General features: G+C 69.7%; 58 protein-coding genes, 1 tRNA gene and 2 pseudogenes (1 of these 61 cut by a window edge). 40 read left to right on the top strand and 21 right to left on the bottom strand.

Annotated elements, in window-relative coordinates:
* From lysX to VE172_RS20545, 17 genes are all read left to right on the top strand, one after another.
* On the top strand, positions 1-910 hold the end of the coding sequence (lysX, locus tag VE172_RS20625) for a bifunctional lysylphosphatidylglycerol synthetase/lysine--tRNA ligase LysX (protein WP_414715134.1). The gene continues 2,420 nt to the left of window position 1, outside the view; the window shows 910 of its 3,330 coding nt (coding positions 2,421-3,330); the start codon falls outside the window, past its left edge; its stop codon occupies positions 908-910.
* A complete protein-coding gene (locus tag VE172_RS20620; RefSeq protein ID WP_324803872.1) occupies positions 907-1,515 on the top strand; it encodes a DUF998 domain-containing protein in 609 nt (202 codons plus the stop codon). The genes lysX and VE172_RS20620 overlap by 4 nt, the downstream gene beginning before the upstream one ends.
* Positions 1,516-1,872: 357 nt before the next feature.
* On the top strand, positions 1,873-2,121 hold the full coding sequence (locus tag VE172_RS20615; protein WP_324803871.1) for a hypothetical protein: 249 nt from the start codon (positions 1,873-1,875) through the stop codon (positions 2,119-2,121).
* Between the two features lie 62 nt (positions 2,122-2,183).
* Positions 2,184-2,798, top strand: coding sequence for a TetR/AcrR family transcriptional regulator (locus tag VE172_RS20610; RefSeq protein WP_324803870.1), 615 nt, complete (start codon positions 2,184-2,186; stop codon positions 2,796-2,798).
* Positions 2,799-2,812: 14 nt separating this feature from the next.
* A complete protein-coding gene (locus VE172_RS20605; protein ID WP_324803869.1) occupies positions 2,813-4,144 on the top strand; it encodes an acetyl-CoA carboxylase biotin carboxylase subunit in 1,332 nt (443 codons plus the stop codon).
* Positions 4,141-5,052, top strand: coding sequence for a hydroxymethylglutaryl-CoA lyase (locus VE172_RS20600; RefSeq protein ID WP_324803868.1), 912 nt, complete (start codon positions 4,141-4,143; stop codon positions 5,050-5,052). The genes VE172_RS20605 and VE172_RS20600 overlap by 4 nt, the downstream gene beginning before the upstream one ends.
* A 196-nt stretch (positions 5,053-5,248) precedes the next feature.
* Positions 5,249-6,052: a hypothetical protein gene (locus tag VE172_RS20595; protein ID WP_324803867.1), complete on the top strand. Its 804-nt coding sequence runs from the start codon at positions 5,249-5,251 to the stop codon at positions 6,050-6,052.
* 320 nt (positions 6,053-6,372) lie between these two features.
* Positions 6,373-7,344, top strand: coding sequence for a chaplin family protein (locus VE172_RS20590; protein WP_324803866.1), 972 nt, complete (start codon positions 6,373-6,375; stop codon positions 7,342-7,344).
* A gap of 243 nt (positions 7,345-7,587) precedes the next feature.
* Positions 7,588-7,878, top strand: a complete 291-nt coding sequence (gene rpsF, locus VE172_RS20585) for a 30S ribosomal protein S6 (RefSeq protein WP_324803865.1) — start codon at positions 7,588-7,590, stop codon at positions 7,876-7,878.
* A 44-nt stretch (positions 7,879-7,922) separates the two neighbouring features.
* On the top strand, positions 7,923-8,417 hold the full coding sequence (locus VE172_RS20580; protein ID WP_324803864.1) for a single-stranded DNA-binding protein: 495 nt from the start codon (positions 7,923-7,925) through the stop codon (positions 8,415-8,417).
* 55 nt (positions 8,418-8,472) lie between these two features.
* Complete coding sequence (gene rpsR, locus VE172_RS20575; RefSeq protein ID WP_324803863.1) at positions 8,473-8,712, top strand: 30S ribosomal protein S18; 240 nt, start codon at positions 8,473-8,475, stop codon at positions 8,710-8,712.
* A 14-nt stretch (positions 8,713-8,726) separates the two neighbouring features.
* Positions 8,727-9,176 (top strand): 50S ribosomal protein L9, encoded by a 450-nt coding sequence (gene rplI / locus VE172_RS20570; RefSeq protein ID WP_324803862.1) that lies wholly within the window; start codon positions 8,727-8,729, stop codon positions 9,174-9,176.
* A 196-nt stretch (positions 9,177-9,372) separates the two neighbouring features.
* Positions 9,373-10,455, top strand: coding sequence for a hypothetical protein (locus VE172_RS20565; protein WP_324803860.1), 1,083 nt, complete (start codon positions 9,373-9,375; stop codon positions 10,453-10,455).
* Positions 10,456-10,697: 242 nt separating this feature from the next.
* Positions 10,698-11,069, top strand: a complete 372-nt coding sequence (locus tag VE172_RS20560; RefSeq protein ID WP_324803859.1) for a hypothetical protein — start codon at positions 10,698-10,700, stop codon at positions 11,067-11,069.
* Between the two features lie 111 nt (positions 11,070-11,180).
* Complete coding sequence (locus tag VE172_RS20555; RefSeq protein ID WP_324803858.1) at positions 11,181-11,552, top strand: hypothetical protein; 372 nt, start codon at positions 11,181-11,183, stop codon at positions 11,550-11,552.
* Positions 11,553-11,652: 100 nt separating this feature from the next.
* Positions 11,653-12,048 carry a hypothetical protein gene (locus VE172_RS20550; RefSeq protein ID WP_324803856.1) on the top strand — a complete coding sequence of 132 codons (396 nt, stop codon included), beginning with the start codon at positions 11,653-11,655 and terminating at the stop codon, positions 12,046-12,048.
* Between the two features lie 99 nt (positions 12,049-12,147).
* Positions 12,148-12,645: a hypothetical protein gene (locus VE172_RS20545; protein ID WP_324803855.1), complete on the top strand. Its 498-nt coding sequence runs from the start codon at positions 12,148-12,150 to the stop codon at positions 12,643-12,645.
* 59 nt (positions 12,646-12,704) lie between these two features.
* Here VE172_RS20545 and VE172_RS20540 read toward each other — a convergent pair whose 3' ends face one another.
* A complete protein-coding gene (locus VE172_RS20540) occupies positions 12,705-13,076 on the bottom strand; it encodes a hypothetical protein (RefSeq protein WP_324803854.1) in 372 nt (123 codons plus the stop codon).
* Positions 13,077-13,397: 321 nt separating this feature from the next.
* On the opposite strand from VE172_RS20540, the gene dnaB reads away from it, so the two are divergent.
* Both dnaB and VE172_RS20530 read left to right on the top strand, forming a co-directional pair.
* Positions 13,398-14,819, top strand: coding sequence for a replicative DNA helicase (gene dnaB, locus VE172_RS20535; RefSeq protein ID WP_324803853.1), 1,422 nt, complete (start codon positions 13,398-13,400; stop codon positions 14,817-14,819).
* 61 nt (positions 14,820-14,880) lie between these two features.
* Positions 14,881-15,243, top strand: coding sequence for a hypothetical protein (locus VE172_RS20530; RefSeq protein WP_324803852.1), 363 nt, complete (start codon positions 14,881-14,883; stop codon positions 15,241-15,243).
* Between the two features lie 22 nt (positions 15,244-15,265).
* Here the strand turns inward: VE172_RS20530 and VE172_RS20525 are convergent, their stop codons facing one another.
* The 7 genes from VE172_RS20525 to VE172_RS20495 all read right to left on the bottom strand — a co-directional run bounded on the left by VE172_RS20525 (position 15,266) and on the right by VE172_RS20495 (position 22,374).
* Positions 15,266-16,306 (bottom strand): tetratricopeptide repeat protein, encoded by a 1,041-nt coding sequence (locus VE172_RS20525; protein ID WP_324803851.1) that lies wholly within the window; start codon positions 16,304-16,306, stop codon positions 15,266-15,268.
* The gene (gene ispF / locus VE172_RS20520; RefSeq protein ID WP_324803850.1) at positions 16,303-16,797 is read right to left on the bottom strand and encodes a 2-C-methyl-D-erythritol 2,4-cyclodiphosphate synthase; all 495 of its coding nucleotides are present in this window, start codon (positions 16,795-16,797) and stop codon (positions 16,303-16,305) included. The genes VE172_RS20525 and ispF overlap by 4 nt, the downstream gene beginning before the upstream one ends.
* Before the next feature lie 169 nt (positions 16,798-16,966).
* A complete protein-coding gene (locus tag VE172_RS20515; protein ID WP_324803849.1) occupies positions 16,967-17,452 on the bottom strand; it encodes a CarD family transcriptional regulator in 486 nt (161 codons plus the stop codon).
* Positions 17,453-17,856: 404 nt separating this feature from the next.
* Positions 17,857-19,413: a hypothetical protein gene (locus VE172_RS20510; protein WP_324803848.1), complete on the bottom strand. Its 1,557-nt coding sequence runs from the start codon at positions 19,411-19,413 to the stop codon at positions 17,857-17,859.
* A gap of 81 nt (positions 19,414-19,494) precedes the next feature.
* Entirely contained in the window at positions 19,495-20,529 is a 1,035-nt protein-coding gene (locus tag VE172_RS20505; RefSeq protein ID WP_324803846.1) for a type III polyketide synthase, read from the bottom strand.
* Entirely contained in the window at positions 20,523-21,671 is a 1,149-nt protein-coding gene (locus tag VE172_RS20500; RefSeq protein ID WP_324803845.1) for an acyl-CoA dehydrogenase family protein, read from the bottom strand. Before VE172_RS20500 ends, VE172_RS20505 begins: the two co-directional genes overlap by 7 nt.
* Positions 21,664-22,374 (bottom strand): methyltransferase domain-containing protein, encoded by a 711-nt coding sequence (locus VE172_RS20495; protein ID WP_349258476.1) that lies wholly within the window; start codon positions 22,372-22,374, stop codon positions 21,664-21,666. Before VE172_RS20495 ends, VE172_RS20500 begins: the two co-directional genes overlap by 8 nt.
* A 15-nt stretch (positions 22,375-22,389) precedes the next feature.
* On the opposite strand from VE172_RS20495, the gene VE172_RS20490 reads away from it, so the two are divergent.
* The 3 genes from VE172_RS20490 to radA all read left to right on the top strand — a co-directional run bounded on the left by VE172_RS20490 (position 22,390) and on the right by radA (position 25,336).
* Positions 22,390-23,166: a UbiA family prenyltransferase gene (locus VE172_RS20490; protein WP_324803843.1), complete on the top strand. Its 777-nt coding sequence runs from the start codon at positions 22,390-22,392 to the stop codon at positions 23,164-23,166.
* 68 nt (positions 23,167-23,234) lie between these two features.
* Complete coding sequence (locus VE172_RS20485) at positions 23,235-23,900, top strand: copper chaperone PCu(A)C domain-containing protein (protein WP_324803841.1); 666 nt, start codon at positions 23,235-23,237, stop codon at positions 23,898-23,900.
* Between the two features lie 38 nt (positions 23,901-23,938).
* The gene (gene radA / locus VE172_RS20480) at positions 23,939-25,336 is read left to right on the top strand and encodes a DNA repair protein RadA (protein WP_324803839.1); all 1,398 of its coding nucleotides are present in this window, start codon (positions 23,939-23,941) and stop codon (positions 25,334-25,336) included.
* Between the two features lie 436 nt (positions 25,337-25,772).
* On the opposite strand, the gene VE172_RS20475 is transcribed toward radA, so the two are convergent.
* A complete protein-coding gene (locus VE172_RS20475) occupies positions 25,773-26,447 on the bottom strand; it encodes a hypothetical protein (RefSeq protein ID WP_324803837.1) in 675 nt (224 codons plus the stop codon).
* Positions 26,448-26,624: 177 nt separating this feature from the next.
* Between VE172_RS20475 and VE172_RS20470 the strand changes: the two genes are divergently transcribed.
* On the top strand, positions 26,625-26,831 hold the full coding sequence (locus tag VE172_RS20470) for a hypothetical protein (RefSeq protein ID WP_324803836.1): 207 nt from the start codon (positions 26,625-26,627) through the stop codon (positions 26,829-26,831).
* 117 nt (positions 26,832-26,948) lie between these two features.
* Here the strand turns inward: VE172_RS20470 and VE172_RS20465 are convergent, their stop codons facing one another.
* Positions 26,949-27,575: a hypothetical protein gene (locus VE172_RS20465; protein WP_324803835.1), complete on the bottom strand. Its 627-nt coding sequence runs from the start codon at positions 27,573-27,575 to the stop codon at positions 26,949-26,951.
* A 170-nt stretch (positions 27,576-27,745) separates the two neighbouring features.
* On the opposite strand from VE172_RS20465, the pseudogene disA reads away from it, so the two are divergent.
* Positions 27,746-28,804 (top strand): annotated as a pseudogene (gene disA / locus VE172_RS20460) (DNA integrity scanning diadenylate cyclase DisA); the annotation flags it as partial.
* Here disA and VE172_RS20455 read toward each other — a convergent pair.
* Genes VE172_RS20455 through VE172_RS20445 form a run of 3 tightly spaced genes read right to left on the bottom strand, consistent with a single transcriptional unit; the run spans position 28,795 to position 30,830 of the window.
* Positions 28,795-29,382, bottom strand: coding sequence for a hypothetical protein (locus tag VE172_RS20455; protein ID WP_324803833.1), 588 nt, complete (start codon positions 29,380-29,382; stop codon positions 28,795-28,797). The pseudogene disA and the gene VE172_RS20455 overlap by 10 nt on opposite strands.
* Before the next feature lie 27 nt (positions 29,383-29,409).
* Complete coding sequence (locus tag VE172_RS20450) at positions 29,410-30,471, bottom strand: hypothetical protein (protein ID WP_324803832.1); 1,062 nt, start codon at positions 30,469-30,471, stop codon at positions 29,410-29,412.
* On the bottom strand, positions 30,468-30,830 hold the full coding sequence (locus VE172_RS20445; RefSeq protein ID WP_324803831.1) for a hypothetical protein: 363 nt from the start codon (positions 30,828-30,830) through the stop codon (positions 30,468-30,470). The genes VE172_RS20450 and VE172_RS20445 overlap by 4 nt, the downstream gene beginning before the upstream one ends.
* 278 nt (positions 30,831-31,108) lie before the next feature.
* Between VE172_RS20445 and VE172_RS20440 the strand changes: the two genes are divergently transcribed.
* A complete protein-coding gene (locus VE172_RS20440; protein WP_324803830.1) occupies positions 31,109-33,517 on the top strand; it encodes an FtsK/SpoIIIE domain-containing protein in 2,409 nt (802 codons plus the stop codon).
* On the top strand, positions 33,514-34,182 hold the full coding sequence (locus VE172_RS20435; protein WP_324803829.1) for a DUF485 domain-containing protein: 669 nt from the start codon (positions 33,514-33,516) through the stop codon (positions 34,180-34,182). The genes VE172_RS20440 and VE172_RS20435 overlap by 4 nt, the downstream gene beginning before the upstream one ends.
* Here the strand turns inward: VE172_RS20435 and VE172_RS20430 are convergent.
* Together VE172_RS20430 and VE172_RS20425 are read right to left on the bottom strand one after the other, a co-directional pair.
* Positions 34,179-34,799 (bottom strand): dihydrofolate reductase family protein, encoded by a 621-nt coding sequence (locus VE172_RS20430; RefSeq protein WP_324803828.1) that lies wholly within the window; start codon positions 34,797-34,799, stop codon positions 34,179-34,181. The genes VE172_RS20435 and VE172_RS20430 overlap by 4 nt on opposite strands.
* A gap of 102 nt (positions 34,800-34,901) precedes the next feature.
* Positions 34,902-35,909 carry a glycoside hydrolase family 6 protein gene (locus VE172_RS20425; RefSeq protein ID WP_324803827.1) on the bottom strand — a complete coding sequence of 336 codons (1,008 nt, stop codon included), beginning with the start codon at positions 35,907-35,909 and terminating at the stop codon, positions 34,902-34,904.
* Between the two features lie 208 nt (positions 35,910-36,117).
* Here VE172_RS20425 and moaC point away from each other — a divergent pair, with 208 nt between their 5' ends.
* The 9 genes from moaC to VE172_RS20380 all read left to right on the top strand — a co-directional run bounded on the left by moaC (position 36,118) and on the right by VE172_RS20380 (position 43,953).
* A complete protein-coding gene (moaC, locus tag VE172_RS20420; RefSeq protein WP_414715133.1) occupies positions 36,118-36,546 on the top strand; it encodes a cyclic pyranopterin monophosphate synthase MoaC in 429 nt (142 codons plus the stop codon).
* Positions 36,543-37,058, top strand: coding sequence for a MogA/MoaB family molybdenum cofactor biosynthesis protein (locus VE172_RS20415; RefSeq protein WP_324803825.1), 516 nt, complete (start codon positions 36,543-36,545; stop codon positions 37,056-37,058). The genes moaC and VE172_RS20415 overlap by 4 nt, the downstream gene beginning before the upstream one ends.
* Complete coding sequence (locus VE172_RS20410) at positions 37,055-38,242, top strand: molybdopterin molybdotransferase MoeA (RefSeq protein ID WP_324803824.1); 1,188 nt, start codon at positions 37,055-37,057, stop codon at positions 38,240-38,242. The genes VE172_RS20415 and VE172_RS20410 overlap by 4 nt, the downstream gene beginning before the upstream one ends.
* Complete coding sequence (locus VE172_RS20405) at positions 38,239-38,652, top strand: molybdenum cofactor biosynthesis protein MoaE (protein WP_324803823.1); 414 nt, start codon at positions 38,239-38,241, stop codon at positions 38,650-38,652. The genes VE172_RS20410 and VE172_RS20405 overlap by 4 nt, the downstream gene beginning before the upstream one ends.
* A 431-nt stretch (positions 38,653-39,083) precedes the next feature.
* Positions 39,084-41,732: an Hsp70 family protein gene (locus VE172_RS20400; RefSeq protein ID WP_324803821.1), complete on the top strand. Its 2,649-nt coding sequence runs from the start codon at positions 39,084-39,086 to the stop codon at positions 41,730-41,732.
* A 53-nt stretch (positions 41,733-41,785) separates the two neighbouring features.
* Positions 41,786-42,025 (top strand): hypothetical protein, encoded by a 240-nt coding sequence (locus tag VE172_RS20395; protein ID WP_324803820.1) that lies wholly within the window; start codon positions 41,786-41,788, stop codon positions 42,023-42,025.
* Positions 42,022-42,459, top strand: a complete 438-nt coding sequence (locus tag VE172_RS20390) for a TA system VapC family ribonuclease toxin (RefSeq protein WP_324803819.1) — start codon at positions 42,022-42,024, stop codon at positions 42,457-42,459. The genes VE172_RS20395 and VE172_RS20390 overlap by 4 nt, the downstream gene beginning before the upstream one ends.
* Positions 42,460-42,511: 52 nt before the next feature.
* Entirely contained in the window at positions 42,512-43,513 is a 1,002-nt protein-coding gene (locus VE172_RS20385) for an NADP-dependent oxidoreductase (RefSeq protein ID WP_349258479.1), read from the top strand.
* Entirely contained in the window at positions 43,510-43,953 is a 444-nt protein-coding gene (locus VE172_RS20380) for a VOC family protein (RefSeq protein WP_324803817.1), read from the top strand. The genes VE172_RS20385 and VE172_RS20380 overlap by 4 nt, the downstream gene beginning before the upstream one ends.
* 10 nt (positions 43,954-43,963) lie before the next feature.
* On the opposite strand, the gene VE172_RS20375 is transcribed toward VE172_RS20380, so the two are convergent.
* The gene (locus VE172_RS20375; RefSeq protein ID WP_324803816.1) at positions 43,964-44,272 is read right to left on the bottom strand and encodes a hypothetical protein; all 309 of its coding nucleotides are present in this window, start codon (positions 44,270-44,272) and stop codon (positions 43,964-43,966) included.
* A 141-nt stretch (positions 44,273-44,413) separates the two neighbouring features.
* Positions 44,414-44,489, bottom strand: a tRNA-Thr gene (locus VE172_RS20370).
* Between the two features lie 185 nt (positions 44,490-44,674).
* Between VE172_RS20370 and VE172_RS20365 the strand changes: the two genes are divergently transcribed.
* On the top strand, positions 44,675-45,772 hold the full coding sequence (locus tag VE172_RS20365) for an ABC transporter ATP-binding protein (protein WP_324803815.1): 1,098 nt from the start codon (positions 44,675-44,677) through the stop codon (positions 45,770-45,772).
* A gap of 76 nt (positions 45,773-45,848) precedes the next feature.
* On the opposite strand, the gene VE172_RS20360 is transcribed toward VE172_RS20365, so the two are convergent.
* On the bottom strand, positions 45,849-46,556 hold the full coding sequence (locus VE172_RS20360; RefSeq protein ID WP_324803814.1) for a hypothetical protein: 708 nt from the start codon (positions 46,554-46,556) through the stop codon (positions 45,849-45,851).
* 392 nt (positions 46,557-46,948) lie between these two features.
* Between VE172_RS20360 and VE172_RS20355 the strand changes: the two genes are divergently transcribed.
* The gene (locus tag VE172_RS20355; protein WP_324803813.1) at positions 46,949-48,628 is read left to right on the top strand and encodes an NAD-binding protein; all 1,680 of its coding nucleotides are present in this window, start codon (positions 46,949-46,951) and stop codon (positions 48,626-48,628) included.
* Positions 48,629-48,713: 85 nt separating this feature from the next.
* Positions 48,714-49,874, top strand: coding sequence for a trypsin-like serine peptidase (locus VE172_RS20350; protein ID WP_324803812.1), 1,161 nt, complete (start codon positions 48,714-48,716; stop codon positions 49,872-49,874).
* Positions 49,875-50,698: 824 nt separating this feature from the next.
* On the opposite strand, the pseudogene VE172_RS25540 reads toward VE172_RS20350, so the two are convergent.
* The 3 genes and pseudogenes from VE172_RS25540 to trhA all read right to left on the bottom strand — a co-directional run.
* Positions 50,699-51,035, bottom strand: a pseudogene (locus VE172_RS25540) (helix-turn-helix domain-containing protein); the annotation flags it as partial.
* A gap of 99 nt (positions 51,036-51,134) precedes the next feature.
* Complete coding sequence (locus VE172_RS20340) at positions 51,135-51,335, bottom strand: hypothetical protein (RefSeq protein ID WP_324803810.1); 201 nt, start codon at positions 51,333-51,335, stop codon at positions 51,135-51,137.
* Between the two features lie 20 nt (positions 51,336-51,355).
* The gene (gene trhA / locus VE172_RS20335) at positions 51,356-52,012 is read right to left on the bottom strand and encodes a PAQR family membrane homeostasis protein TrhA (protein ID WP_324803809.1); all 657 of its coding nucleotides are present in this window, start codon (positions 52,010-52,012) and stop codon (positions 51,356-51,358) included.
* Between the two features lie 149 nt (positions 52,013-52,161).
* Here trhA and VE172_RS20330 point away from each other — a divergent pair, with 149 nt between their 5' ends.
* Both VE172_RS20330 and VE172_RS20325 read left to right on the top strand, forming a co-directional pair.
* Positions 52,162-54,702, top strand: coding sequence for an alpha/beta fold hydrolase (locus VE172_RS20330; protein WP_324803808.1), 2,541 nt, complete (start codon positions 52,162-52,164; stop codon positions 54,700-54,702).
* The gene (locus tag VE172_RS20325; protein WP_324803807.1) at positions 54,699-55,595 is read left to right on the top strand and encodes an ABC transporter permease; all 897 of its coding nucleotides are present in this window, start codon (positions 54,699-54,701) and stop codon (positions 55,593-55,595) included. Before VE172_RS20330 ends, VE172_RS20325 begins: the two co-directional genes overlap by 4 nt.
* Positions 55,596-55,678 lie beyond the last annotated feature (83 nt).

The following is a 55,678-nucleotide window of genomic DNA, read 5'->3' as shown; positions in this document are numbered from 1 at the left end:
GGTGGAGACCCCGATCCTGCAGCCGGTGCACGGCGGCGCCAACGCCCGGCCCTTCGTCACCCACTCCAACGCCTACGACCTGCGGCTGTACCTGCGGATCGCGCCGGAGCTGTACCTGAAGCGGCTGTGCGTCGGCGGAGTCGAGAAGGTCTTCGAGATCGGCCGCACCTTCCGCAACGAGGGAACGTCCTTTAAGCACAATCCGGAGTTCACGATGCTGGAGGCGTACCAGGCGTACGCCGACTACCACGACATGCGCGAGCTGACCGCCCGGCTGGTGCGCCGCGCCGCCCGCCGCGCGCTGGGAACCACGGTGATCGAGCGCGACGGCGAGACCGTCGACCTGGCCGCCGACTGGCCGGTGGTGCCGGTGTACCGGGCCGTGTCGCGCGCGATCGGCGAGGAGCTGGACCCGGGCACGCCCGTGGACAGGCTCCGCGGCCTGTGCGACGCGGGCAAGATCCCGTACGATCCACAGTGGGATCACGGCGCCATCGTGTTGGAAATGTATGAGCGCCTAGTGGAACACGCCACCACCACCCCCACGTTCTACACCGACTTCCCCGCCTCGGTGTCCCCGCTGACCCGCGCCCACCGCGACGACGAACGGCTGGCCGAGCGCTGGGACCTGGTGGCCTTCGGCGTCGAGATCGGCACCGCCTATTCCGAGCTCACCGACCCCGTGGAGCAGCGCCGCCGTCTCACCGAGCAGTCGCTGCTGGCCGCCGGCGGCGACGCCGAGGCCATGGAGCTGGACGAGGACTTCCTCGGCGCCCTGGAGTACGCGATGCCGCCCACCGGCGGCCTCGGCCTGGGCGTCGACCGCCTGGTGATGCTGCTGACCGGCCGCACCATCCGCCAGACCCTGCCGTTCCCGCTGGTGCGCCCGACGACGCCGGGTGCGTTGTGAGGCCACGGGTCGCGGGAATCGCGCTCATCGCCTGCGCCGTCACCTATTCCACGTGGACGGTGGCGGGCTGGCTGAACCCGGCGCTGGGCGGGCTCACCTCGCTGGCCAGCGAGCTCGGCGCCTCCAACCAGCCGTGGTCGGGGTTCTTCCGCGGCGGCGACGTGGCGACCGGCGTGCTGGTCCTGGTGGCGGTGGCGGCGATGTGGGGACGGCGGCCGCGCGGCGGCTGGTGGGCGATGCTGGCCTTCGGCGCGGCGACCATTTTGGACGCCGCGGTGTGCACGCTGGTGTGCGCCCCGTCCATCGACGCCCGGTGCGAGGCCGCATCGGAGGCGATGGAGCTGCCGTTGCACCACCAGGGTCACGTCGTGACCAGCACGATCGCGGTGACGGCGCTGCTGGTGGCCGCGGTGTTGTTCGCCCGCTGGCGGCGGGGCGCGACCGCGTATGTCCTCACCGGACTGCTCGTCGGGATCACCGCGGTGGCGGTGGTGACCATGCTCGCCGAGTGGATGGACGGGCCGGTGCAGCGCGTCCAGCTGGTGGCGATGTCGGCCTGGCTGGTGTGGCTCGGCGTGGTGACGCTACGGTCGAAGCGTTCGTGACGTCACTGTGCCGTGGACTCTCGGGGGAGGTGCTATTTCGACTGCGAGGTGCTCCATCGCGTGTAATCGGGCGCGATGCGCGTCTGACGGGCGAAGCGTCGGGCCTCGATCATGACGTCGTGAGAGTTCCGGGAACGGTCGGGAGTGACGGCGGTGAATGCCTTAAAGATGTTCTTCATGACATCAGTATGACATCACTTCGCACCACTCGCAACCCGCGCGCCCGGATTTCTTATCGACGCAGGTCAATGCGTCGTAGCGACAGCGAAACTGACGCCGAGGACGCGGATTGTTACGCAGTCGTAACCGTTTCCAAGTGGCCACTAGCGCGTTACTTAGGACGGAGGGTCCATTTCAATGCAGCGCACACAACGACCACGCATCCACAGCGCCTACACCCGGCAACAGCCGCCGCCATACGAACCACCACCGGGCGTCACCGAGGTGACCGCCTGGCAGCTCGCCGCCGCGCAATGGCGCGACCACCTCCCCGACGACCTGCTGGGTGTGGAATGTGTCACCTGCCGGACCGCCTGGCCGTGCGACGCCTGGGACATCGCCAACGACATGATCAACGACTGCCGGGAGACCGCTCAGGCGGCGTGAACACCCCCCAACCGGCAATGGAGCCGTGACGCGGGCCGCGGTTTTGGATAGGGTTTTACGCGATGACCACCTCCAACCCCGTTCGCCGCTCCCGCCGCGAGGAAATCCTCGACCTGGCGGTCGAGCTGTTCGCCGCCCGTGGCTACCACGGCGTGTCCATGGACGACATCGGCGCCCGCGCCCACATCACCGGCCCCGCCCTCTACCACCACTTCAAGGGCGGCAAGGAGGCCATGCTGGCCGAGGCCCTGATCCCGGTCAGCGAGCGGCTCCGCGAGGGCGGACGCGAACACGCCTCCCAACACCGCGACGACCCGCGGGCCGCGCTGCGCGCCCTGGTCGCCTTCCACGTCGAATTCGCGCTGTCCTCCCCGGCCGTGATCGCCGTCCATCTGCACGAACTCGACCGGCTCCCCGAGGAACCCCGCCGCACCATCCGCCGCCTCCAACGCGCCTATGTGGAGGAATGGGTCGAGGTGCTGCGCCAGCTGCGGCCCGAGCTCAGCGTCGACAACGCCCGGGTGCTGGCCCACGCCGCATTCGGCCTGATGAACTCCACCCCGTTTTTGGGCCGCGAGACGCTCGCCGAGCGCGCCGAGATCACCCAGCTGCTCGGCGAGGCCGCACTGTCCGCTTTGGACCCGCAGCACCGTAAGCAGGACTTAACGATCGTTTAGGTTAGGCTGGAGTGATGTTCTCCAGCCTGCTGATCGCCAATCGCGGCGAGATCGCCCGACGCATCGCCCGAACCGCCCGCGACTTGGGAATCCGCACGATCGCGGTCCACTCCGAGGCCGACGCCGACCTGCCGCACGTCACCGAGGCCGACGAGGCCGTCGCCATCGGCGCGTCCGACCCGGCGTCGTCCTACCTCAACATTCCCGCGATCCTGGAGGCCGCCAAGCGCACCGGCGCCGAGGCGATCCACCCCGGCTACGGCTTCCTGTCCGAAAAGCCCGCCTTCGCCGCGGCCGTCGTCGACGCGGGAATCACCTGGATCGGTCCGTCGCCGCGGGCCATCGAGGCCATGGGAGACAAGATCAACGCCCGCAACCTGATGATCGCCCACAACGTGCCGGTGGCGCCCGGCGGCGGCGAGCCCGTCACCGACGCCGACTCCGCCCGCGCCGAGGCCGAGCGGATCGGCTACCCCGTCATGGTGAAGGCGGCGGCCGGCGGCGGCGGCATGGGCATGGCCGTGGCCCAGGACGCCGAGTCCCTGGCCGCGCAGGCCGAGAAGATCCACGGCTTCGCCACCCGGCTGTTCGGCTCCGGCGACCTGCTCATCGAGCGCTACTACCCGCGGGTGCGCCACATCGAGGTGCAGGTGCTCGGCCTCAACGACGGGCGCGTGCTGGCGCTGGGCGAGCGCGAGTGCTCGGTGCAGCGCCGCCACCAGAAGCTCGTCGAGGAGACCCCGTCGGCGGCCGTCGACCCCGCGATGCGCGAGCGCCTGATGGACGCCTCGCGCCGCGCCGCCGCCGCCATCGACTACCGCGGCGCCGGCACCATCGAATACCTGCTCGACGCGGACAGCGGCGAGTTCTTCTTCCTGGAGATGAACACGCGGCTCCAGGTCGAACACCCCATCACCGAGCTGGTGCGCGGCATCGACCTGGTGGAGGCCCAGTTCCGGATCGCCGCCGGCGAGGACGTCAGCTTCGACGAGTCCGCGCCGAGCGGCCACGCCATCGAACTGCGGGTCAACGCCGAGGACCCCAAGCGCTTCCTGCCCGGCCCCGGCACCATCGACACCTGGACCGAACCGTCCGGCGAGGGCGTGCGGGTCGACTCCGGCTACCGCGCCGGCAACACCGTCCCGCGCTTCTACGACTCGCTGATGGCCAAGGTCGTCGCCCACGGCCCCGACCGCGCCACCGCGATCGCGCGCGCCAAGCGGGCCGCGAGCGAGTTCGTCATCGCCGGGCCCAAGTCCAACCTGGCCTTCCACGTCGAGCTGCTGGACAACCCCGAGTTCGTCGCGGGCGACTACGACACCGGAATCATCGGGAGGATGCGATGAGCGTCGACCACGTTTCCATTCGCGAGGTCGGGCCGCGCGACGGCCTGCAAAGCGAGGACCCGATCCCCACCGCCGACAAGATCCGGCTGATCGACGCGCTGTCGGCCACCTGCCTGTCGCGCATCGAGGCGGTGAGCTTCGTTCACCCCAAGGCGATCCCGCAGATGGCCGACGCCGACGAGGTGTGGGCGTCGGTGAGGCGCGACCCCGAGGTGCGCTACTCCGCCCTGGCGCCCAACGTCCGCGGCGTGCGGCGCGCCGTCGACGCGGGTTTCGAGGAGATCGAGGTGGTGGTGTCGGCCTCCGACACCCACAACCGCAAGAACATCAACCGCTCCACCGACGAGTCCCTTGAGGACGTCGCGGAGCTGGTCGAGCTCGCGCACGGCAACGGCGCGTCCATCGAGGTCATCGTCGCCACCAGCTTCGGCTGCCCGTACGAGGGCGACATCGCCCCGTCCCGGGTGGCCTGGGTGGTGGACCGGGCGATCGCCGACGGCGCCGACCGGGTGGCCTTCGGCGACACTACGGGGATGGGCACCCCGCGCCGGGTCCGCGAGCTGCTGGACGCCGTGAAGCCGAACTACCCCGACGTGCCGATGCTGCTGCACTTCCACAACACCCGCGGCACCGCGCTGGCCAACGTGCTCACCGCCCTCGACTACGGCGTCACCGAGTTCGACGCCAGCGTCGGCGGCCTCGGCGGCTGCCCCTACGCGCCGGGCGCCAGCGGCAACCTCGCCACCGAGGAGCTGGTCCACATGCTGCACGACATGGGCATCGCCACCGGCGTGGATCTGGACGCCCTCATCGAGGTGGCGCGGATGGCCGAGGGCTTCGTGGGCCGCGAGCTGCCCAGCGGCGTGCTGCGCGCCGGGCCCCGCACCAAGCTCACGCCCATAACGTAATTACACATTGGTCTGTCTGAATCTTGCCAGTTCGAACCGGACGGACCCCTTGGCCTCCAAAAGATCCGGTCAAAATGTCCCGGACACCCCGTAACCGCGCTCTCTCCTGCCGCGTTTTCCAGAGTGGTTGCCTCACCAATGGCGACCGCTTGCACGACGAACACCACAGCAGCGCCGAGCACTGTATGGAGGGGCCGTGGCAATCACCACGTCGGGAGGCAGCGACGTTCGTCGCCGTGCCCGCGTGCGTGAGGTGCTGGGGCACCCCCTCGTTCGGCGCCTGCTGATCATCGCCGGATTCGCCGCCGCCGCCTGGTTGGCGGGCGCCGCGACCGCTCACGCGAGCGGGGGCCCCGATTCCGCGGGCCTCGCCTCCGCGCTGACACCCGTGCATCGGGTGGAGGCGCAGGTGGCGTCCACAGTGCACAGCGCGCATCCGGTGACGCGGGAACCCCGGAAGGCCGGCCGAGTGCTCGCGCTGGCCCACCCGGACGCTCCGCTCCACGAGACGGCCCCCGAAATACTGGGCCGGGTCAATGCCGCCACTCAGCCAGTGGCCGGCACGTTGCATCGCCTCGCGCAGCCCGTCGCCGCTGCGACGCGTCCGATCGACGCCATCATCTCCGAGACGGCCGCACCCGCGAAGCTCCACCACGTTCGTCACCACCATTCCGCCGTGACGGGTGCGCCGGCCGCGCATCGCCGCACGTCCGAATGCGCACCACCCGCGGCACCCGCCGAGGTCGTCGATGCCCACCAGCATCGCCCGATCGTCGCGCCGCACGCTCCGGTGCCGCCCGTTTCCGGGCTCTTCGGCACCGATGCCGGAACCGCCACGGGTTGTAGCCCGGGTGGATTCCCGACCTTCTCCAGCGCGTCCGGGCCCACCTGGTCCGAGCGCGTCTTCGGCGACGCGGGAGCCTCTCGCGTCACGCCACGGACGGCCGTCACGGGACAGCTTCCCGATCACGTGGAAGACCCGGTCGTCTCCCCCGATTAATCAGTAACCGTCGACGAACCGGAAAACACCCGCACACCAATGTTTTCCGGGGGCACGGGCGCGGACGAAGGGTTCGCGGACATCGGCGGTTACCCAAACCACCTGCCATCGAGATGCTTCCCACCCATCCACGCCCGCTGCTCGGCTGATCAATCGATCCGTCCCACAAAGAAACCGGCAACACGGCCGCGGGGGCCGTGACGCCCACAGGGTGACCGTGGGTTCGTGGCGGGTCCGGCCACAAGGCGCCAAGCCGGATCCGTCGCGAACCGGTGACCCGCTCCCCGAATAACCCTAGAAATGAAATGGAAGGCAAGTACATGACGAAGACATGGGCCCGGCGGTCCGTTCAGGCAAGCGCCATCGCCGCCGGATTCCTGTTGCTGTCGGCTGGGGCGGCCCAGGCCGACCAGTCCAGCACCGGAAATGTCGGTGCCGGCGACGGCAACCAGGCAGTCTCCCCGATCCAGGCGCCGATCGACGCCTGCGGCAACGCCGCCACGCTGCTCGGCGCCTCCGACGCCGGCTGCGCGGGCGGCTCGACCGCCCACAACACCGAGGCGGGGCACGTCCAGGAGTACGGCACCGACCTCGACAGCACCGGCAACGTCGGTGTCGGCAACGGCAACCAGGTGTACGCGCCGATCCAGGCGCCCGTCAACGTGTGCGGCAACTCCGTGTCCGCGGCCGGCGTCGCCGGCTCCGGCTGCGCGGGCGGCTCGCAGGCCAACCTGAACGGCATGGGATCCCCCGACGCCACCAGCACCGGCAATGTCGGTGTGGGCAACGGAAACCAGCTCATCATGCCGGTGCAGGCCCCCGTCGACGTGTGCGGCAACGCCATCACCGTCGCGGGCCTGTCCCACGCGAGCTGCCACGGCGGCTCGACCGCCGACGCCTACACCCGCGCCGGCGAGTCGGCGATGACCGAGGCCCTGCCCACCCTGCCCACCGGCGCCCTCAACGGCCTGCCGGTCGGCTCCGTCGGCAAGCTCACCGGCAACCTGCCGACCTCGGGACTGACCGACACCGTCACCGGTGCGGCCGGCCACGCCACCTCGACGGCCAAGGACACCGCGTCCAAGGCCGGCGTCAAGCCCGAGGCGTCCAGGATCACCGAGCACGGCGCCGGCGGCTCCGACCTGACCAGCACCGGCAACGTCGGTGTCGGCAACGGCAACCAGGTGTACGCGCCCATCCAGATCCCCGTCGAGATCAGCGGCAACGCGATCTCCGTCGGCGGAATCAGCACCGCGGGCAGCCACGGCGGCTCCACCGCCGTGTTGCACTAGGGACACCGATCCACGACGGGAGCGGCCGTGCCCATCCGGGGCGCGCCGCTCCCGTTTCGCGCGTCCTCGGACTTGTCACAGTTCACCGCTATGGTGATCGCGACACAGTGCCGAGGTCGCTTCAGGCCATTCGGTAGTCTTGCGGGGTTGTCCGTGTCGCACGATGCCTCGCGGACGACATCGCGAAGACCCTCCTGCCGCGGAGATACCGCGGCCGCCGAGACCAAAGGAGGTGGAGAAGTCTTGCGACACTATGAAGTCATGGTGATCATGGACCCTGACCTGGAAGAACGCCAGGTCTCTCCGACGCTGGAGACGTTCCTGAACGTCATCCGGGAGTCGGGTGGAGCCGTCGAGAAGCTCGACGTGTGGGGACGCCGTCGTCTGGCATACGAGATCAACAAGAAGAGCGAAGGCATCTACGCCGTGGCCGACTTGCAGTCCGAGCCCGCCGCGGTAGCCGAGATGGAACGGCAGATGCGCCTCAATGAGTCGATAGTACGGACAAAGGTGCTGCGTCCGGAACTGCGATAACGGTTCCGAATTTCTGAACCTCTGACCTGTGAGGAGAAAAGGTCATGGCAGGAGAAACCGTCATCACGGTTGTCGGCAATCTGACTGACGATCCGGAGCTGCGGTACACGCCCTCGGGCGCGGCCGTCGCCAAGTTCCGGGTCGCCTCGACCCCTCGGACGTTCGATCGTCAGTCCGGGGAGTGGCGGGACGGCGAGGCGATGTTCCTCAGCTGCAACGCCTGGCGCCAGCTCGCCGAGAACGTGGCCGAGTCGCTGTCGCGCGGATCCCGCGTGGTGGTGCAGGGTCGGCTGCGTCAGCGGTCCTATGAGACCCGCGAGGGCGAGAAGCGCACCGTCATGGAACTCGAGGTCGACGAGATCGGCCCGTCGTTGAGGTACGCGACCGCCAAGGTGCAGAAGGTGTCGCGCTCCGGAGGCGGAGGAGGCGGAGGCGGCCGTTCCGGCGGCGCGTCGGCGGCCCCCGACGACCCGTGGGCGACCGCCGCACCCGCCGCTGCCGGGAACTCGCGCGGGTTCGACGAGGAACCCCCGTTCTAGCGAAGCTCTCTTGTGGAGCCGCATGCGGCTCCATCACGTATGAAAGGTAAGAAAGATGGCTAAGGCTGCGCCCGTTCGCAAGCCGAAGAAGAAGTCGAATCCCCTCGACAAAGAGGGCATCACGTACGTCGACTTCAAGGACACCGCCCTGTTGCGGAAGTTCATTTCCGACCGCGGAAAGATCCGGGCTCGCCGGGTCACCGGGGTCACCGCCCAGCAGCAGCGGCAGATCGCGCGCGCCGTGAAGAACGCCCGCGAGATGGCCCTGCTTCCGTACACCAGCCAGACCCGGTAGAGGAGGAACGCGACATGAAGCTCATCCTCACCCGCGAGGTGCCCGGTCTGGGCACCCCCGGAGACGTCGTCGAGGTCAAGGACGGCTACGGACGCAACTACCTCGTCCCGCAACGCTTCGCCACCGCCTGGACCAAGGGCGGCCAGAAGCAGGTCGACGCGATCAAGCGGGCCCGCTCGGCCCGCGACGTCCGCGACGCCGACCACGCGCGCGAGGTGAACGAGGCGCTCAACGCGGTGAAGGTCACCATCACCGCGCGCGCCGGCAGCGGCGGTCGCCTGTTCGGTTCGATCACCCCGGCCGAGATCGCCGACGCGGTCTCGCACGCCGGAGGCCCGAAGCTGGACAAGCGGCGTCTGGAGCTGCCCGGCCACATCAAGGCCGTTGGCTCCTACGACGTGGGAATCCGACTGCACTCCGAGGTGCGGGCGTCCTTCAAACTGGACGTCGTCGCGGCGAAGTAGATTCGTCGAACGATCGCAGCGGGACAGCCGAGAGGCTGTCCCGCTTTTCGTTGCGCCCGTTGCCATCGACCGAAACGTCCATTTAGTCAGAAAAATCCCATATGGGGCGTATCCCGACCCCCGCTGGTTCGTTGAAATAGGCAGTGGGCGAACCATTCGCCCACCACAGCGCGAAGCGAGCAGGGTGAGGGACACCATGACGGACGACAACCGGGTACGCGGCCTCCGCCGCTTCGCCCGCGTGCGTCGTTCGTCCCTCCTCACCTACGCGACGCGTGGTTTGGTGATCGCGGGTATGGCGGGGGTGGCCTGGATTCTGGGCACCGCCGTAGCCCAGGCTTCCACCACCGATAGTCCACATTCTTCGGACGGTCTTGTGCCGGCGACAGCATCGATATTCGATGGAGTCGTCCCAAAATCGGAGCAGGCCGCACGATCGATTCAGTCCAACCAACTGCAATCGGGCGCTCCGTCGCATATAGACGTCGCCAAGGCACTGGTGTCTGACCCGTCCGAGAAGACCGACGACTCGCTCGCCAGGGGCCATCACGGCTCCGCGTTCCGGCTGGTCGAACAGCCGGCCCGGAACCTGTCGCTCGATGCGGTGACCGCGAAGTCCTCCAAACCACTCGCCGAGGTGACGCGACCAGTCGCCACACCGGTGACACACATGGCACGTCCGGTGGTGAACCCGGTGACCGACATGGTCTCCCCGGTGACCCGGCACGTGGAAACCAAGACGACCCGCGTTTGGGACCTGTTGTCCGAAACGACCGCGCCGGTAACCGCCTCCGACGCCGACGTCGCCTCCATGTTGTCCCCGATGGCCGACGGCGGTGCGTTGTCTGAGCTCATCAACGACGCCGCGGGCACGGGAATCGACCGATTCCGTGGACCGGACGCGTCCCGAATCTCGGGTGCCGAAGCGGCATCGCACGACAACGGTGGTGACCCCGGGCGCTTGGCCGCATCCGGAAACGCCACCGGTGCCGCCGCGTTGTCCGGCCACGCGCCCGAAGCGACGGCCAACTCGGGCCCCGGGTCAGCGGACCCGGATTCCCCGTTCGGACCGTCGATGCCGCCTCGCGCTTTCCTCGCAACCGGTGCTTCGACCGCGGGTAGCGGTGCCGCCTTCGGCGGTGCCCCGTACGCCGGCTCGGTGTGTGTCGGTGCCGTCAGCTCGTTCCACGACGCCCGGGTGTCCCGGGTTCGGCCGGACTCGGCCACCATGGGACGTCGCTGCGAACTGATCGCCGACCCCGCGGTCTCTCCCGACTAGGGTTCCGCCCGCGCTGCGAGTTCTGCCGCGGGTGAATGCTCACCGCCGATGCGGGACCACTGTGGTCCCATCCGGGCAGTTCTCGTCGCACGGGTGCGTTCGCCGGCACCAACGGCCGGTGTCCGGCGAACGACCATCGCGATCCAGCGACACTCTTGCGGGGAAATATCCACATCGGAAAGTTCTTTCCGGACTGTTTCAATGCGCCTTCCATTTCAAGGTAAGTAATCAAGGAGAAAACCATGCGTAAGACCCTGGCGGTTGCCGCCATCGCGGCCGGCATCGGCGCGTTCGCCCTGGCGGGTGCGGCCCAGGCCGCCCCGACCGGGAACTCCGGAGCCCACAGTGGACCTCTGGGTCTGGTCAACGTGGACGCCTCGGACGCGGCCCACTGGCAGATCTGTGGCCAGAACGTCGGAGTCATCTCCGACAACCAGAACTGCAACAACAAGGACCACGTCGGCTCGGGCCCGCAGTCGGGCGCCAGCTCCGACGGCGTCGGCCTGGGCAACCTGGACGCCTCGTCCGCCGCGCACTGGCAGATCTGCGGCCAGAACGCCTTCGTGCTGTCGAACGGCCAGGTCTGCAAGAACAAGGACCACGTCGCCGGCTAAGGCGCCAGCTACGTCCGCGGGAGGGACCGTGCGGCCACAGCCACTGGCATCCGCGGTCCACCCGCAACCCAACCGGAAACCCAATCCTCGCAACGAATCAAGGAGAAAACCATGCGTAAGACCCTCGCCGTCGCCGCCATCGCCGCGGGCATCGGTGCCTTCGCCCTGGCGGGCGCGGCCCAGGCCGCCCCGACCGGAAACTCCGGTGCGCACAGCGCGCCCCTGGGTCTGGTGAACGTGGACGCCTCGGACGCGGCCCACTGGCAGATCTGCGGCCAGAACGTGTTCACGATCTCGGACCAGCAGAACTGCAACAACAAGGACCACGTGGGTCACGGCCCGCAGTCCGGCGCCAGCTCCGACGGCGTCGCCCTGGGCAACCTGGACGCCTCGTCCGCCGCCCACTGGCAGATCTGCGGCCAGAACGTCGGCGTGCTGTCCAACGGCCAGCTCTGCGACAACCACGACCACACGGGCAAGTAAGACGTCGCGCGGTCGGGGTCGCGCCGAACGCGCGCGGCCGACCCCGACCACCGCACGAAGATCCACAGTAGTCAAACGATCGACAACGGGAGAACATCACATGCGTAAGTTCCTGACCACCGCCTTCCTCGCCGCCGGCATCGGCGCCCTGGCGCTGACCGGCGTCGCCCAAGCCCACGGGGGCATGTACGGGGCCGCGCCGACCGGAAGCTCCGGCGCGCACAGCGGACCTCTGGGTCTGGTGAACGTGGACGCCTCGGACGCCGCGCACTGGCAGATCTGCGGCCAGAACGCCTTCGTGTCGTCCACGGGCCAGCAGTGCGACAACAAGGACCACGTCGGCATGGGCCCGCAGTCGGGCGCCAGCTCCGACGGCGTCGGCCTGGGCAACCTGGACGTCTCCGACGCGGCCCACTGGCAGATCTGCGGCCAGAACGTCGCCGTGGCGCCATCGCTCAACCAGCTGTGCGACAACCACGACCACACCGGCAACTAATCCGGTAGGTCGCGGTTACGAAGGGGGCGGGTCTCGCCATCGACACCGTCGTCGATGGCGAGACCTGATCCATACACGACGGTTCATATAGGAGGCAACATGAAACGCTTGCTCGGCCTCTCGGCGCTCGCGCTGGGATTGGGCATCCTCTCGGTCGCCGGCACGGCCAACGCCGCGCCCGGCCTCTCTTCCACCGGCTCGGACAGCCTGAGCTTCGCCAACGTCAAGGCCGACGACCTCGCGCACGTGCAGGTCTGCGGCATCAACGTGGCGGACCAGACCATCGCGCAGGCCTGCGACAACTCCGACGGCATCGGCGCCCCGAGCGGCGCCGGGTCCTCCGGGGGCAGGACCCTGTCGGCGGCCGACGTCGACGTCTCGCACGCCGGCCACCTCCAGGTCTGCGGCGTCAACGTGCTGAGCCACAGCAAGGGCGCGGTGTGCGACAACCGCACCGGCGCCGCCGACGACGGCACGAAGACAAAGAACGGCATCACGCCGGTCAACGTGGACGGCTCCGGGGCCGCCCACTGGCAGGTCTGCGGCGTCACCGTCGCGGCCGACCCGGCGCAGTGCGACAACGGCTCGGGCGAATAGCCGCCCGCCGCCGCCGACGCCCCGGGGCCACTGGAGCTCCCGGGGCGTCCGGCCGCCGGTCAGCCGATGTCGTAACCCACGCTGCGCAGGATCACCGTGGTCAGGCCGGCGCCCAGGAACGCCGCGGCCGTGCCCGTGGCGCCGGAGCGCCAGCCCACCGCGGGAAGCCGCAGCAGCACCGCGATCAGCAGGCTCAACGCCAGGGACGGAAACGCCCACGGCATCGCCGCGCCCAGGCCCTCGCCGATGCGCTGGCCGGGCCCGCATTGTCTTCCGTCGCAGGTGTTCCCGGCGAACAGCAGCGACCACAGGACGAACAGCAGCGCCGGGATCACGTACCAGGCGGCGGTCGCCAGCAGGGTCGGCACGAAGGCCCGCTCGCCGGTGCCGTCCACCCGGTCGGTGCGCTCGATCTCGCGCGGGGATTCCATGACTGACAGTGTGCCCGCAGCCGTGAGGCTTGTCATCGTCCTTCCGGACCAGGGCGCGAGGGGTGGGCAATTTTCATCCACAGCCTGTGGGAAGCGACTTGGCAGCTCACCGCGGCTCGTCGGGGCGCGGCGGCGAGTTGTCCACAGCCGCGCCACAGGGTTATCCACAGGTCGACGCGCGGTTGTGCACACCTTATCCACAGAGTTATCCACAGGCGGATTTGCGCTGGTGACGCCGCCGCCATAGGGTCGGTGCCTACCGAAAGTTGTCGGTGGCGGCTGATAAGAAGAAGATTCGACTAACGCGGGGATGGCTCCATCATGGAACACAATGCTTCCGCCGGTCGGCCGCCCAGCGGCCGCCAGCCCAACTCGCCACATTACGAGGACGAGCCCCCACCCCCCGAACCCGGCGAGTTCGAGCGCACCCCTCCGCAGGACGTCATGGCCGAGCAGTGCGTCCTGGGCGGCATGCTGCTCAGCAAGGACGCCATCGCCGACGTGGTCGAGATCCTCAAGTCCGTCGACTTCTACAAGCCCGCGCACTCGGTCATCTTCGACGCCGTGTGCGACAAGTACGCGCGCGGCGAACCCGCCGACCCGGTGACGCTGGCCGCCGCCCTCAACGACATGGGCGAGCTGGGCCGCATCGGCGGCGCCCCGTACCTGCACACCCTGATCTCCTCGGTGCCCACCGCCGCCAACGCCGCGTACTACGCCAACATCGTCGCCGAGCGCGCCATCCTGCGCCGCCTCATCGAGGCGGGCACCCGGGTGGTGCAGCTGGGCTACGGCACCGCCTCGGGCGCGGGGCGCGACGTCGACGACCTGGTGGACCTGGCGCAGCAGGCGGTGTACGAGGTCACCGAGCGCCGGGTCAGCGAGGACTTCGCGGTGCTGTCCGAGCTGCTTCAGCCCACGTTGGACGAGATCGAGTCGATCGGCGAGAACGCCGGCGCCATGACGGGGGTGCCCACCGGCTTCTCCGACCTGGACCGCCTGCTCAACGGCCTGCAACCCGGCCAGCTCATCATCGTGGCCGGCCGCCCCGGCCTGGGCAAGTCCACCGCCGCCATGGACTTCCTGCGCCACGCCGCCCTCCACCACCAGCAGGCCGCGGCGATGTTCTCGCTGGAAATGAGCAAGATCGAGATCGTGATGCGGGTGCTGGCCGCCGAGACCCGGGTTCCGTTGCACGTGTTGCGTTCCGGCCAGCTCTCCGACGACGACTGGACCCGCCTGGCCCGCCGGATGGGCGAGATCTCCGAGGCGCCGCTGTTCGTGGACGACACGGCGTCCATGACGCTGATGGAGATCCGCGCCAAGGCCCGGCGCCTCAAGCAGCGCCACGACCTCAAGCTCGTCGTGGTCGACTACCTCCAGCTGATGTCCTCGCCGAAGCGGGTGGAGAGTCGCCAACAGGAGGTCTCCGAGATCTCGCGCGGCATGAAGCTGCTGGCCAAGGAGATCGAGTGCCCGGTGATCGCCGTCGCCCAGCTCAACCGCGGCCCCGAACAGCGCACCGACAAGCGTCCACAGCTGTCGGACCTGCGCGAGAGTGGTTCGCTGGAACAGGACGCCGACATCGTCATCCTGCTGCACCGCGACGACTACTACGACAAGGAGTCGCCGCGCGCGGGCGAGGCGGACTTCATCGTCGCCAAGCACCGTAACGGCGCCACCGACACCGTCACCGTCGCCGCCCAGCTGCACCTGTCGCGCTTCGTCGACATGGCGGTGTGAGGCGGCGTCGAGTAATGTCGCGCCGAACCTTGATCGATTCTCGAGAGGAACCCCACCCCCGATGAACACCATGGTCCGAAAGCTGGCGGGATTGACGCTGGCGGGCGGCTTGGCGCTGGCCTCGCTGAGCGGTTGCGGCCTCCTCGGCAACGCCGTCGACTGCGCGAGCATCAGCGACGAGATGAACGACACCGTCAACGCGGTCGGACAGGACGACTTCGACAGCAAGGTCTCGACGCTGCGGGACAAGGCCGACGGCATCGACGACGCCGACCTCAAGAAGGCCGTCATGGACTTCGCCGACCTCACCGAGGACCTCGACAAGTCCACGAAGGACCCCGGTTCCTCCACCGGCGACGTGCCCGACGCCTCCAAGGCCCAGGACATGGTCGAGACCATTCAGGACAAATGCCAGAACCTCTAGCGTCCGTCGGTGGCGGCGTGGCTCAGTTGAAGCGGCCGCGCATGAACGCCACGCCGAGGGCGACGAAGCCCGCCGCCATCGCTCCCGCCAACAGGTAGACCACGCCCGTGGCCGCGTAGACCAGGGACAGCAGGGGGGCGCAGCCCGCGGCGATCACTCCCAGGGCCAGCACCCTGTCGCGGTCGATGGAGATCCGCAGGCCGTCCTTGATGTGGACGGGGATCTGGCGGGTCACGAAGTACAGGCCGATCAGGCCGAGGACGGCGCCGATCGCGGCGATGACGCGGGCGGCGGTGGGCTGGCCGTTGGACAGCCCCGCCGCGACGATCGGCACGCCGACCCCGATGGCCGCGGCGATCGACAGGCTGCGGCGGACGGGCGCGGGAATCCGGGCGCGGGCCTTGCGGGCGGGGCCGTACTCCCATTCGTCGCGGCGGGCGCGGCGGCGGGCGGTCGAGGGGGCGTCGGGGTTGTCGCGCAGCAGCTTCGGGCCGAGCTGGGTGTCGTCCTCCACCAGCGGAATGATGCCGGGGTCGAGGCGGCGGGCGGCGGCCAGCGCGCGGTCGGCGAGGTCGTCGAGTCCGAGCGTGGCGGCGACCAGGGCAAGGGTGAGGTGGGCGCGGGCCTCCTCGGGGGCGATGCGCACCGCGACCCACGCGGCGTCCAGGGCGTCCTGGCCGTTGCGGCTCTCGCGGACGATCAGGGCGTAGTGGACGTTGTGCCACCAGGACTCGGGGTATTTGCGCTGGATCTCTTCGGCGACGTCGAGCGCGTCGTTGGGGCGCCGCATCAGGGCCAGGGCGTGGCCGCGGGCCAGCAACGCGGGCTCGTGGGTGGGTTCGGCGCGCAGCGCGGCCTCGGCGGCGGTGAGGGCGTCGTCGTAGTTGCCGACCTGAAGCTCCACAATGGCCAACAGGGTGAGGGCGGGCACGTGTGCGGGGTCGGCCGACAGCGCCCCGCCGAGTTCCTCGCGAGCCTCGTCGAAGCGATCCAGCTCGACCATGAGTTCGGCGCGCGCCAGATACGTGTCGGCGTCGCCGATGTTGCCGAACGAGGAATTCACAAATTGAAGGGTAACCGCGGCGCGGGAAGCACCAGGGCGACCGCGGTGGCGGCCAGACCCTCGCCGCGGCCCGTGAAGCCGAGCCCGTCGGTGGTGGTGGCCGACAGCCGCACCGTCGCGCCCAGACACTCCGCCATCACCCGCTCGGCCTCGGCGCGGCGCGCGCCGAGCTTCGGCCGCGTGCCGATGATCTGGACGGCCACGTTGCCGACGGTGTAGCCCGCCTCCCGCACCCGACGGGCGGTCTCCTCCAGCAGCCGCAGGCCCGACGCGCCCGCCCACTCGGGGCGGGAGGTCCCGAAGTTGCTTCCCAGGTCGCCGAGCCCCGCCGCCGACAGCAGCGCGTCGCACGCGGCGTGGCAGGCCACGTCCCCGTCGGAATGTCCCGCCAGCCCGGGCGCGTCGTCCCACTCCAGGCCCGCCACCCAGCACGGGCGGTCGGGATCGAAGGCGTGTACGTCGGTGCCGATGCCGACTTCGGGAATGGTCACGGCCACCGAGCTTAATGGTCCCGAGAACCATGAATCGGGGGTCTGGGGGCGGAGCCCCCAGCGGGGAGCACGGGGCGGAGCCCCGTGGCGCCGCGCGAAGCGCGGCAAAAAGACAAGAAAAACGGGGTGGTCTTGCGTAGCAAGACACACCCCGCCTATCGTTTTTCTCTCAGGCTTCGGCGAGCACCTTGTCGAGCAGAACCTCGGCGTCGTCCTTGGTGCTGGACTCGGCGAGAGCCACCTCGCCTACCAGGATGTCGCGCGCCTTGGTCAGCATGCGTTTCTCCCCAGCGGAGAGTCCGCGCTCGCGGTCGCGCCTCCACAGGTCACGAACGACTTCGGCGACCTTGAGCGGGTTGCCCGAGGCAAGCTTCTCCAGGTTCGCCTTGTACCGTCGCGACCAGTTCGTCGGTTCTTCGGTGTGCGGGGCGCGCAAAACGTCGAAGACCTCGGTCAGTCCCTCGGCGCCTACTACTTCTCGCACGCCGACTAGTTCGACGTTGGTGGATGGAACCCGCACCGTCAGGTCACCCTGTTCGACGCGCAGGACGAGATACTCCCGTTCTACGCCTTTGATGGTGCGAGTCTCGACTGCTTCGATGAGTGCGGCCCCGTGATGGGGGTAAACAACGGTCTCGCCGACACTAAAACTCATAGGATCGAAACCCCTTTCGCTGTGTCAAGGGTAACACGGTCATGTGCTGCGTCGCCGCTCCGCGTGGCGACGAAACCGCAGGTCACCCTCAATGTGAGCAAAAGCTCGCGGCGTCGGTGACCCCCAGGTGAGCAGACAGTCACACCACTGTGGTCAGTGGCACTCCCCGTCACTGCCTACTGTGATCGTTTTTCCGCCCACACCGTACGGCTCCTCTACCAAGGATACCGATCATGCTTGTCCCGTTCCACATCTAGCGCTGAGCGTCACTTGGTGGCAGGCTGGGAAACAGAACACTCCGTACCACGTGTCCCGGTGTCCCGCGCGGCGTGGCGAGGCGCCCGGGGCCGCAGGGGTTTCCCTGGCAGGAGGTCTGCGATGGCACCACCATCCGGCGGCGACAGTCACATCCCCGGTCTTCCCGAGGAGTGGGGCAAGGTCGTCATCCCCGATGATCTTTCCGAATTGGACGATCTGGTCGCCGAGGTCCGCGAGGAGCTGCGGTACGACGCCCGTACGGCCCGCCGGGAGCGGCGGTTGCCCTTCATCGTGCTGGCGGTGACGGTGGCCATCACCCTGGCGAGCCTGTTCACCGTGCCGTGGCTGGGCCGCGCGGGCCCGGCCGATCCCTCACCGAGACCCTCCACGAGCCAGTCGGTCGAGACCGGCAACGAGAGCTCCAAGGCCGAGACCTGCGCCGCCAGCGGCTGCGCGCCCAGCAAGTCGGCTAAGACGTGAATGTTGAAGACCACCCGTTTGCCCTCGGTGGTGTTGATCCGTTCGTTGATGCCCCATAGCTGCTTGGTCTGCGGCCAGTAGGACAGGTTCTGGGTGAGCGGCGGGCCCTGGGTGAACACGTGCGGCTCGCCGTCGGGCGCGGCGCGGTGGACGCAGACCCAGTTGTTCGGGTCGTCGGGCGGCGGCGTGCCCGGACAGTCGCCGGTGATGTAGAAGTAGGTCCCGTCGGTGGCGATGCCCTGCTGGTGCCAGATAGGGGAGGCGAACGCCTCGGTGGCCTTGCCGCTGGGCAGCCCGGTGGCCGCGTCGATGCCCCAGCGGATCACCCGCCCGCCGGCGGCGCCCGGCTGGTAGTACTCGGCGGTCACGAAGGACGTGCGGTCGGGGGCCAGCGAAATGGAGTTCATGCACGGGTCGTCGCCCTCCACCGAGGCGCACGACTTCCATGAGCCGCCGGCTCCCCACCCGGTGCGGTACTCGGCGATCATCGGCATCGCCCAGCCGTGCCAGCGCGCGTACGCGCCGTCGCCGACCAGGCCCACCTTTCCCGCGTCGTCGCCGGAGGTCCCGGTCTGCCAGATGTGCTCGGTGCTGAACACCTGGAGCCGTCCCCCGGTGGCCACGAACAGCCTGTCCCCGAACCACATCAGGCCGTCGGCGTGGACGTTGTCCACACCGGTGAAGTTGCCGTCGGCGGTGGGCTGTACCAGCAGCAGGTGGTGGTACCTCGGGGCGGCGGAGGCGTCGGACACGTCCGCGATGCTGATCCGGGCGAAGGTGTTGTCCGTGAAGTGCCAGCTCGCGGCGATCAGCCTGCGCCCGCCCACCTCGCCGGAGGGGTCGGCGTCGCCGGAGCCGGTGATGCCCTGCGGCGTCCAGTCGGCGGAGGTGTCGTCGTCGGCATCCCAGCAGAAACCCGCGGGCTTCAGCTCGGACTTCAGATTGGTGGGGTGGCACAGCCCGGCGCGGCCGGTGCGGGCGGGGGCGTCGGCCGTCACCACTTTGTCCAATGTGGTCTTGACGATCCGAGGGTCCTTCTCCACCTTGTCGACCATCGATCCGTAGTCGATGCCCGCGGGGCTCGGGGAGAGCGTGAAGCCCGAGGCGTCGATGTGCCTCAGCGTCGCCGCCTGGGACTCCGACGCCAGAGCCGGGAGGGCGAAGGAGGCCAGCGCGCCGAGCGCGGTGGCGATGCAGGCGGCGGTGATCAGACGTCGCGTCACGGTGTGACCTTCCGCCGAGGGGCTCGCGGAAGGTCAACATATCAAGATCAGTCACCGCCGTGACCTGCGTGTTCAGTGAATTTATGGACGCGATCGGCGCAGCAGAGCCGCGTACAAGGTGAGGCCGGGGCCGAACGCGCACGCGACGGCCTCGGCGGGTCGGGTCCGCCGCAGGCGGTTCAGGATCATCAGGACCGTCGCCGAGGAGCAGTTGCCGTGTTGGCGCAGCACCTCCCGGGATTCGCGCAGCCGCGTCTCGTCGAGGCGCAGGACGTCGGCGGCCACGTCCAGGATGCGGCGGCCACCGGGGTGGATCGCCCAGGCGTCGATGTCGTCGATGGTGGCGTCGTGGCGGCGCAGCAGGGTGGTGACGGTGTCGGGCAGGTGCCGGGCCAGCACCAGCGGCACCCGCGACGACAGGCCCATCCGGAAGCCCTGATCGGTGACGCGCCAGGTCATCGCCGCGGAGTGCGCGGTGTCGGTGCGGGAGGCGATGTCGACGACCTCGAGGCCCTCGCCGCCGGGCACCAGGACGACCGCGGCGGCGGCGTCGGAGAACAGGGCGTGCGCCACGGTCTGCTCGGTGTTCAGGGGGGCGGGCTGGAGATGGAGGCTCGTGAGCTCGACGCACAGCAGGGCCGCGGGCCGCCCCGACTGGCGCACGTAATCGGCCACGGTGGACAACGCGGGAATCGCGGCGTAGCAACCCATGTGGCCGACGACGACGCGCCGCATGTCGGCGGCGGCGCCCAGCCGCGCGGCCAGGGTGATGTCGAGGCCGGGGGTAACGTAGCCGGTGCACGAGACGGTGGTGAGCAGGCCGAGCTCGGCGGCGTCCACATTGGCGTCGCGCAGCGCGTCGCGCAGGGCGCGCTCGCCGAGCGGGACGCTTTCGGTCTCGTAGCGGGCCATCCGTTGCGCCGTCGTCCACTGTGAGATGTCCTCGGTCAGCGGGTCGATCACGCCGTGACGGGTGTCGACCCCGGCATTGAGGAAGATCTTCTTGGCGCGGTCGTCGCCGGAGGTGTGGCCCTCGAAGTACCCGTCCCACAGGGTTTCCTGATCGAGAACCCCGGGAGTGGCCTCGCCGAATCCGGCGATGATCGGCTTCACCATCGCGGGCCCGCCGTGGCGTCGGCGTAGGGGTCGCCGCCCAGGGCGTTGACGCCCAGCCAGTCGGCGCACACGTCCGATGTGGCCGGTTGGAGGGCGCCGCAGCGGGCGTCGCGGAACAGTCGCTCCAGGGGGTTGCCGCGCCGGATCGACGAGGCCCCGCACACCTCCATCATGGACGCGGTCACCTGGGTGGCGGTGTCGCCGGCCAGCAGCTTGGCCCGCCACACCCATTCGGCGGACTGCGGATCGGCGGCGTCCACCAGGCGGGCGGCCTCGCGGACGGTGGCGTACGCGGAGGCCACCGCGGCGTCGGCGCGGCCCAGCCGGGCGCGCACCGAGGCCATCGTGGACAGTCGGCGCTGGTTGGCCTGCTCGGCGGCCAGCTCGATGGCGGCGCGGGCGACTCCGATGTAGACGGCCGCGTAGCTGGCGACCATCCAGTGCGGCGCCAGCTGGGCGGCCAGCAGGGTGATGCCCTCGACCCCTCCCAGAAGGGCCCGCGGCGACACCCGGACGTCGAAGTGGACGTCGTGGCTTCCCGTGGCGCGCATGCCCATGGTGTCCCAGGTGGGCTCCACGGTGATGCCCTCGCCCGCGGGCACCACGAACTGCGACACCACGGACGCGTCGACGGTGCTGCGGGCCGCCACCAGGTAGCCGTCGGCGTGCCCCGATCCGGACACGAACGCCTTGGCGCCCTTGATGTGGAAGCCGTCGTCGGTGGGCGTGTAGGCGGTGGTGATCTTGGACAGTCGCGAGCCGACGCCCCGTTCGCTCATCGCCACGGCGTACAGCGCGCCCGACGCGGCGTCCGACAGCAGCTTGTCGCGCTGGGCGAAGAAGGTGTCCCCCGCGCCGAGCTCGGCGGCCAGCTCGTCGGGGGCCTGGGCGAGCGCCCCGGTGACCGAGGCGTGCATGTTGAAGATCAGGCCGGTCGAGCCGTTGCCGCGCCCCAGGTGGTAGGCCACCTCGACATAGTCCAGAAAGGACGCCTCCCGGCCGCCGAGCCGCTTCGGCACCATCAGGCCCAGCAGCCGATGCTCGCGCAGCCCCGCGAAGTCGGCGTCCGGAAAGGACCCGTCGGCGTCGTGCTTCGCGGCGCGCTCACGCATCCCGGCGACCATGCGCCGCACCTCACGCATCCTTCACTCCCACTCCCGCGTACAAGATGGACGTCGACCTGGTGCGAATGATCGGCACCTCGCCCCGGCGCCGCACCAGCCAGCGCAGCATCGCACCGGCGGCGGGGCGGATGCCCCACAGCTTCAGTGTGACCCCCTCGGCCGCGCACGCGCTGAGAAGCCCCTGAGGCGGCACGAAGAGCGCGGGGTCGTGGATGCCCGGAGGCGGCCCGCCCGGCATCTTCTCGGCCAGGGTGACCGCCACGAAGCGGCACAGGCGGGTGTCCGCCAGGGTGTCGACGATCAGGGTCCCCGCGGGGCGCAGGACCCGGCACGCCTCGGCGATCGCGCCGCGCCAGTCGGGCACGTGCTCCAGGATCTCCCCGGCGACCACCACGTCGGCGCACGCGTCGGCCAGCGGCAGCCGCAGCGCGTCGCCTTGGGCGGCAAGCACTCCGTGGTCGGCGGCGCGGCGCAGGTTGTCGTGCCGCAGGTCGACGCCGATGTGGCGGTAGCCGTCGATGTGGGCGGAGTTCAGCCCGCCGCCGCAGCCGATGTCGACGCACACGGCGTCGTCACGGGTCGGGGCGGGCAGCAGCGCGCAGCGCGACCTCGCCAGCCAGTGCAGCATCGCGAAGGCGCCGTCGGGCTTCCACCATTCCTCGACCAGATCATCGTATTGACGCGGGTCGTTACGTACGATCATGCGTACCTCTTCGTCCATGCGAGACTAGCCGCCGTGAGATCGCTTGCGCTGCTGCGCGCCTGCCATCCCGGCCCGGTCGCGGTGGTGACCCTGGTGGCGACGGGAATCGCCGCCGCGTCGGGACGTCCATGGTGGCAAACCCTGTCGGTGTTCGCCGCCGTGCTGTGCGGGCAGCTGTCGGTGGGCTGGAGCAACGACGCCTTCGACGCCGAGCGCGACCTGCTGGCCCAGCGCACCGACAAGCCCGCCGCCACGGGGCGGATCGCCACGCGGGTGCTGTGGCGCTGCGCGATCGCCGCCGGGATCGCGGCGGTGCCGCTGTCGTTCCTGGTCGGCGCGCCCGGCGTGTTCCACATCGTCGGGGTGTTGGGCGGGTGGATGTACAACGTGTCGCTGAAGGCGACCGCGTGGTCGCCGCTGCCGTACGCCATGAGCTTCGGGCTGCTCGTGACCTACGCCGCCGCCCACCCTCGGGTGTGGACGGTGGCGGCGGGGGCACTGTTGGGCACCGCCGCGCACTTCGCCAACACCCTCAGCGACCTGGACGACGACATCGCCATGGGGATTCGCGGGCTTCCGCATCGTTTGGGCGCCATGGGTTCGCGGATCGCGGCGGCGGTGCTGCTGGTGGGCGCGGGCGTCATCGCGGGCCTGCACATCGCGGGCGGCTGGGGGATCGGCGTGCTGGTGGCCAGCGGGCTCGGCGGGGCCGCGGCGGTCGCGCTGCCCGGGGGGCGGGCGGTCTTCCGCGTCGTCATGGGACTGGCGCTGGTCGACGCGCTGGCGCTGCTGGTCGCCGTGGCCCTGTAACACACAGGGGCGGGTCGAAGAGAGGCATCTTCGACAAGCCGTCTAATGTGTGGGTCGCATGTGCGGTCATGAGAAAGGACGCCACGGTGCGTATTAAGTCGAAGCCGTTGACCTGGTCGATGTTGGGAGTCGGCATCGCCGCCACCCTCGCACTGTCGGCTTGTGGCGCGGGCCAGGACGCCCAGACCGAACACATGGTCGCCGCCGTTCCCGGCGCCAGTGTCGACCTCGACCACGAGGACAAGGGCATCCGCCTGGCGCTGCGCAACATGGTCGTGGAGTACAACGAGGACGGATACGCCAAGGGCGCCACCGCGCCCCTGGTGGTGCGGATCGTCAACGCGGGCTCCGTCAACGACACCCTGACCAAGGTGAGCACCCCCGCCGCCACGGGCATCGAGGTGGTCGACCAGGGCGGCGACACGCCGTCGTCCGACTCGGCCTCGGCCTCGGGTTCGGCCAGCGGGTCGGCCTCGGGTTCCGCCAGCCAGGACACCGCGACCAAGGGCTTCACTGTGGACGTTCCCGTCGTGACGGGCGGCCACGTGACCCTGGCGTCCAAGCAGGCCCAGGGCGACGGCCAGTACCTGGAACTCCAGGGCCTCAAGCGCGACATCGCCCCCGGCGACGAGATCAAGGTGACGTTCACCTTCGCGAAGGCGGGAGCGGTGACCGCCGAGCTGCCGATGACCCCGCCCGCCGAGGGCGCCAGCGACTCCGCGGTCGCCGAGTAATCCCGCCCGTTGTCGTAGCCTCGGCGTAACTTCTGGCCATGGCCAAGACGCCCCGCTCCGTATACGCGTGCTCCGCCTGTGGGCACTCGGTTCCCAAGTGGATGGGTAAATGCCCCGACTGCGGTGAGTGGGGCACCATGGAGGAGACCGTGGCCCGCGCCCCCGCCGCGACGGCGGGTCCCCGCGCGACGTCGGTGGCGCGCCCCGCCAGCCCCGCGCTGCCGATCTCCCAGGTCAGCGCGTCCCAGGCCCAGGCCAAGCCGACGGGCGTGACCGAATTCGACAGGGTGCTGGGCGGCGGGTTGGTGCCCGGGGGCGTGGTGCTGCTGGCGGGGGAGCCCGGGGTCGGAAAGTCCACTTTGCTCCTGGACGTGGCGCACCGCTACGCCGCGGCGGGCCACGGGCGGGTCCTGGTGGCCACGGGCGAGGAGTCGGCGGCCCAGGTGCGGCTGCGCGCCGATCGGATCGGCGCCCTGCACGACGACCTGATGCTGGCGGCCGAGACCGAGCTGTCGGCGGTGCTCGGCCACCTTGAGGACGTCAAGCCAGGGCTGCTCGTGCTGGACTCGGTCCAGACGGTGTCGACCGCCGAGGCGGACGGGGTGCCCGGCGGCGTCACCCAGGTGCGCGCGGTGGCGGCGGGCCTGATCGGCGTGGCCAAGGAGCGCGGCATCACCTGCATCCTGGTCGGCCACGTCACCAAGGACGGCAACATCGCGGGCCCCCGCGTCCTGGAACACCTGGTGGACACGGTCCTGCACTTCGAGGGCGACCGCCACTCCACGCTGCGCCTGCTGCGCGGCGTCAAGAACCGCTTCGGCGCCGCCGACGAGGTGGGCTGCTTCGACATGACCGAGGACGGCATCGTCGGCCTCACCGACCCCGCGGGCCTCTTCCTCGCCGAATCCCCCACCGAGCCCGTCCCCGGCACCTGCGTCACGGTCACCATGGAGGGTCGCCGCGCGATGCTGGTGGAGATCCAGGCCCTGGTCGGCGGCAGCGCCAAGGACGGCACGATCCCCCGCCGCACGGTCTCGGGCCTCGACTACGCCCGCCTCAACATGGCCCTGGCCGTCCTCCACCAGCGCGGCCAGGTCCACTGCCTCGACCGAGAGGTCTACGCCGCCACGGTCGGCGGCATCAAGGTCATCGAACCCGCCGCCGACCTAGCCCTGGTCCTGGCGGTCGCCTCCTCCATCTCGGGCGCCCCCGTCTCGGCCGACATCGTCGCCATCGGCGAGGCGGGCCTCACGGGCGCCATCCGCCGCGTCTCGGGCGTCCCCCGCCGCCTCGCCGAGGCCGCCCGCCTCGGCTTCCGCCACGCCCTGGTCCCCCCAGGCTGCGCCGACGGCGCCCCCAAGAACATGACGGTCACCGAGGTCGCCACGGTCAAGGAGGCCACCCGCATCGCCGCCAAACACTGGGCCTCCCGCTAACCCGCTCCCCCTAGCCCGCGGTGGGAGGGGAAATCCGAACGCGAGCCTTCCTTCCGTGTCCCGCGCCAGAGCCATCTGGGCGGGAAGGTCCCCCGAGACGGGCTCCCCGCAAACTCCCGCGCCAGAGCTCGACGTGAGGGGATCGGGACGCGGGCCTTCTCCCGTCGCGTGCCCGAGTTGCCTGGGGGAGAGGGTCTCACTTGACGAGGCTCCCTGCCCCGAGCCAGGGCTCGATGGGAGGGGATGGGACGGCAGGTCTCCCACCCGTCTCCCGCTATAGAGCTGCCTGGTCCATAGGGTCGCTTTCTCGAACACAAAACCGCGGGTTACGGCGCAGGTTGACTGGCCCGAGTTGTGGTCGGTGGCGAAATCGAGCTCAAAACCCAACGCCCCGGCGACCAATGCCGACAGTGACATGTCCGCTGAACGGATCGTCCTACCTGCGGCGCCGTACGAGGCGGTCCCACCGGGTGCGTAGCAGGATGCCGATGGCTAGTAGTGCGCCTGCCAAGGTCATCAACCACACCAGCGGGGTGCCGGTGATCGGCAGCGACCGGCCATGATCGCCCGGCGCCGGGGCGCTCGCCGGACTCGGCGCCCCGCTGGATGCGGACACGTCGCCGCTTGGCGACCCCGAGGCGCTGGTGCTCGGCGTCGCCGGCGTGCTGCTTGAGAGGGACGACCCGCTCGGCGTAGGCGCGCCACCGCAGTCCACGGTGAACAACTTGGTCTTTGGCGCGCCGTCTTTGCCCTGCCAGGTCCAGTCCACCTCGTAGTGCCCGTCGGGTAGCTCCATATTCGTCGTGTACCCGTGACCGTCACTGTCGAGCCTGATCGAACCCTGATTGACCTGGGCGGTGCCGGTGGGGGGATGTTGGCTGATGGTCCACTCAAGCTGCTGCAGCCCATCGAAGTGGAACGCGTCGAAATAGAACACGCACACCTGCGGTTCGTTGCGTTCGTCGTCTGTGGAGGTAGTCGACTGATGGACCTTGATGTCACCGTTGTCGCCGGGGGCGGCGCTGGCCGGTTCGGCAATACCGAGTACCGCAACGGATGTTGAGATCGCCAACATGAGCGTCGTCAGACGCGTGACCGTGGTCGTCTTCATCGGCGCTTCCCTCAAGACGAGTTTGACCGTGCGGGGACATGTTCCCGAGCACGTGGAGTCACTACCGTAGTGCGAAGCGTGCGATGTGGGCCCAAAGCGCGCACGGCATGTCGCGACCGCGGCGGCAAGACCTTGGGTGCGTTGGCCTCACCCGTCACCTCTGCGGTGGAAGGTTTCGTGGCCGATCAGGTCAAGACAGCGGTCCATGGTGATCAGTTTTCACGGCTATGGGTGGAGTGGCGTCGCTTCCGGACGTCCTTTCCTGGCTCCTACCGCTGGCGACGGTCATCCTGCATCGCCATCGCGCCGAATCGACGGAAAGGCTTGATCGTTGCGGCGCTGATGGTGGCCGTGGTCGTGGTCGCGCTGGCCTCGTCGTTTTGAATGCGTTTGGCCATTCCGTAGGTGGCGTTGTTCCCTCTTTGGGGTCCAGTGTTCGCATAGGGACTGTTGGTGGAAGGAAGGGGGCTTGAAAATCTTGGCCGCTCTGGAGGGGGAGTTTTAGGCGTTCGCGGCCTCTTCGGACTCGTCGAGTTGGTTGGTGACGTCGACGTGGGCGGGGGCGAGCTTGGCGAACTTGTCGAGGATGATGTCGGGCTCGCCGACGAAGTCGGCCAGGCGGACGGCGAGGTCGAAGTTGTCGACGCGGCCCTCGGTGGCGCGGTTGGCCTCGCGCAGGACGGCGCGGTCGAGGAAGCGGGGGCGGTCGCCCGTTGTGTGTCCACAGTAGTCGTCGACGGCGATCAGCATGTAGGCGTCGCCCGTGCGGCGGCCGGGGACCGTCATCGCGGTGACCTCCTCGACGTGGGCCCAGGGCAGCAGCACCGTGCGGAACGCGCCCGGGCGCACCGCGATGCCGTAGTGGTTCGCGGCCAGGCGCGGCGGGCGCAGGGCGGGGATCGCCACGACCAGGATGCCGAGCACCACGACGATGCCCACGAAGACGGGGGCCTTGGCGGCGGGATTGGTCGCGCCCGTGTCCAGGGCGGCGGGCTCGGAGGCGAAGATCAGCCAGGTGAACGCCGTGATCACCCCGCCCGCCACCAGGTAACCCACCAGGCGCATCAGGGCGCGCTTGGGCGGACGCTGGTTGACCACCATCCAGCCCGCCGGAACCTTGCGTGGCATCGCCACCACCCTTTCGCGCTCGCGGCAAATACGCTACGCCGCGTGGCCGTCGGTGGCCACCGCCTAGACTTGTCGGACGTCGACGACCCAGACGTCGGACGTACGATCATGCCGGACGTGCCGGTGACTGTGGAGGGAGCGGCAGAGCCTTGGTACTGCCCGAACGCGACGAGCCCCTGCGGGCCACGTTGGCGCTGATGGCGCCCGGTACCGCACTGCGCGACGGATTGGAGCGCATCCTGCGCGGCAACACCGGAGCGCTCATCGTCCTGGGATTCGACGAGGTCGTCGAGGAGCTGTGCACCGGGGGGTTCCAGCTCGACGTGGAGTTCTCCGCCACCCGCCTGCGCGAACTGTGCAAGATGGACGGCGCCGTCGTCCTCACCAACGACGGCACCCGCATCGTGCGTGCCGCCGTGCACCTGATGCCCGACTCCACCATCCCCAGCGAGGAATCGGGCACCCGCCACCGCACCGCCGAGCGCGTCGCCAAGCAGGCGGGCTGCCCCGTCATCTCGGTGAGCCAGTCCATGCGCATCATCGGCCTGTACGTCAACGGGCAGCGCCACGTCCTGGACGAGTCGGCCGCGATCCTGTCGCGCGCCAACCAGGCGCTGGCCACGCTCGAGCGCTACAAGGCCCGCCTCGACGAGGTCGCCGGGACCCTCTCCGCCCTGGAGATCGAGGACCTGGTCACCGTCCGCGACGCCATGGTCGCCGTGCAGCGCACCGAGATGGTGCGTCGCATCGCCGACGAGGTGGAGGGCTACGTCATCGAGCTCGGCACCGACGGCCGTCTGCTGGCCCTGCAGCTCGACGAGCTCATGGCCGGCGTCGACACCGACCGCGCGCTCATCGTCCGCGATTACCTTCCGTCCGAGCACGACCGCACCGCGCCCGCGGTGAGCATGGCCGGGCTGGACGCCTTGTCCGCCAACGAACTGCTCGACCTGTCGGCGGTGAGTCAGGCGCTGGGCCACTACGGCGGCACCGAGCTGCTGGACTCGACCATCAGCCCGCGCGGCTTCCGTCTCCTGGGCCGCGTCCCGCGCCTGCCCGGCACGGTCGTCGACCGCATCGTGGAGCACTTCGAGTCCCTGCAGCGCCTGCTGGGCGCCACCGTCGACGACCTGCAGCAGGTCGACGGCGTCGGAGCGTCCCGCGCCCGCAGCGTCCGGGAGGGACTGTCCCGCCTCGCCGAGGTGTCCATGTTGGAACGTTACGTGTGAGGGCGCGCGGCGGCCTCCTGGCGCTTCTCGAATCGCTCCCTGTCCTTGATCGACTGGTAGCCCTCGGGGTCGAAGCGGCGCCGGTGCGCGTCCAGCAGCGCGTCGAGCTTCTCGTGGTAGTCGTCCATCAGTGGCCTCACCACTGAGCGGAAGTCGGCGCGGAATTCGTTCTCGGACAGCGCGTCGAAGGTGCCGCGTTGGATCGTGAACCTCCAGTTCTGGAAGCCCACGCAGCTGATCGCGAGCCTTCCGCTGTCGGACGTCGCGCCCATCTCCATCGCCCGGCGCGCGGCGAACAGTTCGCGGTCGGCGAAGCCCGCGGGGTGGCGCATCTCCTCGGCGGCGGCCGCGCCCGCGGTCTGGGTCGTGGCCAGGACATCCGCCTTGCGGTAACCCACCCACAGCAGCTGACACAGCGCGGCGATCTGGCTGCCCATGGCGGCTTCGGTGTATTCGCGGTAGGCGTTGTCGATGAACTTGATGTCCGCCATTCCCTGGTGGACGCGTCCCCGGATCCGTTTGTCCGGCGAGGTGACCTTGAGGTCGAGTCGCCGCATCATGTCGCCCCAGGATTCCATGTTTGCTCCTTGACATGAGGGGTGTTATCAGGCGTCCGGCAGGTGCCAGCCGTGCTGATACGTGTCGTCGACGTCGTTGTCGTCGAGCGGCGAGTCCCCGTTGGACTCGTTGCCGGCCTTGTCCTTTGGGAAGGCGTATTTGCTCTCGTTGACCATGGGGCCCACCATGTGCAGGCGCGTCTGACCGCCGGAGATCTTCCCGCACAGCGCGTCGATCGAGTCCTTGACGGCCTTCAGATGGCCCTTTTGCTGGTTCTGGATCTTGGTCAGCGCATTGCTCATGTCGTAGACCATTCCGCCGGGACTGTCGGCGCTGATCGTGAACCGCTCGCCGTTTTTCTTGTTCTCCTGCGGAATCGCGCCGAAGACGGTGGTCGTCTGCGTCGCCGTGGCCGCCACGATCGTCAGCGCCGTGGCCTCTGGCGCGGCGATCGACACGGCGACCGCGAGCGTCGCGGCGACGATGGTCATCAGGAACTTTCCGTCGTCCTTTGAGGAGAAGACGCTGAAGTCGCTGGTGTTCTGGTCGGCGGCCTTGGACGCATTCTTCATCATCTCCCGGACGTCCTGGCGGGTGCGGACGTACACCGCCTGGTGCGCCTCGACGATCATCTGCATCGCCGACAGCATCCACGCCTGGTTCTTGATGGCTTGCCCGGGGGTGTTATCCGCGGTGGTGTAGTAGGGAAGGAAGTTTTTCGTGAAGGCGTCGGCCGAGTCGCCGGTCCACGGCGGGCTGGCGCTGTAGCCGCCGCCCGTGACGGTGTTCTTCACCGTCGTCATGTGCTGGGCGACGGTCCCACCGGGGTTCTGGTCGGGGCCGTCGCCGGATCCCTGGGACGCGCTGTCGACGCCCAGCATCAGCGCCGCCTTCCTGAACTTGGTGATGGCGTCGGTGAACGAGCTCGGGTTGACCGTGGTGAGGTCCTTCAATGGTTGCCGGAAGCCCTCGATCGCGGGCTTCACCCAGTCGGCGGCCTTGATTACGTCCTTCATGTGATCGATCGGGTCGTCGATGGCGGACTTGGTGTAGTCGCCGCCCGACACCGACGTGAGCGCCGACGAGAGATCGTCGAGTGCGTCGTTCATTTCGGCAGCCCCCCGTCGTCGTGAGTCGGCACCCCATCGGACCACTTTCCGTCCTTGCCCAATGTGGGCAGTTGGCCGTTGCAGTCCTTTTTGATGGCGTCTTGTGCGTCGGTGTCGTTCTGCGCGAATTCCAGGGCGACCATGCGCAGGATGGTGCCCGCGTTGAGAAGATTGTTGTCGGCGTCGGCGATGATGTGTTCCGCCTGCGACATGCAGTCGGTCCAGTAGTCGCCGTTGGCGGGGATGGAGACGGTGGTGAGGACGGTGGAGTTGATGTCGCGGTAAACGTGGGCTGCTTCGGGCAATTCCTTGCCCCCGGCTCTTTCGAGCAGGTGGATCTCGGCGGAGGTTTCTGACATTTCTGCTCCCATAGTCGATGATTTGCGTGGGGGCTCGCGATCCCGTGGCCCCCAACAATACTCTGAGTGCTGTGACCATTTACTCATCAGAACGTGCCATGGTTTGGGTCTGAATGGACGGTTGACGGGCGGCGGTGGATTCAGGGCGCCCCGAATGCCAGGTCTGGGAATGACTGGTTCCTGTTGGGTGGGTATGGGCCGGTGCGCGGCGTCGGCTCCGCCGTGTCCCCCCAGTAAGGTCGAATGGACCACCGGCACACGAAAGGGACGCGTCCTCCATGACGGGCTTGAGCGCCACGTTCGCCAACGCGGTCGCGCTGCACCTCAGCGCCGCGGGGCGGGTCGATGCCGCCGCGGGGCGGCTGGACGCGCTGTCGAGGGCCGGGGTGGACCCGGCCAGCGTCACCGCCGAGCGCGGCCTGGCGCAGCGGCTTTCGGCAGCGGCCCAGGGATTGCGGGGGGTGCCGGGGCTGGTGCGCCTCGGCGAGGCGAGGCTGCACGACTCGGGCTTTCCCGTCCACGTCCCGTTCATGGGCGCCGCGCATCTCGCCGTGTCGGCCGACGCCCGCGATCCCCGCGTGGCGGGGCTCGTGCGGTCGCTGCTGTTGCAGACCCTGAGCACCGAGAAGGCGGGTTCCGTCGAGGTGGTCGGCGTGGACACCGCCGCCGTCGGCGCCACCCTCGCGCCCCTGCATCCGTTGGTGGACGCGCGATTGATGAGCCCCGTGGCCACCGACGCCGCCGGCCTGGAGCGCGCGCTCGCGGCCGCGGAGGAGCACGTCAAGACGGGGCTGCTGGAGCAGCGCGCCACCAAGCTGATCCTGGTGATCGCCTCGATGGACGAGGCCCGCCCGGCGACGCTGTCGCGGCTGGCGGCCCTGGCCCGTTCGGGCGTCGGCGCCGGGCTGCACATCATCGCCGCGGGCGTGGCCGAGCTGCCCGAGTCAGTTCAGATCACTGTGGACGGCGACATGTGGGTGGGCAACCCGCCGGGCGTCACCCTGGGCGCGCGCGGCGGCCTGCTCGCCCCGGTCGCCTTCGACCCCGCACCCGATCCCGAGCTGCTGCGCGTCGAGTGCGCGCGCATCGCCGAGGAGGCCAAGGCCGCCGCGGAGCTGCGCTTCGCCGATCTGGCGCCCGCCGAGCTGTGGCGGGAGGACCCGTCGGAGGGCGTCACCGCCATCGCGGGCAAGGATTCGCGCGGCATCGTGCGGCTGTCCTTCGACGACACCACCCCGCACTGGCTGATCGGCGGCCGTACCGGAGGCGGCAAGACCGTCTTCCTGCTCAATATCCTCTATGGACTCACGGCGCACTATTCGCCCGATGACCTGGCGCTGTACCTGCTGGACTTCAAGGAGGGCGTCTCCTTCACCGAGTTCACGCCGCAGGCCTCCGATCCCACCTTCATCCCGCACGCCCGCGCCGTCGGCGTGGAGTCCGACCGCGAATACGGCGTCGCGATCCTGCGCGAGCTGGACGCCGAGATGACCCGCCGCTCGGTGATGATGAAGCGCCACGGCGTGGCCCGCTACTCGCAGCTGCGCGGCGCCGAGAGCCTGCCCCGCATCGTGTGCATCGTGGACGAATTCCAGGTCCTGTTCGCGGGCAACGATTCCCTGGCCCGCCAGGCCGTCGCGGTCCTGGAGAACCTGGCCCGCAAGGGCCGCTCCTACGGCGTCCACCTGGTGCTGGCCAGCCAGACCACCTCGGGCATCGAGGCGCTGTACAACAAGCAGGAGTCGATCTTCGGCCAGTTCCCGCTGCGGGTCGCCCTGCCCGGGGCCAATGCGGTGCTGGACGTCAACAACAACGCCGCCGCCGGGCTGCGCACCGGCGAGGCCGTGATCAATGTGGATGGTGGCGCGGCGGGCCGCGAGCGCCGCATCCGCTTCCCCAACGCCCACGCCGACAACGACACGCTCTACCAGCTGCGCCACGACATGTGGTCGGCGCGCGGCGAGGCGGCGCCGCCCACGGTGTTCTACGGCTACGCCGCCGTCCACCTCGACGACGACCCGCGGTACGCCGCGCTCACCCCCAACCCGCACCCGGAGGTCCTGTTGGGGCGCAGGGTGAACGCCAGGCTCGACACCGCCGCGTTCTCGCTGGACTCCACCCCGGGCCGCCACCTGTCCATCCTGGGCGCCGACCCCGTCGGGGCCCACCTGCTGCACGCCGCCACCGCGTCGCTGCTGCGGCAGCGCCCCTCCGCCCGCTACCTGGTCGCCGCGCTCACCCCCGACGCCCGGGCCCGCGCGACCCTCGACCTGGTCGGCGAGCGCGGGGAGGCCGTCGCCGCCGCCCAGCTGACCGAGACCCTCACCGAGCTGGCCGCCTCCGACGACCCCGCGTTCCTCATCGGCTTCGGGCTGGACGCCGCCAATCTGGACCGCGCCGGGCAGGCCGCCCTGCGCAGGCTGTTGCGCGAGGGACCGGGCCGCGGCGTCCACCTGCTGGGCTGGTGGCGGGGCCTGCGCCGCTTCGCCGACGACATCGGGGGCAGCTCCGGGCGCGAGGACGTGGCCGGGGCCGTGGTCCTCAACATCCCCGGCGGCGAGCTCATTGGCCACTTCGGACAGTCGTTCCTGGACTGGGACCCGCGCCCCGGTCGCGGCCTGTTCATCGACCGCCACGCCAACACCCGCGAACTGTTGGTGCCCTTCACCTCCCCGGAGGAGCCGTGAGCCAGCCCGCCGGCCCCTACGCCGACTATCTCGCCGCGCTGCGCGAGCTCGACGGCGTCCGCGCGTCGCAGCACGACGCCGACGCCGCCCGCCGCGACCGCGTCGAGGGCTCGACCGCCAGCATCGACGCCATGCGGCAACGCCTGGCCACCCAGCGCGAGCGACTGTCCACACTAGCCAACCAGTGCGGGCTGCCGCGGCCGCCCACCCAGTCCAACCCCGTGCCGATCCCCGACGACCCGGCCGCCGCGCTGAGTGCCGCCGAAGCCGATGTGGCCCAGGCCGACTCGGGCTACCAGGACGCCTGGTACCTCGCCCACCGCCCCAAGCTGCTGCCCCGCTGGCGCGCCGACGACCGCAACGGCGTGATCTACGGCGGCTTCGCGCTGCTCGCGCTGGCCGCCCAGACCGTCACCCTGATCCTGACGGCGGGCACCGAGCGCATCACCGACGCGCTCCCGCAGATCCTCCTGGTCTACTTCGGATACCCGCTGCTGGCCTTCGCCGCCGGGTGGCTGTGCGTCGGGCTGGTCTCCCAACCGGTGCTCGGCGAGGGCACGTTGGGCCCCAACGGAAAGCTGGTCCGCAACCCCCGGCTCGGCATGGCGATCTGCGCCAGCACCATCGTCGTGGCCTGCTGGCTCGGCAACGTCTACCTGAACTAGTCGGGGGCGATCGAGGCGTCGCCGGTCTTGACGGCGCCGGCGAACTCGTAGTCGTTGACGGCGATCCCGCCGTCGAACACTTTGCTGCCCACCAGCCGCAGCCCGCGCGGCGGCGTGTCCTGGGCGAACAGCCGCTTGCCCTCGCCCACGATCACCGGCGCCACGATCAGCGTGAGCCGGTCGACCAGGTCGTGGCGCAGCAGGGTCCGCACCAGCATGCCGCTGCCGATGACGAAGATGTCGCCGTCGTGCCGCCGCTTCAGCGCCCGCACCTCCTCGGCCACGTCGCCCGGCAGCAGCGTCGAGTTCTCCCAGTCCGCCGAGGTCAGCGTCCGCGACACCACGTACTTCGGGCTGTGGTTCAGCTTCGCCGCCATCGGATCGTCGTCGGCGGCGTGCGGCCAGTGGTGGCCGAGGATCTCGTAGGTGTGGCGGCCGTAGAGGAACACCTCGACCGCCAGGTGGCGCGCCAACAGCTCCCCGCCGATCGACTCCTCGACGTACGGGGCGAACCAACCGCCGCTGGCGAAGCCGCCGCTGGTGTCCTCCTGCGGCCCGCCCGGCGCCTGGTAAACGCCGTCGACGGTGATCATCGTGTTGGTGACCAGCCGGCCCATGGGTCCTCCTCGGACGAATCGCGGATTCCTCCACACAGTGTGGCGGCCCGGGCCCGTTCGCGGGCCCGGGCCACCGGTTTGGTGAGAGAGGTGATGAAGAGGTCAGCCGTCGTAGTCGCCGGTGATCAGCGCCATGGCCAGCTTCTCGCTGAACTGGCCGGCCGGCACGCCCGCGCCGTAACCGCAGTCGCCGTCGGAGTCGCCCGCCGCCTTGATCCACAGGTGGGCGTCGTCCGCGCCGTCGTTGACCACCGTGGACGCCTCGCCGAGCGTGGCGCCCTTCGGGTTGCACCAGGAGTCGTCGCCGTCCTGGGTGTGGCCCGAGCCGTTGCGGCTGGTGTCGACCACGTAGTGGCTGTCGCCGCCCAGCGCCTGGTTGATGTCGGCGCCGCGCTTGTCCGATTCCTCGGTGGTGTAGAAGTTCGAGGTGTTGAGGGCGAAGCCGCGGATCTTGGACACGTCGGCGTCCTTCAGCGCGCCCGCCACGGTGCCCGCGTCGCCCGGCCAGGTGGCGGTGCCCGCGTCCAGGTAGGTGGAGGCGTTGGGGGCCCTGGAGGCCAGCGCGTCCACCGCGTACTTCAGCAGTTCCTTGCGCGCGTTGACATCCAGGTCGCAGTTGCCCGCGACCATCTGGGCGACGGCGTCGGGCTCGAGCACCACGAGGGCCTTGCCGTCGCCGATGCCGGAGGCGAAGTCGTCGATCCACGCCTTGTACTTGTCCGGGGAGGACGCCCCGCCCTGGGACTGGCCGCCGCAGTCGCGCTGGTACATGTTGTACGCCACCAGGATCGGGGTCTTGCCCGCCTGCGCGGCGTCCGCGACGTACTGGTCGACCGGCGTGTTGGGCCAGTCCTGGTCGGCCTGGGTGCCGTACCAGTTGGCGCCGGGCCGCTCGGCGATCTTCGACTTGATGGCGTCGGCGTTGGGGCTGTCGGGGTTGTCCTTCACCCACGTGGCGGCGTTGCCGCCGGGGTTGGCGTAGAACTCGCCGTCCAGCGCGGCCGGGCGGTTGCCGTGATCGTCGTCGGCGAAGGCCGAGTAGGTGACGGCGGCCGGGACGCACGCGGCGGCCAACGCCAGCGACGCGATGAGTGCGGTCTTCTTCTTCATGAGCACCGTTTCGTTGCGGGACAGAACGAAGCGAAGGGAACCGCATCAGCCTGCCAGACTTACTCGGCTGTAAGCAAATTCGCCGGTTCGAATTAGGGCCGAATTATGGTTTGAGCACGCGTTGTCGCGCTCGCGATGACCGGACACCTAAACTGCACGGGTGACGAACTCACCTCTTACTCACGTCGACGCCACCGGCGCGGCGCGCATGGTCGACGTCGCCGCCAAGGACGTGACCGCGCGGACCGCCACGGCGGCGGCGCGGCTGGTCACCACGGCCGAGGTGGTGGACGCGCTGCGCGGCGACAACCTGCCCAAGGGCGACGCCCTGGCGGCGGCGCGGCTGGCCGGGATCATGGGCGCCAAGCGCACCCCCGACCTGATTCCGCTGTGTCACCCGATCGCGTTGCACGGCGTCAAGGTCGAACTGGAGCTGGGCGACGACCACGTCGACCTGACCGCGACTACCAGGACCGCCGACCGCACCGGCGTGGAGATGGAGGCGCTGACCGCCGTCGCGGTCGCCGGCCTCACCCTCATCGACATGGTGAAGGCGGTCGACCCGGCCGCCAGCCTCACCGACGTGCGGGTGCTGTCCAAGGAGGGCGGCAAGACCGGCGCCTGGAGGCGGCCGTGAGGACCGTGCGGGCCCGCGTGATCGTCGCGTCGAATCGGGCGGCGGCGGGCGTATACGAGGACCGTTCGGGCCCGATCCTGGTGAAGCGGCTGCGGGACGCCGACATCAGCGTGGACGGGCCCGTCGTGGTGCCCGACGGCGAGCCCGTCGCCGCGGCGATCCGCGCCGCGATCGCCCTCGAGATCGACGTCGTGATCACCTCGGGGGGCACCGGGCTCACCTCGACCGATCTCACCCCCGACGTCACCCGCGAACTGATCGACCGCGAGATCCCGGGCCTGGCCGAGGAGATCCGCCGCTTCGGTGCGCACGGCGACGGAGGCTCCGGGGGCACCCCGTTCGCGCTGTTGTCGCGCGGCGTCGCCGGGCTGGCGGGCCGCACCCTGATCGTCAACCTGGCGGGCTCCACCGGCGCCGCCAGGGACGGGATGCGGGTGCTGGCGCCGCTGCTGGGCCATCTGGTCGACCAGATCAACGACGGGGACCACCGCTCGCCTGAGGAGGACATATGACCACACTCGACTGGGATTCCGCGCGGATCGCCGTGCACCGCGCGGGGACGGAGTCCGCGTTGGTTCCGTTGCGGCACAGGCCGTCCGAGACCGACGGCTCGACGCTGGCCGCCCCGTTGACGGCGCTGACCCCGCTGCCCGCCTTCCCGACGTCCAGCGTGGACGGGTACGCGGTGCGGGGCGCGGGACCCTGGGTGCTGTCGGGCCGGGTGCTGGCGGGCCAGACCGCCGGGCCGATCGCCGAGGGCACCGCGGTCGAGGTGGCCACCGGGGCCATGGTCCCCGAGGGCCTGGAGGCGATCATCCGTCTGGAGAACGCCACCGTGTCGGGTGACAAGGTCACCGGCGAGCCCCGCGATCACCCCGAGTGGCGGAACGTCGGCGAGGAGACCGCGCAGGGCGAACAGCTGCTGCCCGCCGGGACCCCGGTCACCCCGGGCGTCATCGGGCTGGCAGCCGCGGCGGGCCACGACACCATCGCGGTGCGTCCGAAGCCGCGAGCCTCGGTCCTGGTGTTCGGCGACGAGCTCATGACCGAGGGCAAACCGGGCAACGGAAGGGTGCGCGACGCGCTCGGCCCGCTGATGCCCGCGCTGCTGCGGCGCTCGGGAGCCGCGCCGGTGCCCGGGTTCTGCCCGCGCGGCCCCATCGACGACACCCTGGACGCCCACGTGGCGGCGCTGCGGGCGGCGCTGGACGACTCCGACATCGTGTGCACGACGGGCGGAACGATGCACGGCCCCGTGGACCACCTGCACCCCGCGCTCGCCGCGCTGGATGCGTCCTATGTGGTCAACACGGTGGCGGTGCGCCCCGGCTTCCCCATGCTGGTGGCCAAGCTCCCCGGTGACCGCTACGTGGCGGGCCTGCCGGGCAACCCGCAGTCGGCCGTGGTGGCGCTGGCCTCGCTCGTGATCCCGCTGATCGCGGGGCTGTCGGGCCGCGCGCTCCCGCACCTGCCGCAGGTGCGGCTGGCCGCCGACATCGACGGGCGCGGCGGCGACACCCGCCTGGCCCTGGTGCGGCTCGACGAGGCGGGCGTGGCGCATCCCGTGGGGCACACCGGTTCGTCCATGCTGCGCGGACTGGCCACCGCGGCGGGCTTCGCGGTCATCGAGCCCGGAACCACGGGCAAGGCGGGCGGCAGCGTCCGCCTGCTGCCGCTACCGGGGAGCACGCCGTGATCCACAGCGAGGTGACCGACCAGCCCATCGACGTCACCGTCCACGAGGGACTCGTCGCGGACGCGGCCTGCGGCGCGGTGGTCTCCTTCGCGGGGGTGGTGCGCGACCACGACGACGGCAAGCCCGTGGCCCGGCTGACCTACGAGGGCCACCCCGACGCCTCCCGCATCCTCGGCGAGATCGCGGGCGAACTCGCGGCCAGCCCGGGGGTGGCGTCGGTGGCCGTGAGCCATCGGGTCGGCGACCTGGCGATCGGCGACGCCGCGCTGGTCGCGGCGGTGTCGGGCCCGCACCGCGCCGAGGTCTTCGCCGCCTGCGCCCGTCTGGTCGACGAGGTGAAGGCGCGCCTGCCGATCTGGAAGCACCAGCTGTTCGACGACGGCACCGACGAATGGGTGAACAGCCCGTAGTAGCCGTTTTCGATCGTCCGATCTGCCCGTTGGCCTCGTCGCCTTGCTGGCGAACGAATCGGCCCGTTCGAAGCCAACGTCTCCGCGAGGGACCAATTGTTGAGCCGTCGAGCGGCGGGTGACACGCTACGCGCAAGAATCCTTACCGACCGTCCGCCGCGCGTCGTCACCACATGGCCGGATCGTCCGTCTGCGTATCCTCAGAAGTCGCAGCCGATACCCGCCCCGTCGGAAAGAGCCAGAACCGCATGACACCTGAAGGGCTTCCCCCGGTCCCGCCCCCGCGCCAGGCTGCCAACCCGCCGTATCCGCAACAGGCGGCTTATCCCCAAGGGCCGCAACAGGTCCCTGGGCAACCGCCGTACGGCCACCCCGCGAGCCCGCAGTCGCCGCAGTACGCCCCCGGGCCGCCGCCGCGACAGGACATCTCCGTGACCCCGCTGCCGCCGCATCAGCCCCCGACGGGATACACGCCGCAGCAGTCGCCGCCGACCGCGCCGGTCAGCCCGCCGCGGACCCAGGCCACCCCCGCCGCGGGCATCCCGCCGAACAACGGCTACCTGCTCGGCGTCGACCTGGGCACCTCGCACACCGTGGCGGTGATCCGCTGGCCCGACGGGCGGTCGCGCCCGCTGCTGGTGGACGGCGCGCCCGTGATGCCGTCCGCGGTGTTCTGCGACGAGTCGGGGCACATCCACGTCGGGCGCGACGCCCAGCGCCTCGCCCAGACCGACCCCAGCCGCTTCGAACCCAACCCCAAGCACCGCATCGACGAGAACTCCATCCTGTTGGGCGACCGCGAGGTGCCCGTCACCGCGCTGCTGTCGGCGGTGCTGCGCGAGGTGGCGGCCAAGGCCGTGGAGTCGGTGGGGCACCTGCCGCCCGCCGTGCTCACCTGCCCCGCGAAGTGGGGCCCGCAGCGACGCTCCATTCTGGAGGACGCCGCCGCCCAGGCGGGCTTCCCGCCCGTGAAGCTGGTGCCCGAACCCGTCGCGGCCGCCCACTACTTCGCCGAGGTGATGCGCCGCCCCATCCCCGTCGGCAAGAGCCTCGGCGTGTTCGACTTCGGCGGCGGCACCCTGGACGTCGCCGTGGTCCGCCACGAACCCGACGGCAGCTTCAGTCTCCAGGCCGACGGCGGCCTGGAGGACCTCGGCGGCCTCGATGTCGACGCCGCGCTCGTCGAGTACATGGGCCGCACCATCTCGGGCACCGTCCCCGAGGTGTGGCGGCGGCTGACCGAGCCCCACACGGGCACCGACCGCCGCAACCGCAGGCTGTTCTGGGACGACGTGCGCGGCGCCAAGGAGATGCTGTCGCGCACCACGGTGGCGCCCGTCCCCGTCCCCGGCGTGGAGTCCTCGCTGCACATGACCCGCGAGGAGCTCGAAAGGCTCGCGGGCCCGCTGTTGACCCGCGCCGTGACCGAGACCCAGCGGGTGATCGCCGCGACGGGCCAGTCGCCCGACCAGATGGCGGGCCTGTTCCTGGTGGGCGGCGCCAGCCGCATCCCGATGGTCAGCCGCCTGCTGCACTCCCAGCTCGGCATCGCGCCCACCGTCCTGGAGCAGCCCGAGCTGCCCGTGGCCGAGGGCAGCCTGCCCGCCGCGTTCGGCAACGACGGCAACCAGCCCGTCTCGCCCGTCGCGGAGCAGCCCGTGTCGCCCGTGACGGGCCCGTACACGCCCCCGCCGCCCGGGCACACCCCACCCGGGGGCTTCCTGGAACCCGCGGCGCCCGCGAAGCCCTGGTACAAGAGGAAAGCCAGCTGGATCGCCGCCGCTGTGGTGTTGCTGCTGCTGGTGGCGGGCGGCTGGTGGCTGTTCCACGACCCCTATCCGCAGCGGGACATGCAACCGCTGGCGCAGGTCGGCAAGGACGTGGCTATCCCCGACGAGGGCACCGGCGGTGTCCCCGACATCGATCGGGGCGTCGCCTACTTCCCCTCCACGGGCTCCGACACCAACAACCTGACCGCGATCAACGTCGATACGGGCAAGAAGAAGTGGAACACCGAGCTGAGCTCGGACTGGACGGAGACCCACGTCTACGCCACCAACGGGCTGGTCTACGCCACCAACGCGAGCAGCGACGACCCGCAGCAGGTCGCGTTCATCAACCCGTCGTCGGGCCACATCTACAAGACGATGGACCTGTCGTCCGGCGACGACTACAGCGACCCCGCCGACTGGGTGTTCCTGGTGAACGACCGCCTGATCCGCGTCGCGAACGACACGGTGTACGGCTACGACGCCCAGGGCCACCAGAAGTGGAAGAAGTCCGCGCCCGGCGGAACGGTCGACAACGGCGGCGCCATGGACGACTGGGACTCCAACCAGTCCCCCGTCAACAGCGGTGAGGCCGAATACGACGGTCGCATCTGGATCCACACCCTCGGCGGCAAGGCCGCCATCCTCGACTCGGCCGACGGCAAGCAGCTGGCGTCCAAACAGGTCGGTGGCGACGCCGACAACAAGAACGTCTACCTCGCCTACGACGGCGTCTTCTACGCCACCTCGGGCAGCTCGGGATACTCGCTGACCGCCTACGACATGGACGACGGCCTGAAGCAGACCACGAGCTGGAAACCCGAGGGCGCCAAGCTGAACCCGTACTCCATCTGGGTGTGCGGTGAGGAGTCGTTGTGCGTCCACGAGGACAGCGACGGCGACAGCGAGCCCGACCACGGCACCGTCATCGACATCGGCCAGAAGTCCTCGACGGACTGGGCGACCCCGAAGGGTTGGAAGGTCAGCTCGATGGACGTGGCGGGGGAGACCATCGAGGTCCAGTACTCCACATCGGGCACAACCCACACCCAGCTGTTCGAGGCCGATGGCACCAAGATCGGCGGCGCGCACAAGGGCTCCTTCACGCGGATCGACAGCGGAAGCTTCCTCACGATGCCGTCCAACGACGCCAGCACCACCAGCGTCACCGAGTTCACGGGCCTCGGCGCCCGCGACGGCAGGACCTACACCCTCGGCGGCCAGCAGACCTCCTCCAGCTGCGCGGCGACGGACTCACGGCTGGCCTGCGTGGTCGACACGGGCTACCGCGTCTGGAAGTTCCGTGACTGACCCATGCATCACTGATGCGCGGCACCGCGCATCAGTGATGCTATGTTTGACGCATGCGTACGACGGTAAACCTTGACGAAGATGTGCTCGCGATCGTCGAGCACGTGCGCCGTGAAATGCACGTCGGGGTCAGCGAGGCCCTCAATACGCTGGTGAGGGCCGGATCCGCGGCGGGAGGCCGCAGAGCGGAACGCTTCTCCCAGCGGACGATGAGCTTGGGAAAACCCCGAATCGATCTCACCAACACCGCCGAGGTACTCGATTACCTCGACGGCGACGAGATCGCTCGATGATCGTCGACGCGAACGTTCTGGTATATGCCATCAATGTGGACGCCCAGCACCACGATCCCGCGGTCAGGTGGCTGGAGAGCGCGCTGAACGGCCCCGCCAGTGTGGGCTTCCCATGGCAATCGACGACGGCCTTCGTCCGCATCATCACCCACCCCCGCATTCTCGCCAGTCCGCTGGATGCGGCGTCCGCGTGGTCGTTCGTCGAGGAGTGGCTGGACGCCGACAACGCGTGGATCCCGACTCCAACGGTTCGCCACCGCGAGGCCGTGGAAGACTTGCTGACAAAGGGCAACATCACGGGAAACCTGGTGCCCGACGCGGATCTCGCCGCCCTGGCGATCGAGCACGGCGTACCCGTGTGCTCCTTCGACTCGGATTTCGCCAGGTTCGCTGACGTGCGATGGTTCAATCCCCTGACCGCGCCATCAAACTGACGCTCGGCCGAGGCAGCTCGTGGCAGGCTGTGTCCGAAGGCAGGTGATCGAGATTCGTGCCTACGTCCTGACCCGCTACGGCGGCGCCGACGCCATGGAACTGCGCGAGGTCCCCGAACCCGTTCCCGGCGACGGCCAAGTGCTGATCCGGGTCCGCGCCGCGGGCCTCAACCCGGTCGACTACAAGATCCGCCAGGGCCAGCTGCGGCCGATCACGCGGCTCCGCCTTCCGATCGTCGCGGGCAGCGAACTGTCGGGCGTGGTCGAGGGGCTCGGCGACGGGGTCTCGGGCTTCGCGGTCGGCGATCGGGTCTTCGCCCGGGTCGACAAGCGGAGGCTCGGCGCGTACGCGCCCCTGGCCGTCGTGGACCAGTCCTATGTGGCCAACATGCCCCGCGCGCTCGGCTTCGCCGACGCAGCGGGGCTTCCGCTCGCGGGTCTCACGGCGCTCCAGGCGCTGCGAGACGAGCTGAACGTCACCCCCGGCAACCGCGTGTTCATCTCGGGCGGGGCGGGCGGAGTCGGCACGCTGGCCATCCAGATCGCGTCCCACCTGGGTGCGGCCGTCGCCACCACCGCCTCGCCCCGCGGGGAGGAACTGGTGCGCTCGCTGGGCGCCGACACCGTCATCGACTACCGCGAACAACGGTTCGCCGACGTCCTGCGCGACTACGACGCCGCCTTCGACCTCACCGGAGGCCGGGACCTCACCGACTGCTTCGCCATCCTGAAGCCCGGGGCCACGACCGTGTCCATAGCGGGGGTTCCCGAGCCCACGACCGCCCGCGTCGACCTCGACGCGGGACCCCTGCTCACCGCCGCGCTGTGGGCCGCCAGCGCCAAGATCCGCCGCCGGGCCCGTCGCCACGGCGTGCGCTACCGCTATCTCTTCATGCACCCCAGCGGGCCCGACCTCGCCGAGCTGGCCCGCCTGGTCGACGCGGGAAAACTCCGCACCGTGACCGACCGCGTGTTCCCGTTCGACGACATCGCCGAGGCCTTCGCACACCTGGAACGGGGGCACGCGAAGGGGAAGGTTATCGTCCAATGGTGAGTCAGACGGTATCTGTCAAGAAGTTCCAGGTCACCTTCGACTGCGCGCGGCCCGAGCGCGTCGCCCGCTTCTGGTGCGAGGTGTTGGGTTACGCCGTGCCGCGGCCGCCCGAGGGCTTCGCCACCTGGGACGACTTCAGCGCGTCGCTGCCGCCCGAGAAGCGGGATGCGGCGTTCGTCTGCTCCGACCCCACGGGGGAGGGCCCGCGCATGTTCTTCCAGCGCGTCCCCGAGGGCAAGGTCGTCAAGAACCGGGTGCACCTGTGCGTGCGCGCGGGCACGGGCCTCGTCGGCGACGAGCGCCTCGCCACCCTCGAGGCCGAGCGCGACCGGCTGATGAAGCTCGGCGCGACCCAGGTGCGGGTGATGCTCGCCGACGACGAGAACGAGTCGTGCATCGTGATGCGGGACATCGAGGGCAACGAGTTCTGTCTCGACTGAGGCCGGACGATCAGGTGTGCGCCGGGCCGCCGCGCCGGAACAGGCTGCTCAGCCCGCCGCCCACCAGCAGGTAGATGACCGCGGCGATGCCGTAGTTCAGGACGGCCTGCCACTTGAAGTTGTCCAGGGTGAACAGGTTCTTGAACAGGTACGCGAACCAGTCGGCCACGTTGGACACGAAGATGACCAGCGGGTTGCCGTCGTTGGCGTCCAGCACGATGAATGCCAGGTGCAGCAGGATGATCGCGGCGATGGCACCGAACACGAAGGTGATGATGCGGGCCGCCAGCGGGCGGTACTTGTAGTCGCGGAAGAGCATGGGAATCGGGTTCCTTCCTGATCGACAACTCGCCTAGGGCGAGGCGAGACATGTCCAGGTGTTACCCGTTCGGCGCGGTTTTCACGCCTGACCATTGGTCGAAGCGCTAGCGGCGCAACGCTTCCGCTGTTTTCGCGGTGATGGAGCTGGAGACGGGACTCGAACCCGTAACCGCCTGTTTACAAGACAGGTGCGCTGCCAATTGCGCCACTCCAGCCAGGCCCGCCAGTTTACTGGACCCGGTTTCCGGTGGAGTTTGGGTAACGAACGGTCGTGGGGGCTTGGCAAGCGATCTCCGTGCGGATACCGTGTCCCTTCACGGCCCACGGCCTGTTCCGCAGGCCGCGGTGCTTTTCTACTCGGATCGTCCGGCACGTTCCTGCCGGTGGAAAGGACACGTTCATGGCTACGGTGACCTATAAGGGCGCCTCCCGGATTTATCCGGGAACCAAGACCCCCGCGGTTGACAAGCTCGATCTCGAGATCGGCGATGGTGAATTCCTGGTTCTGGTGGGACCGTCCGGTTGCGGAAAGTCCACCAGCCTGCGGATGCTCGCGGGTCTCGAAGAGGTCGATGAGGGCGAGATCTTCATCAACGACACCGATGTGTCGAACCTTCCCCCCAAGGCCCGCGACATCGCGATGGTCTTCCAGAACTACGCGCTCTACCCGCACATGACCGTGTTCGACAACATGGCCTTCGCGCTGAAGCTGCGCCGCACCCCGAAGTCCGAGATCAAGGAGAAGGTGGCCGAGGCCGCCAAGCTGCTCGACCTCGAGGATTACCTGAACCGCAAGCCGAAGGCGCTGTCGGGCGGTCAGCGGCAGCGGGTCGCGATGGGCCGCGCGATCGTGCGCGAGCCGCAGGTGTTCCTCATGGACGAGCCGCTGTCCAACCTGGACGCCAAGCTGCGGGTGCAGACGCGCTCGCAGATCGCCTCGCTGCAGCAGCGGCTCGGGGTCACCACCGTGTACGTCACCCACGACCAGGTGGAGGCCATGACCATGGGCCACCGGGTCGCCGTGCTGAAGGACGGCCTGTTGCAGCAGGTCGACACCCCGCGCACCCTGTACGACAAGCCCTCGAACGTCTTCGTGGCCGGGTTCATCGGGTCGCCCGCGATGAACATCAAGACCGTGCCGCTGGTGGACGGCGGCGCCAAGTTCGGCGACGTGACCCTGCCGCTGAGCCGCGAGGTGCGGGACAAGGCGAAGGACGGCGACGGCGACGCCAAGGTCACCATCGGCATCCGTCCCGAGGACTGCACCCTGGGCCCGGCCGACAACGGCGGCATCGCCGTCGAGGTGGACCTGGTGGAGGAGCTGGGCTCGGACGCCTTCGTGTACGGGCACGCCAACTTCGACGACGGGGCCGAGCGCTTCGTGGTGCGAACCGGCGGGCGCATCGTGCCGCAGATCGGCGACACCGTGCACATCGTTCCCGAGCAGGGACGCGAGCACGTCTTCCACGCCACCACCGGTGAGCGCGTGGAGGGGTAGCGGACCTCTGGACACGCGGGAGGGCCATGGCCGCGAGGCCATGGCCCTCCTTCACGCGCGGGTCAGCGCAGGGGTCTTAGTTGCCGCCCTTGGGCTGGTTGTTGGTGAGCGGCGTCTGTCCCAGCGGGACGTTGTTGGTCAGACCGCCCACCAGGGGCAGCCCGCCGATCAGTGGCAGGTCCTCGGCGGGACGCTGCGCGATGTCGCCCGGCAGGGCGGCGAAGTGGCTTCCGCCCACCGAGGTGGCGGCCATCTGGTCGCCGAATTCGGTCTTCTTTCCGGTGTCCGCCTTGGTGTGGGTCTTGGCCGGGGCCGCGGGCTGGCCGCCGCCCGTCATGCCGCCCACCAGCGGGAGCTGGCCCGCGCCGTCGCCGACCAGGGGCAGGCCCTGGGTGGGCAGGCCCTGGGCGAGACCGCCGGCCACCGGAAGGCCGCCGGCCAGCGGCAGCGCCTCGGTCTTGCCGCCCAGCCCGGCCAGGTCGGTCGCCGAGGACACGGCGCTCGACTTCTTGGTGACCTTGCCGACCGTCTTGCTGGCGGGCAGGTCGTGGGTGAGCGCCCCCACCTTGCCGGTCAGCGCCGCGGGTGGCGGCACCAGCCCGGCCGGGTCGTCAGTGCCGAGCCCGGAGAGCGGGGAGCCGCCGGTGACGCTGTCGACCGAGCCGACCGCGCCGAGCGGGTTGTCCGCCAGGCCGGAGACCGGGGACGCGGCGCTCGCGATTCCCGCGGCGGCCATGCAGATGCCGGTGGCCAGGGCCGCGGTGCCGACGATGCGCTGAAGCATTTTGTTCATTGTGAGAAGAAACCCCTCGTAAGAAATGATCACTGCCGAAGAGGGATCGCGATCCGCGAGCCCTCAGGCCACATCGGAGCCTCGCTGGTCCATAGTGCTCATATGGACGCGCGAACCGACGCGGCGCGCTGCGATCGCTGGCGTCCGCGCGACAATCCGTGTTCCCCCGCGGCGCCCAAGGCACCGTGTCGCCGGGTTGTCTTGCCGCCGATTCGTCGGACACCGAACGAATCGTCAGACACTGGCTGTGCCTCAATACGGATTAACGAGGCAAACCGGACGAGGAAATGCCCCGTACGATGGAAAATAAAGGAAGTCCTAAAATCCATCTCATTGGACTGTGGGCCTTCCCTTACACCAAGTAACGAGGTTACGATCACGCCGTGGCCCCGGTTTCACTGCGTCGCAACGCGTATCGCGACCATGTCATCGTCTGTGGAGACGACGGCATGGCATTTCGGCTTGTCGAGGAATTGGTATATCGGCATAGAGAGAACGTGACCGTCATTCTGCCCTCGCGGCGCCAGAATCACGGTCCGCAGATCTCGAGGGTGCCAACGGTTCGGGTGGTGGAGAACGACCAGCTGGACGCCGATGCCTTCTCGGCGGCGCGAATCGGGCAGGCCAAGGCGCTGGCCCTGATGGCCCAGGACGACGTCGGCAACATCCACGCCGCGCTGCGCGCCCTGGAGATCACCGAGATCCGCGTGGTGGTGCGGGTTTACAACACCAACCTGTCCGACCGGATCGGGCCGCTGCTGGGCGACTGCACCCTGCTGTCGGACGCCTCGATGGCCTCACCGTCCTTTGTGGCGGCATCGCTCGGCGAGGTGGCCCCGCGCTACCTGCGCCTCGGCGACCGGACCCTCTACGTCACCGCGACCTCCAGCGAGCGCGGCGATCGGCTCACCTGGCCGATCGCGGGCTCCCGGGACGGCGCCTCGCTGCTGCCGCCCCGCGAGCAGCCCGCCGCGCTCTACGTCACGGCCGCCTCCCGCCGACCCCGGGCCCTGGTGGCGGCGTCCAAGCATCGGGTGCGGCGCTGGGCGACGCGGACCTGGGACGAGATGCGCGAGGTGATGGACCGCAAATTGCGGTTCATCTCCGTTTTTCTGGTCGCCGTGATCGTCTTGGGCACCTTCCTGATCTGGTGGGCGCACCACGGTCAGAACATCTCCTGGATCGACGCCGCCTACGACACCCTGCTCGTGGCGGCCGGGGGCGTCAACGCGAACTTCCAGGCGGAGGTACCCGAGAAGATCGCCAACGCGGTGGTGGCGATCTCGGGCGTCCTGCTGGTGCCGGTGTTCACCGCGTCCATCGTGGAGAACCTGGTGGGGCGGCGGCTGGCCGCCGAGGCCGGGCGACTGCGCGCCCCGATCAGCGACCACGTCATCGTGGTGGGGCTGGGCAACGTCGGCACCCAGGTGGCCGTCCAGCTCAAGAATCTCGGCGTTCCCGTTGTGGCCGTGGAGAAGAACGAGCGCACCCGCGGCATCGACGTGGCGCGCGGCCAGGACATCCCGGTGGTGTACGGCGACGCCAGCCAGCTGGAGACCCTGAACCGCGCCCAGGTGCGCACCTGCCGCTCGCTGGTCGCGGTGACGTCCAGCGACATCGTCAACCTCGAGGCGGCCCTGCACTCCCGCGAGATCCGCCCCGAGCTGCGCACCGTGCTGCGGCTGTTCGAGCCCGACCTGGCCGAGCGCGTCCAGCGCCACTTCGGACTGTCGGCCACGCTGAGCGTGGCGGGGGTGGCCGCCGCCGAATTCGCCGCCGCCATGACCGACCGCAACGTCAAGGGCACCATCCCGGTCGGGCGGCATCTGTTGCTGGTGGGGGAGATCCCGGTGGACGACGGCAGCGAGCTGTCCGGGCAGCCGATCAGCGACATCGACGTGGACGAGCACCTGCGGGTGCTGGCGATCGTGCGCCCCGACCGCACCGAGTGGGCGCCGGAGCCCGATCGCGTGCTGTCCTCGGGCGACCGGGTGCTGGCGCTGGCGACCCGCCGGGGCCTGGCGGCCACCGTGCAGCGCGCCACCACCGTCACCCCCGAGTAGCCCCGACCGTCGCCAATTCCGCCCTGTCTCGTTGAGCATCCGGGGGCAATCCCCGGTTTGGTTCTTCAGAACAGGAAGGGAAAACATGAGGCGACGAACCATGGCGATCGCGGCCGTGGGTCTGCTGGCCGCGGCGGTGCCGTTGGCGCTGTTCGGTCCCGGCGCCGGGGCCGACACCCCGGACAAGCACCCGGGTTCGCACGAGGTGATCGACCCGGTCCAGATCGGCAAGATCTCGCAGCTCAAGGACGACCTGTCGGTCGACAGGCCCAGCGACGTGCTGCGGTACCCCGACGCCCGCTTCGTCAAGGTGCACTTCAAGGACCTGAAGCTGCCCGCGGGCGACTACGTCACGGTGTCCAACAGGGATGGCTCGGAGAGCTATCGCTACGAGCGCCCGTCGGACGGCATGTGGGCCACCTCGGTCACCGGCGACACCGCCGTGGTCCGCCTGCACGGCAAGGATGGCAGGCTTTCGGGCGCGGCAGACAAGCTGAACGCCGACATCGACAAGGTCTCGCGGGGGCTGTCGCCGCGGGAGGTGCGGGCCAAGCAGGAGAAGCAGCGCCGCACCGAGAGCGTCTGCGGCGGCGACGATTCCAAGGACGTGGCCTGCTACAAGTCCAGCCAGCCCACCGAATACGAGCACGCGGCCCCGGTGGCGCGGCTGTTGATCGGCGGCAACACGCTGTGCACCGCCTGGCGGGTCGGCCCGAACAACCGGATGCTGACCAACCACCACTGCTTCTCGTCCACCGCCCAGGCTCGCGACACCGAGGTCTGGTTCAACTACCAGTGCCTGATCTGCGGCGCCGACGTGGCGGAGGACCCGGTGAAGGTGAACGGCTCCAAGGTGATCGCCACCGACGAGACCTACGACTACACGCTGTTCAGCGTGGACGACTTCTCGAAGATCTCGCGTTTCGGCCACCTGACCCTGGCCGACCGCCAGGCCCGCTCGGGCGAGGAGCTCTACATCCCGCAGCACCCCAACGGGGAGCCCACCAAGCTGGCCATCGACTCCGATGTGGACAACGGCGCCTGCAAGGTCGACGACCCGACCTTCGACGGTTACGCCACGGCCAGCGACGTGTCGTACCGCTGCGACACCGACTTCGGCTCCTCGGGGTCGCCGGTGTTGTCCCGCTCCACCCACGAGGTGATCGCGCTGCACCACTTCGGCGGCTGCCCCAACTCCGGGGTGCGCTCCGACAAACTGCTGGATCGCATCGGCTCGAAACTCTGAGACACCGACAAAGGGAGGGCCGTCCGGAATGGACGGCCCTCCCTTAGCGTGCGTCGACTACTTGGCGGCCTTCTTGGCCGGGGTCTTGCGTGCCGTGGTCTTCTTCGGCGCGGTCTTGGTGGCCGCGGCCTTCACCGACTCGGCCTTGTCCTCGGCCTGCTTGGCGTCGACGTCCTCCTTGACCTGGGTGACCTTGGCCTTGGCGGCGTCCTTGGCCTCGTGGCCGCGGTCGGCGATCGTGGCGATCACCTTGATCGGGCTGCGCTCGCCCGCCGCGACGTGCTCGCCGCGCTCCACCAGCTCGGTGTAGGTCTCGCGGGCCTTGCTGCCGGCCTTGCGGGCCTGATCGCCCAGGGTGCTGGCGGTCTCGGAGGCGATGCCGCGCACCTTGTCGGCGTCCAGGTGCTTGATGGTGTCGACACCCGACTTGACGTTCTCGGTGACGGTCTCGCGCAGGTTGCGCGCCTTCTCCTCCAGCTTGGCGCGGTCGCGGAGCTCCTCGACCTTGCCGGGGATCTTGCGGATCTGCTCGACGGCCATTTCACCGGCGCCGGCGGCGGCGTAGAACGGCTTGGGAAGTTTACGGTCGGTCATGTCAGCGTTCTCCTTTAAATCGTTGGTGGCCTTGGGGCGCGACGGAGTCGTCCGTTTGCGCGCCCGTGCGCGACCACCCCGCTGTGGTGCGCGTTCTGGTTTGGGGGCCGGGGACTTGACGTCCACTTCGGAGTCCTCGATGCCCATGTCCTCGGGGTCTCCATCGGCCGCGGCGGCGACGTCGGCGTCGGTGACCACCGGTTCGGTGTCATCGTCGTCCAGGTCGGCGCCGGAGTCTCGGGCGTTCTCTCGGCGGAACGCCTCGTAGATCTCGGTGAGTGTCTGTTTTTGGCGGGCGGTCAGCAGCGGATCGGAGGCGATCGCCGACAGCGTCTGCGGCCCGTCCTTCTGGTTGAGCAGCCCCGCCCTCAGGTACATCAACGGTGTCGACACCTTGAGGGCGTTGGCGAGTTGTTGCAACACCTCGGCGCTGGGTTTACGCAGTCCGCGCTCGATCTGGCTGAGATACGGGTTGCTCACTCCGGCCTGGTCGGCGAGCTGCCGCAGCGACACCTTCGCCTTGCGGCGCATGTCGCGGATGAACCCGCCTATGTCTCGTTCGGCCATGCCCGTTACCGTATCGCGACCTGCTAGCAACTGCAAGCGTTTCGCTAGCAATTGTTACCGACGTCTCCCGCGACGCCGGACAAGGAGGGGAGCCGGGGCTCAGGAATCCTCTGGGGCCAAAGACATCCGGTACTCCACGGTGTCGTCCTCGGACAGGATCGCCGTGGACGCACCGCCCTCGGACAGGGCGCGCCACTCCTCGCCGAGCCACGACTCGGCGTCGCCCTGGCTGGTGAAGTCGGTTTCCTGCGCCTCAACGGTTTTGCCGTCCGCGTCTTCGAATCGCCAGGTCCACGTCATGAGCCAACCTTAACGGCAGATCAGCGCGCGGCGAGAACCACCAGGAGGACCGCGGTCCATTGGCAGGCGTAACCCGCGATGGTCAGGGAGTGGAACACCTCGTGGAAGCCGAACCACCGCGGCCAGGGGTCGGGGCGCTTCAGGGCGTAGACCACGGCGCCGCCGGAGTACGACAGCCCGCCGACGATGATCAGGACCACCGCGGCCAGGCCGACGCCGTTCAGGAACTGCGGGATGAAGAGGACCGCGACCCAGCCGAGTCCGATGTAGAGGGAAGTGTAGAGCCAGCGCGGGGCGCCCAGCCACACCGTCCGGAAGATGACCCCGGCGGCGGCGCCGATCCAGATGGTGAGCAGCACCGCGAGTCGGGCGCCGTCGGACAGCGCCAGCACGGCGAACGGCGTGTAGGTGCCGGCGATGATCAGGTAGATGTTGCTGTGATCCATGCGCCGCAGGACTTCGATGCCGCGCGGCGACAGCACCGAGCGGTGGTACAGCGCGGAGGTGCCGAACAGCAGCGCCGAGGTGACGGTGTAGATCGCGGTGGCGGCGACGCCCCCCGCCGAGGGGCTCAGCGCGATGAGCAGCACTCCGGCGGCGATGGCCATCGGGAACGCCACCGCGTGCAGCCACCCGCGGAGGCGGGGCTTGGCGGCGGCGGTGAGGGTGGTGGTCATGCAACCAACCTACGGCATCGTAGGTTACTGGCGAGTACGGAGTGGCGTACATCTCCCGTAGTGTCCACTGGGGATGACCTACCACCCGCCACTGAGACACACCTGAGGAGACGGGTCGGCCGCCGCGGCGGCGCGCGTAGGTTGTGGGGATGCGAGTCTGGTTGAGACGGTGGCGACGGTGGGTCGCGGCGGTGATCGCCGTGCTGGTCGTGGCCGCTGGCGCGGGCGTGTGGTGGTGGGTCAGCTCGCCGCCGCCCCACACCACCAAGAACTTCACGATCCACGTCGGCGGCGCCGAGCCCGCCACTTTGGACGCCAAGATCTATGTGCCCGAACACACCCCGGCGCCCGCGGTGCTGCTGTCGCATGGCTTCGGCGGCACCAAGGACACCGTGACCGACCAGGCGGAGAAGCTCGCCGGGCAGGGCTACGTGGTGCTGACCTACACGGCGCGCGGCTTCGGCAAGTCGGGAGGCAGCATCCACCTCGACGCGCCCAAGTACGAGGTCGCCGACGCCTCCGCCGCGATCGACCTGCTGGCCAAGCGCGGCGACGTGGTGCGCGACGGAAAGAACGACCCGCGCGTGGCGGCGGTGGGCGGCTCGTACGGCGGCGGCCTGTCGCTGCTGTTGGCCGGCTACGACCGCCGGGTGGACGCGATCGTGCCGCAGATGACCTGGAACAACCTGGGCAGCGCGCTGTTCCCCAACCAGGCGGCGGGCGCCGGCGCCGACTCCGGGGTGTTCAAGCGCGCCTGGGCCGGGGTCTTCTACGGCACCGGGCTGGCCGGCGGAGGCATGGCGGGCCCGCCGTCGGGCTCGTCTCCGTCCGGGGCGGCCAAGGCCGACCCCGCCTGCGGGCGCTGGGCCGCCGACGTGTGCGCGGTGTACCAGCGGATCGCCGCGACCGGGAAGCTGGATGCCAAGGCCGCCAAGCTGCTGGACGCCTCCAGCCCGTCGTCCATACTCGACAGGATCAAGGCGCCGACGCTGCTGGTGCAGGGCCAGGCCGACACCCTGTTCGACCTGGGCCAGGCCGACGCCAACGCCGCCGGCATCACGAACGCCCCGGTCAAGGTGGCGTGGTTCTCCGGCGGGCACGACGCCACCGGCACCCAGTCCGACCAGGACCGGGTGGACGCGCTGACCGTCCAGTGGCTCAACCACTACCTGAAGCACTCCGGCGCCGCGCCCGACGACCACTTCACGTTCAGCCGGATCGGCGGGGTGAGCTCCTCGCGCTCGGACCTCGCCACCCTGGGGCTGAGCGCCGACTCCTATCCCGGCGTGGACGGCTCCGAGTCCCCGCTGAGGATGAGGTTCTCCAGAACCCTTCCGCCGCAGACCATCGCCAGCCCGCCCAACGGCACGCCCGCGGCGATCTCCTCGGTGCCGTCGCTGGGCCAACTGTCCACGCTGGCCGGTGGCGGCCTGACCCGCGACATCCCGGGCCAGTTCGCCGCGGCCCAGACCGCCAAGGCCGACGCCTCGACCGACGTCGTGGGCGCGCCCCGGGCCACGCTGCGGGTCGCCTCGTCCAGCGGCGAGGCCGAGCTGTTCGTCAAGCTGTACGACGTGGACTCCAGCGGCCGGGCTACGCTCCCCAATGGACTCGTGGCGCCGGTGCGGCTCACCGACCTGCCCACGTCCATCGCCAAGGCCAAGCCCGTGACGGTGACCCTGCCTCCGGTGGTGCACCGCCTGGAGCCCGGCCACAGCCTGCGGCTGGTGGTCGCCAGCTCCGACCAGTCGTACGCGGCCCCCGCCGACCCCGCGCGCTACACGATCCAGCTGCCGAGCGCGGTCTCGCTGCCGCGCACCCCGGCCACCCCGCTGCCGTCCGGCGACTCCATCTGGCGCGGCGCCCTGATCGCCCTGGCGGTGGGCATACCGGTCGGGATCGCCGCGGCCTGGCTGATCGCGCGGATTCGCCTGCGACGCAGGGATCGCAGCGTCTCCGCCGAGTTCGCCGACACGCCGCTGGTGGTGCGCGGGCTGCGCAAGGTCTACAAGGACGGTTTCGTCGCGGTCAACGGCGTCGACTTCACCGTGGAGCGCGGCCAGGTGGTGGGCCTGTTGGGGCCCAACGGGGCCGGCAAGACCACCTCGCTTCGCGTCCTGATGGGACTGTTGAAGCCCACCGACGGCGAGATGCGGGTCTTCGGACACCAGGTGACATCGGGCGCGCCGGTGCTGTCGCGGCTGGGCGCCCTCGTGGAGGGCCCCGGGCTGCTGCCCCACCTGTCCGGAATGGACAATCTGCGGCTGTTCTGGCGCTCCACCGGCCGTCCCGCCTCCGACGCCCACCTCGACGAGGTGGTGAAGATCGCCGACCTCGGCGACCGCGTCCACCGCAAGGTGCGCACCTACTCCCACGGCATGAAGCAGCGGATCGCCATCGCCCAGGCCATGCTCGGGCTGCCCGAGCTGCTGGTGCTGGACGAACCCACCGACGGGCTCGACCCGCCCCAGATCGCCGAGATGCGCCGGGTGCTGCATGACTACGCGTCCAACGGCCGGGCCGTGCTGGTGTCGTCCCACCTGCTGGCCGAGGTGGAACAGACCTGCACGCATGTGGTCGTGATGAGCCGGGGACGGGTGGCCGCCTCCGGCGAGGTCGCCGACATCATCGGCACCGGAACCGGCCACCGTCTGGAGGACGCCTTCCTGGAACTGGTGGAGAAGAAATGAGCACAGTGGACGAAACCCTGACCCCGGCCGCCGACGGCGCCGCCTCCGGCTACCGGGCCCACCGCACCCTGAGCTTCGGCACCGAATTCCGGCGCCAGCTCACCCGGCGCCGTACCCAGTGGACGCTGGCGCTGTTGGCGCTGCTGCCCGTGGCGCTGTACATCGCCTTCACCGTCGGCGCCGGCGACTCCAACACCGACTCCGGCAGCGACTCGCCCAACGCCTTCGCGCTGGCCGACGTCGGCACCGTGTCGGCCGCCAACTTCACGCTGTTCGCGCTGCTGGTGTCGTCCGGTTTCCTGCTGGTGGTGGTGTTCGCGCTGTTCAACGGCGACACCGTGGCGGGCGAGGCGGGCTGGGGGAGCCTGCGCTACCTGCTGGCCACGCCCGTCCCGCGCGGGCGGCTGCTGGCGGTGAAGTACGCGGTCGGCCTCGTGTACAGCCTGATCGCCATGGCGATCCTGACCGTCGCCAGCCTCGTGGTCGGGACGCTGGCCTACGGCTGGAAGCCGCTGTCGGCCCCGCTGGGAGGCGAGGTGGCCGCCACCGACGCCTTCTGGCGGATCCTCGCCGTGGCCGGATACCTCACGGTGACGCTGCTGGTGGTGGCCTCGCTGGCGCTGCTGATGTCGGTGTCCACCGACGCCCCGCTGGCCGCGGTGGGCGGCGCGGTGATGCTGCAGATCGTGTCGAACATCCTCAACGCGGTCACCGCGCTGGGCGACATCCGCGACGTGCTGCCCACCCGCTACTCGCAGGCGTGGCTGGGGCTGCTGTCCACGCCGGTGCAGACCGACGAGATGGTGCGCGGCATCGTCACGTCGCTGGCTTACGCCGTGGTGTTCTCGGTGTGGGCCTTCATCCATTTCCAACGCAAGGACATCACCTCCTGAGTTGAGGAACCGGCCGACGCCTGGCAGTATCGAACCGTCGCCGTGGAGCATGGGCATCCACGCTGGGAGGTTGACGACGTGAC

Origin of the sequence: Stackebrandtia sp. (assembly GCF_035643755.1) — a bacterium.
In the GTDB taxonomy this organism is placed as follows: Bacteria; Actinomycetota; Actinomycetes; order Mycobacteriales; family Micromonosporaceae; genus Stackebrandtia.
Note: the sequence above shows the minus strand (reverse complement) of the source record. Positions and strands in the feature narration are given on the sequence as shown.

Coding starts and splice junctions, on each gene's coding strand:
- VE172_RS20565 (WP_324803860.1), top strand. CDS start 9,373: ATGACGGACGACAACCGGGTACGCGGCCTCCGCCGCTTCGCCCGCGTG.
- VE172_RS20455 (WP_324803833.1), bottom strand. CDS start 29,382: ATGGAATCCTGGGGCGACATGATGCGGCGACTCGACCTCAAGGTCACC.
- VE172_RS20450 (WP_324803832.1), bottom strand. CDS start 30,471: ATGAACGACGCACTCGACGATCTCTCGTCGGCGCTCACGTCGGTGTCG.
- VE172_RS20430 (WP_324803828.1), bottom strand. CDS start 34,799: ATGGGCCGGCTGGTCACCAACACGATGATCACCGTCGACGGCGTTTAC.
- VE172_RS20340 (WP_324803810.1), bottom strand. CDS start 51,335: ATGACGTGGACCTGGCGATTCGAAGACGCGGACGGCAAAACCGTTGAG.
- VE172_RS20600 (WP_324803868.1), top strand. CDS start 4,141: ATGAGCGTCGACCACGTTTCCATTCGCGAGGTCGGGCCGCGCGACGGC.
- VE172_RS20440 (WP_324803830.1), top strand. CDS start 31,109: ATGACGGGCTTGAGCGCCACGTTCGCCAACGCGGTCGCGCTGCACCTC.
- rpsR (WP_324803863.1), top strand. CDS start 8,473: ATGGCTAAGGCTGCGCCCGTTCGCAAGCCGAAGAAGAAGTCGAATCCC.
- dnaB (WP_324803853.1), top strand. CDS start 13,398: ATGGAACACAATGCTTCCGCCGGTCGGCCGCCCAGCGGCCGCCAGCCC.
- VE172_RS20395 (WP_324803820.1), top strand. CDS start 41,786: ATGCGTACGACGGTAAACCTTGACGAAGATGTGCTCGCGATCGTCGAG.
- VE172_RS20545 (WP_324803855.1), top strand. CDS start 12,148: ATGAAACGCTTGCTCGGCCTCTCGGCGCTCGCGCTGGGATTGGGCATC.
- VE172_RS20350 (WP_324803812.1), top strand. CDS start 48,714: ATGAGGCGACGAACCATGGCGATCGCGGCCGTGGGTCTGCTGGCCGCG.
- VE172_RS20540 (WP_324803854.1), bottom strand. CDS start 13,076: ATGGAATCCCCGCGCGAGATCGAGCGCACCGACCGGGTGGACGGCACC.
- VE172_RS20365 (WP_324803815.1), top strand. CDS start 44,675: ATGGCTACGGTGACCTATAAGGGCGCCTCCCGGATTTATCCGGGAACC.
- VE172_RS20475 (WP_324803837.1), bottom strand. CDS start 26,447: ATGAAGACGACCACGGTCACGCGTCTGACGACGCTCATGTTGGCGATC.
- VE172_RS20530 (WP_324803852.1), top strand. CDS start 14,881: ATGAACACCATGGTCCGAAAGCTGGCGGGATTGACGCTGGCGGGCGGC.
- VE172_RS20505 (WP_324803846.1), bottom strand. CDS start 20,529: ATGGTGAAGCCGATCATCGCCGGATTCGGCGAGGCCACTCCCGGGGTT.
- VE172_RS20610 (WP_324803870.1), top strand. CDS start 2,184: ATGACCACCTCCAACCCCGTTCGCCGCTCCCGCCGCGAGGAAATCCTC.
- VE172_RS20495 (WP_349258476.1), bottom strand. CDS start 22,374: ATGGACGAAGAGGTACGCATGATCGTACGTAACGACCCGCGTCAATAC.
- moaC (WP_414715133.1), top strand. CDS start 36,118: ATGGTCGACGTCGCCGCCAAGGACGTGACCGCGCGGACCGCCACGGCG.
- VE172_RS20605 (WP_324803869.1), top strand. CDS start 2,813: ATGTTCTCCAGCCTGCTGATCGCCAATCGCGGCGAGATCGCCCGACGC.
- VE172_RS20375 (WP_324803816.1), bottom strand. CDS start 44,272: ATGCTCTTCCGCGACTACAAGTACCGCCCGCTGGCGGCCCGCATCATC.
- VE172_RS20500 (WP_324803845.1), bottom strand. CDS start 21,671: ATGCGTGAGGTGCGGCGCATGGTCGCCGGGATGCGTGAGCGCGCCGCG.
- VE172_RS20360 (WP_324803814.1), bottom strand. CDS start 46,556: ATGCTTCAGCGCATCGTCGGCACCGCGGCCCTGGCCACCGGCATCTGC.
- VE172_RS20330 (WP_324803808.1), top strand. CDS start 52,162: ATGCGAGTCTGGTTGAGACGGTGGCGACGGTGGGTCGCGGCGGTGATC.
- VE172_RS20465 (WP_324803835.1), bottom strand. CDS start 27,575: ATGCCACGCAAGGTTCCGGCGGGCTGGATGGTGGTCAACCAGCGTCCG.
- VE172_RS20485 (WP_324803841.1), top strand. CDS start 23,235: ATGAGAAAGGACGCCACGGTGCGTATTAAGTCGAAGCCGTTGACCTGG.
- VE172_RS20410 (WP_324803824.1), top strand. CDS start 37,055: ATGACCACACTCGACTGGGATTCCGCGCGGATCGCCGTGCACCGCGCG.
- VE172_RS20325 (WP_324803807.1), top strand. CDS start 54,699: ATGAGCACAGTGGACGAAACCCTGACCCCGGCCGCCGACGGCGCCGCC.
- trhA (WP_324803809.1), bottom strand. CDS start 52,012: ATGACCACCACCCTCACCGCCGCCGCCAAGCCCCGCCTCCGCGGGTGG.
- VE172_RS20550 (WP_324803856.1), top strand. CDS start 11,653: ATGCGTAAGTTCCTGACCACCGCCTTCCTCGCCGCCGGCATCGGCGCC.
- VE172_RS20445 (WP_324803831.1), bottom strand. CDS start 30,830: ATGTCAGAAACCTCCGCCGAGATCCACCTGCTCGAAAGAGCCGGGGGC.
- VE172_RS20615 (WP_324803871.1), top strand. CDS start 1,873: ATGCAGCGCACACAACGACCACGCATCCACAGCGCCTACACCCGGCAA.
- VE172_RS20425 (WP_324803827.1), bottom strand. CDS start 35,909: ATGAAGAAGAAGACCGCACTCATCGCGTCGCTGGCGTTGGCCGCCGCG.
- rplI (WP_324803862.1), top strand. CDS start 8,727: ATGAAGCTCATCCTCACCCGCGAGGTGCCCGGTCTGGGCACCCCCGGA.
- VE172_RS20590 (WP_324803866.1), top strand. CDS start 6,373: ATGACGAAGACATGGGCCCGGCGGTCCGTTCAGGCAAGCGCCATCGCC.
- VE172_RS20560 (WP_324803859.1), top strand. CDS start 10,698: ATGCGTAAGACCCTGGCGGTTGCCGCCATCGCGGCCGGCATCGGCGCG.
- radA (WP_324803839.1), top strand. CDS start 23,939: ATGGCCAAGACGCCCCGCTCCGTATACGCGTGCTCCGCCTGTGGGCAC.
- VE172_RS20555 (WP_324803858.1), top strand. CDS start 11,181: ATGCGTAAGACCCTCGCCGTCGCCGCCATCGCCGCGGGCATCGGTGCC.
- VE172_RS20390 (WP_324803819.1), top strand. CDS start 42,022: ATGATCGTCGACGCGAACGTTCTGGTATATGCCATCAATGTGGACGCC.
- VE172_RS20580 (WP_324803864.1), top strand. CDS start 7,923: ATGGCAGGAGAAACCGTCATCACGGTTGTCGGCAATCTGACTGACGAT.
- VE172_RS20515 (WP_324803849.1), bottom strand. CDS start 17,452: ATGAGTTTTAGTGTCGGCGAGACCGTTGTTTACCCCCATCACGGGGCC.